The sequence below is a fragment of the Nonomuraea sp. NPDC051191 genome (assembly GCF_044455665.1).
GTDB lineage: Bacteria > Actinomycetota > Actinomycetes > Streptosporangiales > Streptosporangiaceae > Nonomuraea.
In genome coordinates this window covers 505,345-549,455 of sequence record NZ_JBITEZ010000007.1, presented here as the reverse complement: position 1 = coordinate 549,455, position 44,111 = coordinate 505,345, and the positions used below count along the sequence as shown (strand labels likewise).

The 44,111-nt window shown below is 72.3% G+C and carries 35 protein-coding genes; 18 read left to right on the top strand and 17 right to left on the bottom strand.

Annotated features, from left to right (window positions below; genetic code table 11):
- The first annotated feature begins 311 nt into the window (after positions 1-311).
- A complete protein-coding gene (locus ACIA8R_RS23430) occupies positions 312-1,337 on the top strand; it encodes an AI-2E family transporter (protein WP_357707233.1) in 1,026 nt (341 codons plus the stop codon).
- Here the strand turns inward: ACIA8R_RS23430 and ACIA8R_RS23425 are convergent.
- The 4 genes from ACIA8R_RS23425 to ACIA8R_RS23410 all read right to left on the bottom strand — a co-directional run bounded on the left by ACIA8R_RS23425 (position 1,314) and on the right by ACIA8R_RS23410 (position 6,029).
- Positions 1,314-2,219, bottom strand: a complete 906-nt coding sequence (locus tag ACIA8R_RS23425) for a DUF6597 domain-containing transcriptional factor (RefSeq protein ID WP_397040303.1) — start codon at positions 2,217-2,219, stop codon at positions 1,314-1,316. The genes ACIA8R_RS23430 and ACIA8R_RS23425 overlap by 24 nt on opposite strands.
- Positions 2,220-2,255: 36 nt before the next feature.
- Positions 2,256-3,110, bottom strand: a complete 855-nt coding sequence (locus ACIA8R_RS23420; protein ID WP_364099659.1) for a hypothetical protein — start codon at positions 3,108-3,110, stop codon at positions 2,256-2,258.
- 85 nt (positions 3,111-3,195) lie between these two features.
- Positions 3,196-4,971 (bottom strand): hypothetical protein, encoded by a 1,776-nt coding sequence (locus ACIA8R_RS23415; RefSeq protein WP_397040301.1) that lies wholly within the window; start codon positions 4,969-4,971, stop codon positions 3,196-3,198.
- On the bottom strand, positions 4,968-6,029 hold the full coding sequence (locus ACIA8R_RS23410) for an ATP-binding protein (protein ID WP_397040300.1): 1,062 nt from the start codon (positions 6,027-6,029) through the stop codon (positions 4,968-4,970). The genes ACIA8R_RS23415 and ACIA8R_RS23410 overlap by 4 nt, the downstream gene beginning before the upstream one ends.
- A gap of 244 nt (positions 6,030-6,273) precedes the next feature.
- On the opposite strand from ACIA8R_RS23410, the gene erm reads away from it, so the two are divergent.
- The gene (erm, locus tag ACIA8R_RS23405; RefSeq protein ID WP_397040298.1) at positions 6,274-7,104 is read left to right on the top strand and encodes an ErmE/ErmH/ErmO/ErmR family 23S rRNA (adenine(2058)-N(6))-methyltransferase; all 831 of its coding nucleotides are present in this window, start codon (positions 6,274-6,276) and stop codon (positions 7,102-7,104) included.
- On the opposite strand, the gene ACIA8R_RS23400 is transcribed toward erm, so the two are convergent.
- Positions 7,090-8,472, bottom strand: a complete 1,383-nt coding sequence (locus ACIA8R_RS23400; protein WP_397040296.1) for a hypothetical protein — start codon at positions 8,470-8,472, stop codon at positions 7,090-7,092. The two genes, erm and ACIA8R_RS23400, sit on opposite strands and share 15 nt — an antisense overlap.
- 117 nt (positions 8,473-8,589) lie before the next feature.
- Between ACIA8R_RS23400 and ACIA8R_RS23395 the strand changes: the two genes are divergently transcribed.
- Positions 8,590-10,176 carry a molybdopterin-dependent oxidoreductase gene (locus ACIA8R_RS23395; protein WP_357707221.1) on the top strand — a complete coding sequence of 529 codons (1,587 nt, stop codon included), beginning with the start codon at positions 8,590-8,592 and terminating at the stop codon, positions 10,174-10,176.
- Here the strand turns inward: ACIA8R_RS23395 and ACIA8R_RS23390 are convergent.
- From ACIA8R_RS23390 to ACIA8R_RS23365, 6 genes are all read right to left on the bottom strand, one after another.
- Entirely contained in the window at positions 10,163-11,989 is a 1,827-nt protein-coding gene (locus ACIA8R_RS23390) for a chitinase (RefSeq protein ID WP_397040294.1), read from the bottom strand. The two genes, ACIA8R_RS23395 and ACIA8R_RS23390, sit on opposite strands and share 14 nt — an antisense overlap.
- On the bottom strand, positions 11,986-13,644 hold the full coding sequence (locus ACIA8R_RS23385) for a carbohydrate binding domain-containing protein (protein ID WP_397040292.1): 1,659 nt from the start codon (positions 13,642-13,644) through the stop codon (positions 11,986-11,988). Before ACIA8R_RS23385 ends, ACIA8R_RS23390 begins: the two co-directional genes overlap by 4 nt.
- A gap of 77 nt (positions 13,645-13,721) precedes the next feature.
- Positions 13,722-15,410, bottom strand: coding sequence for a fibronectin type III domain-containing protein (locus ACIA8R_RS23380; RefSeq protein WP_357707216.1), 1,689 nt, complete (start codon positions 15,408-15,410; stop codon positions 13,722-13,724).
- Positions 15,407-17,227 carry a cellulose binding domain-containing protein gene (locus tag ACIA8R_RS23375; protein ID WP_357707214.1) on the bottom strand — a complete coding sequence of 607 codons (1,821 nt, stop codon included), beginning with the start codon at positions 17,225-17,227 and terminating at the stop codon, positions 15,407-15,409. The genes ACIA8R_RS23380 and ACIA8R_RS23375 overlap by 4 nt, the downstream gene beginning before the upstream one ends.
- A gap of 510 nt (positions 17,228-17,737) precedes the next feature.
- Positions 17,738-19,567: a M14 family zinc carboxypeptidase gene (locus ACIA8R_RS23370; protein WP_364099685.1), complete on the bottom strand. Its 1,830-nt coding sequence runs from the start codon at positions 19,565-19,567 to the stop codon at positions 17,738-17,740.
- A 73-nt stretch (positions 19,568-19,640) separates the two neighbouring features.
- On the bottom strand, positions 19,641-20,333 hold the full coding sequence (locus tag ACIA8R_RS23365; RefSeq protein WP_357707212.1) for a nitroreductase family protein: 693 nt from the start codon (positions 20,331-20,333) through the stop codon (positions 19,641-19,643).
- Between the two features lie 94 nt (positions 20,334-20,427).
- Here ACIA8R_RS23365 and ACIA8R_RS23360 point away from each other — a divergent pair, with 94 nt between their 5' ends.
- Genes ACIA8R_RS23360 through ACIA8R_RS23350 form a run of 3 tightly spaced genes read left to right on the top strand, consistent with a single transcriptional unit; the run spans position 20,428 to position 22,614 of the window.
- Positions 20,428-20,904 carry an Lrp/AsnC family transcriptional regulator gene (locus tag ACIA8R_RS23360; protein WP_357707211.1) on the top strand — a complete coding sequence of 159 codons (477 nt, stop codon included), beginning with the start codon at positions 20,428-20,430 and terminating at the stop codon, positions 20,902-20,904.
- A gap of 40 nt (positions 20,905-20,944) precedes the next feature.
- A complete protein-coding gene (locus tag ACIA8R_RS23355) occupies positions 20,945-21,856 on the top strand; it encodes an ATP-binding cassette domain-containing protein (protein ID WP_364099693.1) in 912 nt (303 codons plus the stop codon).
- Positions 21,853-22,614 (top strand): ABC transporter permease, encoded by a 762-nt coding sequence (locus tag ACIA8R_RS23350; RefSeq protein WP_357707208.1) that lies wholly within the window; start codon positions 21,853-21,855, stop codon positions 22,612-22,614. The genes ACIA8R_RS23355 and ACIA8R_RS23350 overlap by 4 nt, the downstream gene beginning before the upstream one ends.
- A 43-nt stretch (positions 22,615-22,657) precedes the next feature.
- Here ACIA8R_RS23350 and ACIA8R_RS23345 read toward each other — a convergent pair whose 3' ends face one another.
- A complete protein-coding gene (locus tag ACIA8R_RS23345) occupies positions 22,658-25,885 on the bottom strand; it encodes a BTAD domain-containing putative transcriptional regulator (RefSeq protein WP_397040288.1) in 3,228 nt (1,075 codons plus the stop codon).
- Between the two features lie 222 nt (positions 25,886-26,107).
- On the opposite strand from ACIA8R_RS23345, the gene ACIA8R_RS23340 reads away from it, so the two are divergent.
- Together ACIA8R_RS23340 and ACIA8R_RS23335 are read left to right on the top strand one after the other, a co-directional pair.
- Positions 26,108-26,905 carry a hypothetical protein gene (locus ACIA8R_RS23340; protein ID WP_397040286.1) on the top strand — a complete coding sequence of 266 codons (798 nt, stop codon included), beginning with the start codon at positions 26,108-26,110 and terminating at the stop codon, positions 26,903-26,905.
- Positions 26,906-26,919: 14 nt separating this feature from the next.
- Positions 26,920-27,180 carry a hypothetical protein gene (locus ACIA8R_RS23335; RefSeq protein ID WP_397040284.1) on the top strand — a complete coding sequence of 87 codons (261 nt, stop codon included), beginning with the start codon at positions 26,920-26,922 and terminating at the stop codon, positions 27,178-27,180.
- On the opposite strand, the gene ACIA8R_RS23330 is transcribed toward ACIA8R_RS23335, so the two are convergent.
- Both ACIA8R_RS23330 and ACIA8R_RS23325 read right to left on the bottom strand, forming a co-directional pair.
- Positions 27,161-27,760, bottom strand: coding sequence for a hypothetical protein (locus ACIA8R_RS23330; RefSeq protein ID WP_397040282.1), 600 nt, complete (start codon positions 27,758-27,760; stop codon positions 27,161-27,163). The two genes, ACIA8R_RS23335 and ACIA8R_RS23330, sit on opposite strands and share 20 nt — an antisense overlap.
- A gap of 147 nt (positions 27,761-27,907) precedes the next feature.
- Positions 27,908-29,299, bottom strand: coding sequence for a selenium-binding protein SBP56-related protein (locus ACIA8R_RS23325; protein ID WP_357707201.1), 1,392 nt, complete (start codon positions 29,297-29,299; stop codon positions 27,908-27,910).
- 106 nt (positions 29,300-29,405) lie between these two features.
- Here ACIA8R_RS23325 and leuE point away from each other — a divergent pair, with 106 nt between their 5' ends.
- Together leuE and ACIA8R_RS23315 are read left to right on the top strand one after the other, a co-directional pair.
- Positions 29,406-30,059, top strand: coding sequence for a leucine efflux protein LeuE (leuE, locus tag ACIA8R_RS23320; RefSeq protein WP_357707199.1), 654 nt, complete (start codon positions 29,406-29,408; stop codon positions 30,057-30,059).
- A gap of 202 nt (positions 30,060-30,261) precedes the next feature.
- On the top strand, positions 30,262-30,903 hold the full coding sequence (locus tag ACIA8R_RS23315; protein ID WP_357707198.1) for a VC0807 family protein: 642 nt from the start codon (positions 30,262-30,264) through the stop codon (positions 30,901-30,903).
- Here ACIA8R_RS23315 and ACIA8R_RS23310 read toward each other — a convergent pair.
- Together ACIA8R_RS23310 and ACIA8R_RS23305 are read right to left on the bottom strand one after the other, a co-directional pair.
- Complete coding sequence (locus ACIA8R_RS23310; RefSeq protein WP_364099710.1) at positions 30,811-31,779, bottom strand: hypothetical protein; 969 nt, start codon at positions 31,777-31,779, stop codon at positions 30,811-30,813. The two genes, ACIA8R_RS23315 and ACIA8R_RS23310, sit on opposite strands and share 93 nt — an antisense overlap.
- A 16-nt stretch (positions 31,780-31,795) precedes the next feature.
- The gene (locus tag ACIA8R_RS23305) at positions 31,796-32,971 is read right to left on the bottom strand and encodes a sensor histidine kinase (RefSeq protein ID WP_397040279.1); all 1,176 of its coding nucleotides are present in this window, start codon (positions 32,969-32,971) and stop codon (positions 31,796-31,798) included.
- Between the two features lie 392 nt (positions 32,972-33,363).
- Here ACIA8R_RS23305 and ACIA8R_RS23300 point away from each other — a divergent pair, with 392 nt between their 5' ends.
- From ACIA8R_RS23300 to ACIA8R_RS23265, 8 genes are all read left to right on the top strand, one after another.
- A complete protein-coding gene (locus ACIA8R_RS23300; protein WP_397040278.1) occupies positions 33,364-33,981 on the top strand; it encodes a DedA family protein in 618 nt (205 codons plus the stop codon).
- A gap of 37 nt (positions 33,982-34,018) precedes the next feature.
- Entirely contained in the window at positions 34,019-34,831 is an 813-nt protein-coding gene (locus tag ACIA8R_RS23295; RefSeq protein ID WP_357707194.1) for a DMT family transporter, read from the top strand.
- A gap of 83 nt (positions 34,832-34,914) precedes the next feature.
- The gene (locus ACIA8R_RS23290; protein ID WP_397040276.1) at positions 34,915-36,126 is read left to right on the top strand and encodes a glycosyltransferase; all 1,212 of its coding nucleotides are present in this window, start codon (positions 34,915-34,917) and stop codon (positions 36,124-36,126) included.
- A complete protein-coding gene (locus ACIA8R_RS23285; RefSeq protein WP_357707190.1) occupies positions 36,123-36,797 on the top strand; it encodes a DUF998 domain-containing protein in 675 nt (224 codons plus the stop codon). Before ACIA8R_RS23290 ends, ACIA8R_RS23285 begins: the two co-directional genes overlap by 4 nt.
- Before the next feature lie 82 nt (positions 36,798-36,879).
- Positions 36,880-37,635, top strand: a complete 756-nt coding sequence (locus ACIA8R_RS23280; RefSeq protein WP_397040274.1) for a cytochrome P450 — start codon at positions 36,880-36,882, stop codon at positions 37,633-37,635.
- The gene (locus ACIA8R_RS23275) at positions 37,632-38,378 is read left to right on the top strand and encodes an isocitrate lyase/phosphoenolpyruvate mutase family protein (RefSeq protein WP_397040272.1); all 747 of its coding nucleotides are present in this window, start codon (positions 37,632-37,634) and stop codon (positions 38,376-38,378) included. Before ACIA8R_RS23280 ends, ACIA8R_RS23275 begins: the two co-directional genes overlap by 4 nt.
- 7 nt (positions 38,379-38,385) lie before the next feature.
- Positions 38,386-41,253, top strand: a complete 2,868-nt coding sequence (locus tag ACIA8R_RS23270; RefSeq protein ID WP_397040270.1) for an AfsR/SARP family transcriptional regulator — start codon at positions 38,386-38,388, stop codon at positions 41,251-41,253.
- Between the two features lie 35 nt (positions 41,254-41,288).
- A complete protein-coding gene (locus ACIA8R_RS23265) occupies positions 41,289-42,794 on the top strand; it encodes an MFS transporter (RefSeq protein ID WP_364099734.1) in 1,506 nt (501 codons plus the stop codon).
- Here the strand turns inward: ACIA8R_RS23265 and ACIA8R_RS23260 are convergent.
- Positions 42,763-44,001, bottom strand: coding sequence for an MFS transporter (locus ACIA8R_RS23260; protein ID WP_357707183.1), 1,239 nt, complete (start codon positions 43,999-44,001; stop codon positions 42,763-42,765). The two genes, ACIA8R_RS23265 and ACIA8R_RS23260, sit on opposite strands and share 32 nt — an antisense overlap.
- Between the last annotated feature and the right edge of the window lie 110 nt (positions 44,002-44,111).

Sequence of the window (44,111 nt, the reverse complement as noted above, 5' to 3'; positions counted from 1 at the left end):
TTTCAGCCGTTCAAGTCTCTGTCAAATTGACCGGACTTGCTCGACCTGCGGTAATTAAGTCGCGCCCCGCTTCCGGGACAACCCCTCTAACTTACTCCCAGGCCCGATTCTTGTCGAATCGACCTTCCGTGGACGCGGACGTCCGCCGGAGTGGCAGTGTCTGGAGATGGCCCCCGAGTGAGGCCGACGATCAACGCCGTCCTCGTGGGACTGGTGAACTCTATGTACGGCTCCCGGAACCGTCAAATCGGCGGCCCGCCCCTCGCCGACAAGGCATGGTGGGTAGGTATTCCGGCGTGCGAGATCAAGCCGTGCCGAGAGCACTCATCCTCCTGGTGGGCATCGCCGGCGCGGTGATCGCCCTTTTCGGACTTCGCGAGATCAATTCCATCGTCGGGCCTGTCGTGCTGGCGCTCGTGCTGGTCATCGCCGTCGCCCCGGTCCGCAGTTGGCTGGCGGCCCGGCGGGCGCCCATTTGGGTCCAGGTGGCAGTGCCGTTCCTGATCGTGGTGCTGGTGCTGCTCGGCATGGTGGGCATCCTGACGATCTCCGCCACCCAGCTCGCGTCACTGCTGCCGACGTACGCCAAGCAGTTCGAGGAGCTGCTGGCCGCGTCGGAGCACTGGGCCGGCACGCACGGTCTGGGCAACGACGTGCTGGGCCGGGCGGTGCGGGCGCTCGATCCCGGCAGGATGCTGGGGCTGGCGCAGAGCCTGCTCGGCAGCCTGATCGGCGTGCTGTCGAGCCTGTTCCTCATTGTGGTGCTGCTGCTGGCGATGTGCCTCGACGCACCGGCGACGGCGCGGATCCTCACCACCGGGGAGGGGAACAGGCCGCAACTGGTGACGGCGCTGGCGACGTTCGCGCACAAGACGCGGCGGTATCTCATCGTCTCGACCGTGTTCGGGCTGATCGACGCCGTTCTCGACGTCATCGTGCTGTCGTTGCTGGACGTGCCGTTGCCGCTGTTGTGGGGGGTGCTGGCGTTGATCGCGAACTACATCCCGAACATCGGGTTCGTCATCGGGCTGCTGCCACCCGCGCTGCTGGCGCTCCTGCACGGCGGTGTGAAGACGATGGTGCTGGTCGTCGTGGCGTACATCGTCATCAACGTGGTCACGCAGTCGTTCATCATGCCCAAGTTCCTGGGGGACGCGGTGGGGCTCTCGACCACGATGACGTTCCTGTCGCTGATCGTGTGGACGTTCATGCTGGGGCCGCTCGGCGCGATCCTGGCGATTCCGCTCAGTCTTCTGACGCGGGCGTTGCTGATCGACAGCGATCCGAGCGCGAAGTGGGCGCAGGCGCTGGTGTCAGGGAAGATGCCGAACGGGTGAGACCAGGCGGCCCAGCGGGACGCCGCTCAGCCGCTTCACGTCATGGGACAGGTGGGCCTGGTCGGCGTAGCCGGCGCGGACCGCCACCTCCGCCGGTGGCACGCCCGCGCGGGCCAGGGTGAGCGCGCGCTGGAAGCGGACGATGCGCTGGAGGGTCTTGGGCGAGTAGCCGAAGGAGGCGACGCTGCGGCGGTGGAGCTGGCGTTCGCTGAGGCCGAGGGTCCAGGCGACGTCGCGCACGCTGCGGCCCATGCGCAGCGCCCTCGCGATGGCGGGCGCGGCCGGGTCGGGGTCGGGGGCCTCGCGCAGGCGGGCCACGACGGCGGCGCGCATGGCGGCCAGGCGCGCCGCCATGCCGGCGGGGTCGGTATCGGTACGGGCCCTCCACGAGGCGGTCGGCGCACCCTCCCGGCGGGAGGCGGCCCCGGCGGGCTCGAAGGCCGCGCCGCCAGGCGCGAAGGCGTCGGACGCGAGCCCCGTTCCAACGGACGCGAGCGCCGGGCCCGGTGCGAGAGCCGACTCAAGTGCGAAGGCCGGATCCGACGCGAAGGGCTGGGCGAGGGTCGGGTCGGTCAGGACGGTGAGGGCGGGGAGGTCTGGCAGGGGGACGCGGCGGTCGAGGAGCTCGTGGACCGGGACGCCGAAGACGGCCCCCACCGCGCCCGGCCGGAAGCGGACTCCGACGAAGGTGTCACCCGCCGCCATCGGGGTCGGCACCGGCCCGGTGTCGGGGCCGGCCACGAAGAGGCCGCCGGGACCCCAGACGAGGTCGACGCAGGCGTCGGGCACCACGAGTTGCGTGGTGTCGCCCTCGCTGACCTGCTGCCACACGCACACGACACGGCCGGCGAGGTCGTCGCCCGGGTGTCGTTCCGCGTACATGCGTCCAACGTATGCGACGCCACCGACAGAACCGGTTCAGGCGGGCAGGCGGCCGTACGCGCGCAGGGTCTTCAGGTGCTGGACGGTCAGGTAGCCCGCCCATTCGTGCGCCACGATCGGGGTCCAGACGGCCCAGTTCGGGTACCAGCCGCCTTCCTCGTCCTGGCCGCCGGCCAGGGCGTCGAGGTGGACGTCGAGGATGGCGGCGTCGAAGAGGGGCAGGGCCGACGGCGTGGGGGCGAGGTCGAGCGGATAGTGCACCGCGCCGTCGGCGTGGGTGTCGAAGGTGACCGTGGCCAGGACGGCCTCGCGCAGGCGGGCGAATTCGGCCAGCGCCCGTTCCCGGTCGGGGACGTGTTCGAGGAACACGAGGAGGGCGCGGGCCTCGTACGAGGTGGTCTGCGTGAGCGTGGCGATGCGTGACCAGCAGAAGTCGGTCGCGGGCCCGAGCCAGGGGTGGGTGACGCCGTGCTTGTGCAGGAGCCCGGCGAGCGCGGCGGTGGGGTTGAGGTTGCCGGGCGGGTCGTCGTCGGTCTGCCACCAGGGCGCGCGCGGCGTGTCGCGGACGGACGGCAGCACGAACGGCACCCCTCCCCCGGCGGCCGTGATGCCGACCAGGTAGTCGCAGGCGGCGGCGACCATCGGGGAGTCGAAGGCGTCGAGCTCGTCGAGGATCCAGAAGGCGACCTCGACCGGCTGCGGCTGGCTGCCGGCGCCGCGCAGGTCGGGCTCAAGGGCGTTGCCGAAGCCGCCGTCGGCGTTCTGGTGGCAGCGCAGGGCGTCGAGCACGCGGTCGCGGGAGCCGGAGGCGAACAGGGCCTCGAACCGCAGCCGGTCGAGCAGCCTGCCGTGCAGGCGGAGGAAGTGTGCTGCCCGGTCAAGTGTGTCCATGTCGTCCTCCGTCGTTGGGCGCTTGCCTTGGCGAAGCTACCCGACCGGGCGGGACGGGCTCTTGTAGGAATCGGACACGCCGGGGTCACTTCATGTGGAAGACCGGGCCGCGCGGTCGGAAGGGCAGCGGCGCGCCCTGCGGCACGAGGAAGGCGTGCTCGCGGCGGATGCGCAGCACGTCGCACTGGCCGTCGGTGATCAGCAGGATCGGGCCGTCGGGCGGGAAGTCGTCGGCGCGTTCGAGCAGCTTGACGCCGGGCTGGAGGATCGTGCCGCCCCGGCCGCGTACCCTGACCCGGCCGGCGATCTCCTCGACCGGCAGGTAGCCGGCGTCGTAGGCCATGGCGTCGCAGAACACGACCCTGGCCCGCGGCACGTCGCGGGCGGCGGCGTAGGAGGCGATGGCGCCGAGCGCCTTGCCGAGCAGCCTGACGTCCATGGAGCCGGAGGTGTCGAGCACGACGCCGAACGTCTTCTTCCGCACGACCTCCTCGGGCCGTACCCGGCCGGGGCGCGGGATGCCGGGGCTGGAGGCCTGGCGGCGGGAGGCGCGGGCGTACGAGCGGCGCGTCTCCTCGGGCTGGAAGTGCTCGTCGAACCAGCGGGCGAGCTGGGCGTCCCAGGGCAGGGGCGGCTGGTCGAGCGCGCGGATCTCCTGTTCGAGCCCGGCGGGCAGCAGGCCGCGTCCGCTGGAGTGGTGGTAGGCCAGGCCGGTGGACAGGGCGTTGCGGTAGTAGTCGTCGAGGTCGACGTAGTCGTGGGCCTGGCGGGGCGGGCGGTCGAGCACGTCGCCGGCGCCCTGGCCGCGCAGGGTGGCCAGCTTGCGCATGCGCCGCAGGTCTCCGGCGATCCGGTCGTAGACGGCCTCGGCGGACATCGCGCCGAGCGACTGGTCGAACAGCAGCCCTTCGGGCATCTCGCCGACGCCCATCTCGACCAGCCAGCCGTTGATCACGTAGTCGCAGGCGACGTTCCACAGGTACGGGTCGCGCATGCCGACCCGTTCGCCGTGCCGCAGGGCGGCGTGCAGCATCTCGTGGGCCAGCACGAAACGCCATTCGTGCTCGGTGTGCGCGGCCAGCGGGTTGACGTAGATCTCGCCCGCCTCGGCGCTGACCGCGGCGATCGCGATGTCCCAGGCCCTGGCCAGCTCGGCGTCCGAGACGACCCTCATCCCCGCGGCCAGCGCGCCGAGCAGCGGGTACGACGACATGAACCAGCGCAGCGCGTTGTCCCAGGGACCCTTGACGTGGCCTTCGGCAGGGGTGCGCGGCGCGCCCACGCGGTCGAGCGCGGACGTAGCGGACCAGGCGATGCCGATCGCGAACGCGCGCTGGAAGTCGAAGTGCGCGGCGTCCTCCTCGGTGCCGACGTGGAAGTCGGGCAGGCCGAGCGGCTGGAAGCGGGGCGGGACGCCGATCCTGCGCCATCGTTCGGACAGCGTGACCTCGTCCTCCTCGGGCAGCTCGTCGGGCAGCGGCGCGGGGCAACGTCCGATCTTGACCGTGCGGAGGAAACGATCGACCGCCACGCAGCAGGCGGCGTGGTAGGCGGGCTCGGGCAGGTGGCCGTCGACGTCCTTGGGCGCGCAGACGCGCGGGTCGGCGTGGCCGAAGCCCAGGTGGAGCAGCAGGTGGGCGAAGACCCACGCCCACTCCTCGGCGGGGGCGCGGCGCTTGGAGTGGAAGGTGACGTCGCCGTCGTCGCCGACGACCGCCCACGTCTCGGGTGACAGCCGGCAGTCGGCGTCCTCCAGCAGGGTGTTGCGGAAGCCGGCGAACATCGGGTGGCGCTTGACGGCGGCCCAGCCGTTCATGACCTCGGCCCGCCAGGGGTCGACCTTGGGCTTGCGGCGGCTCACGAGCGGGCCGCCATGAGCCGGGGCACGTCCCTGCCGATCTCGACGAGGAACCACGTGGGCAGCGCGGGCGCGCCGTCCGCGTCGTTGGCGATGACGAGCTGGGCGCATTCGAGGGAGATCTTGGCCAGCTCGACGAGCAGCGTCTTGGCACGGAAGCCCAGGTCGCGGCCGCGGGCGGAGGCGCCGCGCTTGTCGGCGGGCAGTTCCTTGATCAGGCGGGCGCGGAAGGTCTCGGCCAGGAAGTAGAGCAGGTCGCGCTCCTCGGGGCGGCGCGGCCAGGGCGCCTCGCCCTTGAGCACGGCGTCGAGGTCGTAGGCGTGCCGGACGGTCTTGACGTAGGCGCGGAAGGCCGAGGCGTGGGCGGTGGTGAGGGTGCCGAAGGCGAGCATCGCGATCGTGTCGTCGCCGACGTCGTCGCCGTAGGAGGTGAGCACGTCGGAGAGCATGTGCCAGGCGCGCGGCGAGGAGAACGGCTCCTCGGTCTTGGGCGGCGGGCTCCACAGGTGGTCGGGGCGCTGGACGAGGTGGTCGACGATCCACGGGTGGATGCCAGCGTCCGCCGCCCACTTCAGCCAGTCGTCGGCCGAGGCGCGCAGGTGCACGTGGACGAGGCGGTTGATCAGGGCCGAGGCCATCGGGCGGGCCAGCGCGTTGTCGGTGGCCCGGTTGCCGGCGCCGATCACGACCGAGCCGGGGGGCAGCTCGTACGCGCCGATGCGGTGGTCGAGGATCAGCGAGTAGAACGCCTTCTGCACCTCGGGCGCGGAGGCGTTGAGCTCGTCGAGGAACAGGCAGTAGGGCTCGTCGCGGGCGATCGACTCCGGGGGCGCGAACCGGCTGCGCCCGCCGACCAGCTCGGGCACGCCGATCAGGTCCTCGGGGGCGAGCTGGGTGCCGAGCAGGGTCACGCACTCCAGGCCGAGCGAGGCGGCGAACTCGCGTACCAGCGAGCTCTTGCCGATGCCGGGGGCGCCCCACAGGAAGACGGGACGGACGACGGCGACGTGCAGCAGCACCTCCGGGAGCTGCGCCGGGGTGACCGTGACCGTTGCCTGCATGCGTCCCAGGGTGACGAACCGGGCGCGGCGCCGCATCACATTTATTCGTTTGCCCGGGTGGCGCGGACCGGCCTACTGTCGGCGCCATGCATTCCACGTTCTGCACGGCGTTCTGCACCGTGTTCATCCGCATCCGCCACGGCCGGGCTCTGGCCCGCTAGCGGACGACTGACACCGCGCGTCCGCCGGCGCGCCCAGGGCCCTTCGAGACCTGTTCATCTCGAGGACCCGAAAGGGCAGTGCTGTGGCGCAGAACTTCGCGCACGGAAACTATTCACACACCCAGAAGAACGTCAGGAACGGCGGGGGCGGCGGTCGCACGCCCACCGACCGGCTCAGGCGTGAGCTCTCGCAGAACTTCCTGGCCGACCGGCACGCCGTGGACCTGATGGTCAAGGCGGCGGCGCCCGAGGGGCTGGTGCTCGAACCCGGCTCGGGGCCGGGCGCGCTCACGCTGGCGCTGGCCGAGGCCGGGGCGCACGTGATCGGGTACGAGCTCGACCCCCGGCTCGCCGGGCGGCTGGCCTCGCTCACGCGCGACGATCCCCGGATCGAGGTGGTCAGGGGTGACTTCACGGCCGCGCGGGCGCCGCGTGAGCCGTTCGCGGTCGTGGGCAACATCCCGTACTCGATCACGTCGAGGATCGTCGACTGGTGCCTGCGGGCGCGGGAGCTGACCTCGGCGACGTTGCTCACGCAGCGGGAGTACGCGCGCAAGCGCACCGGCGACTACGGCCGGTGGAGCCTGGTCACGGTGTCGTCGTGGCCGTGGTTCGACTGGCGGCTCGGCGACACGATCGGCAGGGAGAGCTTCCGTCCCGTGCCGTCGGTGGACTCGGCGATCCTGCGCGTGCAGCGGCGGCCCGAGCCGCTGGTGAGCGATCGTGCCGGCTACCTGGAGCTGGTGGAGCTGGGCTTCGGCGGGGTCGGCGGCTCGGTGCGCGCCTCCCTGCGTACGCGCCACCGAGGGGTGGACGCGGCGCTCGGCGAGGCGGGTGTGGCCCGCGACGCCGTCGTGGGCCACGTGCACCCGGACCAGTGGGTGGCCGTGTGGCGGCGGCTAAACCGCCGTTGAGGTGATCCTCGGCGGGACGGTGGCGACCCTGTCCTGGGCCGTCGACACACGACGGTTCCAGGGCATGGCCAGCAGCAGCACCGGCAGCAGCACGATGGAGGCCCGCGACCAGTCGCGGTGGAGGAACCACCAGTCGTTGGTGCTGAACTGCGTCATGTACAGGTAGCCGTAGGCGGCCCAGAAGGAGACGCCGACGATGGCCGGCCAGGCCCACCTGGTCGGCCTGGCCACCAGGAACGGCATGAACCACAGCAGGTACTGGGCGCCTAGGCGGGGCGTCATGACCATGAAGACGAGCAGGATGGCCGTGGTCAGGTCGATCGGGTCGGCCCGCCGCCACAGCAGCAGGACGACGATGACGCTGCCGTAGATGAGCTTCGTGCCGAACGAGGCCAGCTCCGGCATCAGGGCCCAGTCGCCGCCGGTGAACCACGGCGTGTAGCCCCATTCGCCGACGATCGGGCGGATGTCCTGGATCGTACGGATGACTGCGGGGATCTGGTCGAGCGTGGTGCCCGCGAAGATCGGCGAGGTGACCAGGAAGAACACCGGGACCAGGCCGGTGACGACGAGCGCGGCGATCCTGGCCCGCAGGTGGGGCAGGAGCAGCAGCATGCCGGGGATCAGCCAGATCGGCCAGCTCTTGGCACACAGCGCGAGGCCCATCAGCAGCCCGGCCAGCAGGGCGCGCCGCAGGTCGGCCCGGTCGCCGGAGCCGGGCATGAGGGCGCGGCGCAGCATGCCGCCGCGGCCGAGCACCCTGCGCACCGAGGTGCCGACGCCGTAGGCGGCCACGCCCTGGCGCACCCTGGCGACGACGTCGGTGGTGAGGCCGGGACGGTCGGGGGCGCCGGGGCCGCGGGCGACCACGAACGCGGCCACGCCGAACACGAGCGCGACCGGCTCGACCTGGCCGTGGACGCTGGCAATGAGCAGGGCCAGCGGGTTGAGCGCGTACTGGAGGGCGCGCAGGGACGCCTTGGGGCCGCCGGCCAGCTTGGCGACCAGCGGGATCAGCACGATGTCGGCGACCACGGTGACCAGGCGGCCGGCGTACTCCCAGGGGATGCCGAGCCACAGCAGGATGCCGTAGACGTAGGGGATGGTCGGCAGGAAGTGCCAGCCGCCCTCGCTGGCCAGGACCGGGTCCTTGCCCTGGAGCACCGCCTCGCCGGCGGGCTTGAAGCTCTCCATGAAGTCGACGGGTTGCCATGAGTCGATCGCGGAGGTGTACATGATCAGCACCCGGACGGCGATGCCGACGAGGACGGCGGCCCAGAGGGGCGGTCTCCAGTCGCGCCACTGCGCGACGAGGGCGAACACGACACCGGCGACGAGGACTATCCCCGTGAGAACTGCGTAATCCATGGCGGCCCCTAGCCTGCCGTAACAATCTGAGTGCCGCCACCAGCGCTTCCAATTCTTATCCCCGACATGCGGACACGTAACGCGATAGAACATGACTGTCTGTGTTGAACTTTTTCCATGGGGGGATCGCAGGTCAACCAGGCACTGGTCAGGCTCTATTTCGAGGTGAGGGACGGGGTCCGTGACCCGGTCGCGGCCTGGGCGAAACTCACAGGGAACTCTCAGGTCTACCGCGCCCGGCGTGGCGAACGGCGCGTCCCGCTGGACGACGCCACGGCGGCCGAGCTGGCGGCGGCGGCGATCGTGCACACCGCGTCCGAGCACGGTGCGGACCGGGTGGCGGCGCTGGCCACGTCGCCGCTGGCCGGGCTGGTGGACGGGCTGGGCGGCGCGCTGCTGACCGAGCATCCGTGCGCGTCGGAGCAGGTGCTCGGGCCGCGGTTCACGGGGCCGGGGGCCGAGGACTGGGCGCGGGCGGCGTACGTGCTGCTGTGGGGCGAGAACAACCGGCTGGCCCGGACGGCGGACACGCCCTGGGTGATCGCCGGGCGGTACAAGGGCCAGAAGGTGGTGGCGATCGGCACCCATCCGACCCGGCTGTCGGACGAGACGCTGGTCGTGCGGCCGGGCACGGACGGCGCGCTGGCCATGGCGATGGGACACGTGCTGCTGAAGGAGTTCTTCCTCGACCGGCCGCCGTTCGCCGCGCACGCGATGGAGCACACGGACCTGCCGTTCCTGGTGCGGCTGCGGGAGCGTGAGGACGCGTACGTGCCGGGCGGGCTGCTCGGCCGGGCCTGCGACCGGCTCAGCCTGTACGGCGGCGAGGCGGTGCAGGTGCTGCTGCCGCGCTTCGACTTCGGGCCGGGCGTGCTGCGGCGCGGCGTGCCGGTCGTCCGGGACGGCGGCGAGCTGGTGACCACGGTGTTCGACCTGCTGCTGGCCGCCTACGGCGTGGCGCGGGACGGGCTGCCGGGGGTGTGGCCGCAGGGGTACGGGGACCGGGAGCCGTACACGCCGGGCTGGCAGGAGATCTACACCGGGGTGGCCGCCTCGCGGACCGTGAAGACGGCGCGGGAGCTGGGCGTGACGGCGGAGAAGACCGGCGGGCGGTGCATGATCGTGCCGGGACGGCTGGAGACGCCGCACGCCGACACCGCCTACCGGGCGATGCTGGCGCTGCTGGTGCTGACCGGGTGCGGCAGCGGGTGGGCGCAGCCGGCGGGCGGGGCGGGGATCCCGCTGGTGCCGTACCTGTGCCTGCACGCCTGCGGCGAGGACCGCGCGGACGTGGGCGCGCTGAGCTGGGCCCTGTGCGAGGGCCTGTTCGCGCGCCGCACGTCGCGTTCGGTGCTGCTGGAGGCGGTGCGCGACGGGTGGCCGATGGCCCCTTCGCCGCGCGTGCTGGCCATCCCCCGGCCGATCTACCCGCTGCCGCCGGAGGTGGACCTGCTCATCGGTCCCGACGAGCAGTGCGACCTCGCGCCGCCGGACGCGGGCCTGGTGGCCGAGGCGGTCACCAGGCTGGCCGGGCGGACGTCCCGGGCGGACCCGGACGGCACGCCGGCGGACGGGCGCATGCGCCTGCTGGTCGACCACGCCTGGATGCACGAGTACGGCGAGGCGCTGCCGACCTACCGTCCGCCGGGGTTGGGGGTGCCGCTCAAGCCCACCCAGCTCGTCCGGCCGTTCACAGGCCGTTGAGATAGGCCCGGTGGTTCCGTGAGAACTCGAAGGCGTTGTACCTGTCCCAGTTGATCGACCAGGTCATCAGGCCGCGCAGGTTCGGGTAGACCCCGCGTGGCCGGTAGGAGCCGCAGTTGCTGCCCTTGGCCAGGCAGTCGAACGCCTTCTGGACCTCGGCGACGGTGGTGAACCCGTTGCCCGCGTTGGGCGAGGCGGGCAGTCCGATGGCCACCTGGTCCTGGCGCAGCGGCGGGAACACGTTGCCGGCGTTGCCCATGATCGGGAAGCCGGCCAGCAGCATGTCCGTCATGGCGACGTGGAAGTCGGCGCCGCCCATCGTGTGGTACTGGTTGTCCAGGCCGGTGATCGGGCCGGAGTTGTAGTCCTGCACGTGCAGCAGGGTGAGGTCGTCGCGCAGGGCGTGGATGACCGGCAGGTAGGAGGCGGCCCTGCTGTCGGCCGAGCCGTTCGGGCCGGGGCCGTAGAACTGGTAGCCGAGCTGCACGAAGAACGTCTCGGGCGCCATGGTGAGCACGAACTTGGCGCCGTAGCGGCTCTTGAGCGAGCGCAGCGCGGAGATCAGGTTGACGACGACGGGCGTGGTGGGGTTGGCCAGGTTCGTGTCGCCCTGGTTGAGGTAGAGGGAGTGGCCCTCGAAGTCGACGTCGAGGCCGTCGAGGCCGTACCTGTCGATGATGGCCGCGACCGACTCGACGAACTTGTCCCTGGCGGCCGTGGTGGTGAGCTGCACCTGGCCGTTCTGGCCGCCGATGGAGATGAGCACCTTCTTGCCCTGGGCCTGCTTGGCCTTGATGGCGGCGACGAAGTCGGCCTCGGGCTCGACGTTCGGGCACTCGGCGACCGGGCACTGGCGGAAGCGGATGTCGCCGGAGGTCACCGAGGTGGGCTCGCCGAAGGCCAGGTTGATGACGTCCCACTCGGCGGGGACGTCGGCCATGCGGATGTAGCCGGAGCCGTTGGCGAAGGAGGCGTGCAGGTAGCCGACCATGACGCGCTTGGGCAGGCCGCCGCCGCCCCCGCCGCCGGTCGTGGTGGTGCCGGTGGCCTCGGGGGTGTAGGCCGAGCAGTTGCCGGCCGCGTCGCAGGCCCGGACCTTGAAGCGGTAGGTGGTGGAGGCGCTGAGGCCGGTGGCGGTGTGGCTGGTGCCGGTCGCGGCGACCGGGGAGCCGCCGTCGCGGGAGACCTCGTACCGGTCCACGCCGACGTTGTCGGTGGAGGCCGACCAGGTGGCGGTGAGCGTGCTGCTCGTCGCGCCGCCGACGGTCAGGTTGCCGGGGACGGTGGGAGCCTGGGTGTCTCCGCCTCCTCCGCCGCCGGGTGCGCCGTCCAGGACGACGTCGTCGGCGACGTAGGCGCTCTGGCCGTACCAGGAGTTGAGGTAGATGGTGACGGACGTGGTGGTGGCGCCGGTGGTGAACGTGGTGCGCAGCTGCGTCCAGGTCGAGCCGGGCGAGCCCCAGGTCTGGGGGTCGGTGCCGCCGGTGCCGGTCGCGCCGAGGAAGACGTAGCCGCCCTGCACCCAGGCCGACAGCGTGTACGACGACGACGGCTGCACCTTGATCTGCTGCTGGCAGCGGGCGAGGTCGGCGCCCGCCGGGGTGGCCCGCAGGGCCTTCGTCCCGCCGTGGACGGGCGAGGTGACGGCGGCGGCGCCGGAGGAGGCGCTGCAGGTCCAGCCGGTCAGCCCGTCCTCGAAACCGGGATTGACGGCGATGTTGGCCGCCAGGGCGGGAGTGGCGGTCAGTCCCGCCGTACCGAGGGCGAGCGCGACCGCCGCCACGGCGGTGCGCCACCTGAAGATGCCGCTCATCCGGTGAACCCCTTGAAGATGTTCGTGAACTCGTAGGGCGACTGGGAGGTCCCGCTGCAGGTCGGGGAGACCTGGCCGTTGGGGCAACCGCCGTTGTCGCGGGCGGCGGACCAGAAGCCGACGAATCCGATGTGGTTGCTGTTGGCCCAGGTCAGGAGCTTGCGGGCGTCGGCCTGGGTGGTGGTCATGCCGGTGTCGTTCTTGCCGATCATGGGGGTGACGCCGAGCGCGCGCCTGAGCTGGGCGTCGCTCTTGGCGGGCCAGACGCCCTTCATCTGGCCGAGCGTGGCCTGGGCGGCGGCGGTCATCGCGTCGCCCCAGTTGCCGGTGTAGCCGAAGTTCATCAGCATCGGGTTGACGATCACGTCGAGGCCCTTGGCGGCGGCGTCCTGGAGGATCTGCAGCGAGAACGGGTCCACGCCGTAGTCCTGGCCCTGCACGCGCAGCGTGTAGCTGATCACCGTGCCGCGTTCGGTCTGGAGCTGCTTGAGCGCGGTGTTGACCTTGCTCGCGTCGATGCTCGCCTCGACGTCGACGTCCAGGTGGTTGGTGCCGACGGTGTCGAGCACCTTCTTGTAGGCGGCCAGCAGCGCCGCCGAGGTGCCGCAGGCGTGCTCCAGGTACGGTCCGACCGCGCCGCCGCTGGCCACGACCACCTGGCCGCCCTGGGCCTGGAGTGCCTTGACGTCGTTGAGGATCCGGGTGTCGGCGAGCGGGATCGTGCCGCCCCAGGCCGGGTTGCAGCCGCTGCTGTCGCCGAGGACGAAGGCCAGCGTGTAGTTCTTCACGCCGGTCGCGGCGGCCGCGCTCACCAGGGACGGGCTGCTCATCGTGATGTCGATGTAGGGCGCGTACCTGATGTCGCCGGCGGGCGGGACGGTGTCCTTGGAGGTGCGGCCGCCGGCCGGGGCCGAGTAGGCCGAGCAGTTGCCGGCGGCGTCGCAGGCCCTGACGCGGAAGGAGTAGGCGGTGTCCGGCGTCAGGCCGGTCGCGGTGTGGCTGGTCGTGGTGACGGTGACGGGAGCGGCCTCGTCCCTGGAGACCTCGTAGCGGGCCACCGAGCCGGAGTCGTCGGTGGAGGGCGACCAGGTCACGGTGAGGCTGGTGCCGGTGGGGCCGCCGACGGCCACGCCGCCGGGGACGGTCGGCGCCTGGGTGTCGGGCGGGCCGCCGGGGCCGTCGAGGACGATGTCGTCGGCGGTGTAGGCGCTCTGGCCGTACCAGCCGTTGACGTACACGGTCACGGAGGTGGTGTTCGCGCCGGTGGTGAAGGAGGTCTTGAGCTGGCCCCACTGGTTGCCGGGGGCGCCCCACGTGCTGGCGTTGACGCCGGTGCCGGTCGCGCCGAGGAAGACGTAGGAGCCCTGGGCCCAGGCGGAGAGCTGGTAGGCGGTGCCGGGCTTGACGGTCACGGTCTGCTGGCATCGGGCGAGGTCGGAGCCCTGCGGGGTGGCCTGAAGGGCCTGGGCGCCGCCGTGTGCGGGGCTGGTGACGGCCTGCGCGCCGGCGGGGCACGTCCAGCCGCTCAGGCCGGACTCGAAGCCGGGGTTGGACAGGATGTTCGCGGCGGCGGCCGGGGTGGCGTGCAGGGCGGTGAGCCCCAGCGCGGCCAGGGTTGTGGCGGCCAGCCCGCGCAATCTGATGCGGGGTCTCATGGCGGGTCCTTTCGGGGGGTGCGGACCGCGCGCCGGTGCGGCCCGCCACCGAAGGGGTGGCGGGCCGCCTCAGCGGGTCAGAAACCAGCGGTGATCTTGGTGAACTCCCAGTTCTCCTGGGCGATGCCGCTGCAGTTCTCCGCGACGCCGCCACCCGGGCAGGGACGGTCGCGGTTGACCGACCAGAACGCGAGCCTGGTCAGGCCGTGGGAGTTGGCGTAGTCGCGGATCTGGGTCCAGGTGCTCTGGTTGGTGAGCTCCTGCTGGTCCGACAGGCCGTTCATGCCGGAGATGCCCATGTGCGCGTACGCCTGCGCGTCGGTCCAGCCCTGGGCGGTCTTCAGGGCGTTCTTGAGACCTTCGGCCGCGTTGACGGTGTTCTGGTACATGTTGGCACCGCCGCCGAAGTCGAACGGCATGATCGTGTAGTTGTCGATCGGCACCGCCAGCTCCTTGGCGCGGTTGATCAGGCGGGTGCCGTAGTAGGTCGGGCCGGTGGTCGCGGTGCCGAAGGTCACGGCGATCTTGACGTTCGGGTTGGCCGCCTTGACGATCTTGAGGGCGTTCAGGATGCGGTCCTGGACGGTCAGGTTCTCGAACTCGTCGGTGTTCTCGATGTCGAAGTCCACGACGGCCGGGCCGACGGCGTTGATGACCTTCTGGACCGCGCCGGCGAACAGCTCAGGCGTGGAGCAGTTCGGGCCGAGCTTGTTGCCCTGCCAGCCGCCGAAGGAGACCTGCACGCTGCCGCCGGCCGCCTTGATGGCCGAGATGGCCTGCGCGTCCTGGCCGCCGGACAGCGGGCGCTGCCCGTCCCAGGCCGGGTTGCAGCCGTTGCTGGCCAGGATGAACGCCATCGTGAACGACTTGATGCCGGTCGCGCTCATCACCGTGGTGGGAGAGGGCGGGTCGCCCCAGCCGGTGTAGAGGTAGGGGGCGCCGGGCATCTTGCCGCCGGTCGGGCAGCCGGTCGTGGTCGCCGAGACGTCACGTCCGGCCGACTCGCCCACCGAGTTGTACGCCTTGACCGTGTACGTGTGGCTCTGGCAGGCGCTCAGCCCGGAGATCGTCGTGCTGGTCCCGGTGACGTCGGCCTTCTGGGTCGCGCCCTCGTAGACGCGGTACCCGGTCACCGTGCCGGAGGAGGCGCCCCACGACAGCGCGATGCTGGTGTCGGTCACGGTCGTCGTGACCGTCCCGGGCTGGCCGGGCGCGCCGTTGCCGCCGGGGGTGGTGACGCTGAGCGCGTTGCTGACGCCGGACAGGTTCCCCGCGGCGTCGCGGGCCCGGACGGTGTAGCTGTAGGTGGTCGAGGCCGTCAGCCCGTTGTCGGTGTACGTCGTGCCGGTCGCGGTGCCGACCTGCGTGCCGCCGCGGTAGACGTTGTAGCCGGTCACGCCGACGTTGTCGGTGGAGGCGTCCCAGGCCAGGCCGGCGCTGGTGGAGGTGACGGTGGTCGAGCGGAGGTTGCCGGGCACCGAGGGCGGTGTGGGGTCGCCGCCGCCGCTGCCCTGCTTCCACAGCGCGGGCACGTTCGGCGGCTCCCAGCCGGGCTGGGAGGTGTGGCCCTGGAGGGCCACGTAGTCGACGCCGTTGTAGGTGACGGACGCGCCCGTGGCGTAGGCCGTCCACGGCGCCCAGGCGGCGGCCAGCTGCTGCTGGGCGGCGGCGCTGTAGGCGGTGGGGACGCCCGTGGCCAGGCCGGCCCCCGTGAGGGCGATGGCCAGGCCGGCCACCGAGGCGATCATCCTGCTACGTAATCTCATGGCATTCCCTGAAGGTGCGGCTTGACGGTCTTGGAGAAGGACCAGTTGTTGCTGGCGTCCCAGTTGATGGACCAGGTCATCGCGCCCCGGATGTCCGGGTAGGCGCGCGGCGGCACGAAGGATCCGCAACTGGTGCGCTTGGCCAGGCAGTCGAGCGCCTGGTTGACGAGGGAGGGCGAGACGACGCCGCCACCCGCGGCGCCGGGCCCGGCCGGCAGGCCCAGCGCCACCTGGTCGGGGCGCAGGCCGTTCTCCAGCTGGATGCAGGCCAGGGCGGTCATGAAGTTGACCGTCCCCTGCGAGTAGGCGGCGGCCTGGTCGCAGCCGAGCATGGAGCCCGAGTTGTAGTACTGCATGTTGACGACCGTGAGGATGTCCTTGATGTTCAGGGCGAGCTTGAAGTACTCCATCCCGGTCGACTGCATGTCGATGGTCTGCGGGGCCATCATGATGATCAGGCCGCTGCCCGCCTTCGAGCGCAGCGAGCGCAGGGCCTGGCCCATGTAGGTGGCGTTGAGGCCGTTCTCCAGGTCGATGTCCACGCCGTCGAAGCCGTAGTTCTGCATCAGCGCGTACACCGTGTCGGCGAACTTCGTCGCGGCCGTGCCGCTGGAGACCTGGACGCGGCCGGCCTCGCCGCCGACCGACAGGATGACCTTCTTGCCGCGCTGGTGCAGCGCCTGCACGTCGGCCTTGAACTGGGCGTCGGTGTAGCCGCCGAGCGCGGTGGACAGGCCCGGGTCGACCGAGAAGACGACCTCACCCGCGGTGGAGGTGGCCTCGCCGAAGGCGACGGCGACGACGTCGTACTCGTTGGGCACGGCCGACAGCTTCAGCTCGGTGGCGGCGTTGACGAAGTTGTGCCAGTAACCGGTGAGGAAGTGCTTCGGCAGCGGGTCCGTCGGGCAGCCCGGCGTGGTGAAGGAGGCGGCGTCGCTGGGCGGGCCGTCGCCGGTCGCGTTCGTCGCGGTGACCGTCACCGAGTACGCGGTGCAGGCGGTCAGGCCGGAGAGGGTGGAGGAGGTGCCGGTGACGGTGGCGACCAGGGAGCCGTTGAGGCGGACCTTGTAGCCGGTGGCCCCGGCGACCGCCGGCCAGGTGGCCGTGGCGCCGGTCTGGGACGTGCCGGTCACGGTGATCGGGCCGGCCTTGCCGGGCACGCCGGTGCCGCAGCCCGTGGTGGTCGCGGTCACGGCGTCACCGGCGGCCGACTCGCCCGCCGAGTTGTACGCCTTGACCGTGTACGTGTGGTTCTCGCACGTCCCGAGCCCGGAGATCGTCGCCGTGGTGCCGGTGACGGTGGCCTTGACGGCGCCGCCTTCGTAGACGCGGTAGCCGGTCACCGTGCCGGAGGAGGCGCCCCAGGAGAGGGCGATGCTGGTGTCCGTGCTGGTCGCGGTGGCCGTCCCGGGCTTGCCGGGGACCTCGACGGTCGAGCCGCCGCAGGAGGAGCCGTTCAGCGTGCAGCCGGTGATGCCGGGGAAGCTCCCCGGGGCGCCGTTGAAGCCGAAGCTCGTGCTCGCCCCGGCCGCCAGCGGCCCCGCCCAGCTCGGCGCGGTGAACGTGTAGTGCTGGCCGCTCCTGGTCATGACCGCGTCCCAGGCGGACGGGATGGAGAACCCGGCGGGCACGTCGAACTGCACGTTCCAGGTCAGGGAGGCGGTGGTGCCGTTGACGACGGTGACCTTGCCCTCGAAGCCGGACCCCCAGTCGGCGACCTTGACGAAGGTCGCGGTGGCGGCGGCGGCTTGGGCGGGCAGGGCCAGGAGACTCAGTGCGAGGGTCGCGAGCGCTAAGAAGATCGCGCGAAATCTCACTGTCGATTTCCGTTCTTCTGGCGTGCCGTACGGCTTGCACCGGGGGGTGAGAGCGCAAGCCGTACGGCACGGACCCGTGGAGATGAGACACGGGCCTTTTCGGGGGGTGTTCGGCGCAGGCCGGTGGAACGGGGGCTCATGGAGCTTGCAGCGGCAGTCAGAGCCGACGCGTGCGGGCCGGGCGGCACCGCCGCTCCCGCGGCCAGGAGAGAATGGGGGGGTGGCCACGCCCGCAGCGCCGGGGGCGTGGGAGAAGGGTCGTTCGAGCGGATGTCTCCGCAGCTCAGAAGCGAATCATGCGGGCGGCGAGCGAGTCATGGGCCATCCGATCCATGATTTCTTTTAGGAAAGTTTCCTAAGAGTTGTCGCGATCGTAGCCTTGACACCCATTGCTTACAAGACCCAATCCCGTGACGGCCCGCGACGTGCCGAAACGCGGGGCGCCGGCGCGAACGACGACGCCCCCTCGCCCGGACGGGGATCCGGAACGAGGGGGCGCTTGGGGTCAGGTCAGGGCTGCTGAGTGATCTTGACGTCGTCCACGCCGGCCTCCACCAGGGAGGCCCCCGAGGCGTCGGCCGCGTCGATGAGGATGCGGACCGTCTGGCCCGCGTACGGGGTGAGGTCGGCCGTCGCCACGGCCCAGGCGCCGTTGCGGTTGGCGGCCGCGCCGGCCTGCTGGAGCACGGTGGTCGTGGTGCCGCCGACCACCCGGACCCGGAAGTAGTCGGCGCTGGAGGCGTTCGAGCCGTGCGCCAGGTACCACGACAACGACAGGCTCAGCGTGCCCGTCGAGGGCAGCGTGATGGGCGGCGACTGGATCGAGCTGACGCCGCCGTCGAGGTCGTAGTCACCGGCGGCGGTTCCCGCCAGGCGGCCGGTCACCAGGTCGTTCGTGCCGCTGACCGTGGTGCCGAGCTGCTTGGCGCCCGAGGAGGTGGTCGCCTCGGGGTCGCCGCGCTCCCACGCGCCCGTGGTGGCGGTGTCGGTCCCGGACGGGTTCACCGTCCAGCCCGTCGCCGTCTCGAACGTGTCGGACCAGACCGTCGTCGGCGGCGTGCCGGTGCCGCAGTACTGGGCCTCCTTGCCGATGATCCGGTAGACGCAGTCGGAGTACTCCAGGAAGCGCAGCACGGCCTCCTTGTTGCGGGTGGTCTGCGGGACGATCTGCTCGTCCGGCGGGTAGAAGCCGGGGCTCGCGCCGACCGGATACATCTCGAACGTGAAGCTGAAGATCTTGTACGTGCCCCACATCCAGTCGTCGATCGTCCCGTCGGTGATGTAGAGGTCGCTGGACTGCTCGGGCGTGTAGTTGTTGGTGGCGGCCATGTTCTGGCCGAGCGTGGCGTGGGCGTCCCGGTCGTCCTGGGTCAGGCCGGGGGCCGTGTCGTTGTAGGTGAAGCCGTAGGGCCACAGGACCAGCTCGCTGTAGGTGTGCCAGTCGAGGTTCGTCCTGATCTGCTGCACGCCGCCGACGACCCGGCTGCGCACCCAGTCGGCCGCCGCCTTGACCTCGGGGGCCGACTCGCCGCTCGCGCCGCGGTAGGTCTCGCTGGAGGTCGAGCCCGAGGAGCCGCCGCAGCAGCCCCACTGGTAGGCCCAGTTGCGGTTGAGGTCGGTGCCGACGGCCGAGGAGCCGGAGTTCGGCTGCCGGTTCTTGCGCCAGGAGCGGTAGGTGCCGCTGGCGATGTCGTACTCACCGCCGTCCGGGTTGAGGTCCGGCATGATCCAGATCTCGCGGGTGTCGACCAGGTTCGTGATCCTGGGATCGGTGCCGTAGTTGTCGGCCAGCAGGTGCATGATGTACAGCGCCATCTCGACCGTGAGGTGCTCGCGGGCGTGCTGGTGGGCGGTGAACAGCACCTCGGGCTCGGCCTCGTCCGTGCCCACGTTGTCGCTGATCTTGACCAGGCGCATCGGCCGTCCCTCGTACGAGGTGCCGAACGTGCTCTGGCTCATGATCCCCGGATGCGACGCGACCAGGGTGTTGATCTCAGTCGTCATCTCCGCGTAGTTGTGGTAGCCGGAGTCCGACGGCGGGAAGTCGAACGCCCCGACGGCCGACGGGGGCGCCGGGCGCGGGGCCTCCGCCACCCGGTAGCCGAGCCGCCTGATGGCCGCGAGCTCCGTCGGCGTGGCGGTGACCAGCACCGAGTCCGCCTCCACCTCCTCGATGGCGGCGCCGGTCGCCGCCACGGCGCTGCGCTGCCGCGCGTCGGCCGGGCCCGAGACCCGGTACTGCTTGTTCGCCGGTGGCTCCGCACCGGCCCCGGCGCCGGTCATGCCGGTCAGGCAGACCATGCTCAGGACCGCCAGCAGGGTGAGTAATCGGCGTTTCACCTCGTCCTCCTCGCCCGCGCGGGACTGGGGGGTTTGACCCGCGCCTGAACCGAGAGTGAAGACGAACAGTGCCCTAGGAAAGGCCCAATTTTCCGTCGAACCGGATCAGCGTCTCTTCCAGCGGTTTCCTGGCAAGATCGGGCACTTCGGCATCGGGGGCGGCGTACCCGACGGGGAACAGGATGTAGGGCCGCTCGTTGGCCGGGCGTTCGCAGATGTCGGTGAGGAAGGCCATCGGGTTGGGGGTGTGGGTGAGCGTGGACAGGCCCATGGCGTGCAGGGCGGTGATGAACAGGCCGCAGGCGATGCCCACGCTCTCGTTGACGTAGTAGTGCTTGACCTTGCGGCCGCCGGGGCGCACGCCGTACTTCTCGGCGAAGCAGACCACCAGCCAGGGCACGACCTCCAGGTAGCCCTTGTCGGAGGTGGTCTCCAGCGGCGCCAGCGCCTCGCGCCACTCCTGCGGCAGCCGGCCGCCCTCGTAGTTGCGGCGCTCCTCCTCCTCGGCGGCCTCGCGGATGCGCCGCTTGGTCTCGGGGTCGCCGATCGCCACGAACTTCCACGGCTGCTGGTGCGCGCCCGACGGCGCGGTGTTGGCCGCCCGTACGGCCAGCTCGACGCACCGGTACGGCACCGGCTCGTCGCTGAAGAAGCGCACGCTGCGCCGCCGGTCGGCCAGCGCGTGGAACTCCTCCCCGCGCTTGATCATCTCGTCGGCGTCGTAGCGTTCGGGCCGGTAGGGGACGAACGGATACTGGTGCTCCATAAGATCCGCAGTCTCCGCACGACCGGCGGGTCTGACAACACCGCTCGCCGTATGCTGCCGATCTGACAGCCGAATGGGCTTTTGGGAGGCGAATATGCCGGCACGTCGCCGCGGGCTCGACGATCTGGACCTGCGTGTCCTCCGCCTGATCGCCGACCGGCCGCGCAGCGGGCTGCTGGAGATCGCCCGGCTGCTCGGGGTGGCGCGCGGGACCGTACAGGCCAGGCTGGACCGGATGGCCGCGGACGGGGTGATCACCGACTACGGCCCGAACCTGTCCCCCGCCGCCCTCGGCTACCCGGTGCAGGCGTTCACCACCCTGGAGGTCGAGCAGGCCGCCCGCGAGCACATCTCCAGGACCCTGGAGTCCATCCCCGAGCTGCTCGAAGCCTGCATCGTGACCGGTCCGGGCGACGTGTGGTGCCGCATCGCGGGCCGCGACAACGAGCACATCCAGCGGGTCATCGACCAGATGCTGACGATCCCCGGCGTGCGCAGGAGCACCACGGTCATCACGCTGTCGACCGTGGTGCCGCACCGGGTCCAGCCGCTGGCGGCGGCTGACAGGTAGCTGCCAGGGCGCTGCCAGCGTGCCCCTCGACAGTAGGGACATGACATACGCGATCGAAGCGGAAGGGCTCGTCAAGCGGTACGGCGACAAGACCGCGCTGGACGGCGTCGGCCTGCGGGTCAGGACCGGCACCGTGCTCGGCGTGCTCGGCCCCAACGGCGCGGGCAAGACCACCGCCGTACGCATCCTGGCCACCCTCGCCGCCCCTGACGCCGGCCACGCCACGGTCGGCGGGTACGACGTCGTCACCCAGGCCCGCCGGGTCCGCGAGCTGATCGCCCTGACCGGCCAGTACGCCTCGGTCGACGAGAAGCTGACCGGCACCCAGAACCTCGTGCTCGTCGGCCGCCTGCTCGGCCTGTCCAGGGCCGCCGCCAGGGTCAGGGCCGCCGAGCTGCTGGCCAGGTTCGGCCTGGAGGAGGCGGCGGGCCGGGCGGCCGGCGGGTACTCGGGCGGCATGCGCCGCCGGCTCGACCTGGCGGTCAGCCTGGTCAGCCGGCCCCGGATCCTGTTCCTGGACGAGCCGACCACCGGCCTCGACCCGCGGGCCCGCGGCGACCTGTGGGACGTCGTCAGGGAGCTGGTCGCGGACGGGGTGACGGTCCTGCTGACCACCCAGTACCTGGAGGAGGCCGACCAACTCGCCGACGACCTGCTGGTGGTCGACCGCGGCCGGGTGGCGGCGAGCGGCACGCCGGCCGAGCTCAAGGCGCTGGCCGGCGGCCACCGGCTGGACGTCCGGCCGCTGCGCGCCGACGACCTGGAGAAGGCCGGCTCGATCCTCGGCGTGGCGGCCGTGGACGGGCTGCTCAGCGTCCCCGTGCACGACCTGGCCGCGCCACCCGACCTGCTCGGAAGGCTGGACGACGCCGGGATCGTGCTGGCCGAGCACGCCCTGCGCCTGCCCTCCCTCGACGACGTCTTCCGCACACTCACCGGAGCAAGCTCATGACCACCGCGCTCTCCCAAGGGCTGACGCTCGCCTGGCGCAGCCTGATCCCGCTGAGGAACAACCCCGGCCAGCTCGCCGGGCTGCTGCTCCAGCCCGTTTTCATGATCGTCATCTTCGTCTACCTGTTCGGCGGGGCGGCCGGGGGTGACCGGGCCGGGGCGGTGTCGTACATGCTGCCCGGCGTGCTCGTCCAGGTCGCGCTGATGGCGACGATCACGACGGGCATGAACCTGGCCACCGACATCGGCAACGGCGTGTTCGACCGGTTCAGGACCATGCCGATCGCCAGATCGGCGCCGCTGGCCGGACGGATCATGGCCGACCTGCTGACCCTGCTGATCACCATCGCCATGTCACTGGCCGTGGGGTACGCCGTCGGCTTCCGCGTGCGGACCGATCCGCTGAGCGCGCTGGCCGGGGTCGGCCTGGTGCTGCTCATGGTGACGGCCCTGAGCTGGGGGTCGGCCTGGATCGGGCTGGTGGCCAAGTCGGTCGCCTCGATGCAGGGCATCGCCACGGCCGTGCTGCTGCCGCTCACATTCGGCAGCAGCGCCTTCATCCCCGCCACCGACCTGCCGGGCTGGCTGACCTGGTGGATGGGCGTCAACCCCGTCTCGCACCTGGCCGGAGCCCTGCGCGGCCTCATGGTGGGCGGTCTGGCGGCCTCCGACGTGTGGATCACGCTCGGCTGGGCCGCCGCGCTGCTCGCCCTGTTCGCGCCCTTCGCCCTGCGCGCCTACAACCGCAAGGTCCGGTGATCGAGACCGCTTCGCGGGGCCGGGGCCGGACGGCACGCTCTCCCTATGTGGTGCCGCCGACCAGCGAGTGGAGGTCGTCCAGCGACAACGCCGCGCCCTCGGCGAAGCGGCGGCCGAAGAGCTCCTCGCCCAGTGCCTTCTCGGCCGCCGCGCGTCCCTGCGCGGTCTCGGGCGAGGTGTCCTGCGGGACGAACGCCGACGCGCCGCCGAACAGCACCGCCGCCCGTTCCTGGTCACCCGCGGCCTGCGCCGCCAGCGCGAACCCGGCCAGCGTCATCGACAGCAGCGGGCGGTCCGGGCGGACGTGCCCGAGCACGTCGAGCGCCTGGCGGTGGCGGGCGAGCGCGGCCTCCAGGTCGCCGGCGCGGGCCAGCACCCTGCCGTAGGACGTCAGGTACATCGCCGTGAGCTGCGGCACCTGGGGTGCCGCCGCCACGGCTCCGCTCATGTCCCGGTAGATCGCCAGGCTCCTGTCCAGGTCGCCGCGCCGCGTCTCGTACGCGGCCTCGCCCAGGCCGAGCAGCACCAGCGTCCACGGGGACGTCTCCTCCCCCACCCGGGCCCTGGCCAGGGCCAGGTCGGCGCCCGCGCCGTCCAGGTCGTCCACCCGCAGGCGGACCTGGGCGAGCCGGATCAGGGTGGAGATCGACTCGTCGTCGCTGACCCACTCGCTGGTCAGCGACCAGGTCTCGGCGATCAGGTCGTCGGTCGGGGCGCCGCGCTCGGCCCGCAGGTCGGCCAGCCCCAGCAGCGCCTCGCTCAGCCCCCACCGGTCGCCGAGCCGCCTGAACCCCTCGACCGCCTGCTCCAGCTCCCGTTCCCGCTCCGACGCCGAGCGCATCCGGCCACCGATCATCAGGGCCGCGGACGACAACCACAGGTCGTCGCTGCCGGCGTACTCGCCGAGCAGCGCGGCCGCCTGCTCGTCCCGTCCGGCCGCGGCGGCCATGACGACCCTGCTGATCAGCAGCAGCGGGTGCACGGGCCCCTCCTGGACGGCCCGCTCCACCAGCGTGTCCATCCGGGTCGACAGCTCGGTCATGGCCGCGCGGTCGTTGCTGATCGTCCCGAACATGTCGATCCCGTAGGCGAACATGCAGGCCGTGTACGCCGCGGCGAGCCCCGGGGGCGGCGTGTCCCCGGCCAGGTCGAGCGCCTGCACGGCCCACGCCGCGCTCTCCCGCCGGTAGCCGCACATCCACCAGTACCAGTTGAGCGCCCCGCACAGCCGCAACGCGGGCCCGGCGTCCCCCCGGTCGATCAGCCAGCGCAGCGCCGCCGCGAAGTCGTCGCGTTCGGCCGCGAGCCGCTCGATCCACTCCACCTGCCTGGCGGTACGCAGCTCGGGCACCGCGCGTTCGGCCAGGTCGAGCAGGTGGAGGGCGTGCCGGTCGCGGTACTCGGCGGTCTCGCCGGCCTCGGCCAGGCGTTCCAGGGCGTAGGCGCGGATGGTCTCCAGCATCGAGTAGCGGCCTTCGGGCGAGACGCGTACCAGGGACTTGTCGGCCAGCGCGCCGAGCACGTCGGCCGTGCCGCCGCACACCTCCTCGACGGCCTCCAGGGTCGCGCTGTCAGCGAACACGCCGAGCCGCCTGGCCAGCACACGTTCCCCCTCGTCGAGCAGGTCCCAGCTCCACTCGACGACCGCCCTCAGCGTCTGCTGGCGCGGCAGCGCGGTACGGCTTCCGCCGTCCAGCAGCCTGAACCTGTCGTCCAGGCGGTCGGCGAGCTGGCGTGGCGTCATCGTCCGCAGCCGGGCGGCGGCCAGCTCGATCGCCAGCGGCATCCCGTCGAGCCTGCGGCAGAGCGCGACCACGGCCGCCGCGTTCTCCTCGTCCACGGCGAACGACGGCCGGGCCGCCGCCGCCCGGTCGACCAGCAACCGCACCGACGGGTACGCCGTCGCCTCGTCCGCCCCGGCCCCCACCGGCGGCGGTTCGAGCGGCGGGAGGGGCACCAGCCGCTCGCCCGGCACGTTGAGCGGCTCCCTGCTGGTGGCCAGCACCCGCAGCGCTGGGCACTCGTCGAGCAGCCGCTCCACCAGCACGGCCGCCGCCGTCACCACGTGCTCGCAGTTGTCCAGCACGACGAGCAGGGGCCGCCCGCCCAGCGCCTCGGCGACCTGCTCGACCACGTCGCGGGCCTCCTCGGGCGGCCGGTAACCGGGACGGTCGTCGCGCAGGCCGAGCGCGTCGAGCACGGCCCCGGGCACACCGGCCGGCTCACTGACGGGCCCCAGCTCCACCATCCACGCCCCGGCCGGCCACCCCCCACGCGACTCCGCGACGGGCTCCCCGGCGGGTTCCCCGACGATCCGCCGTCCATCGCGCCATCCGGCCGTCCGGGGCGTGCCGGCCTCCCCGGCCGGCGTGCCGGGGCCTTCCGTCACTGGTCCGCGGGGTTCCGGGGCGAGGCGGAGGGCCGCTTCGGTCGCCAACCTGGTCTTGCCCGCGCCGCCGGGGCCGACGAGCGTCACCAGCCGGTCCCGCCCGAGCAGGTCGGTGAGCCGTCCGAGCTCGGCCTCCCGGCCGATGAAGCTGGTGCGCGGCTTGCGTACGTTTCCCTTGGGCCTGCTCCTGGGCCAAGCGGCCGGAGGCGGTTCGGCCGACAACACGGCCAGGTGCGCGGCCCGCAGCTCGGCGCCGGGATCGACGCCCAGCTCGTCGGCCAGCCGGTGGCGGGTGCGCTCGAACATCTCCAGCGCCTCGGCCTGCCGTCCCGACGCGGCCAGCCCGCGCATGGCCAGCCCGACCAGCCGCTCGCGCAACGGATGCGCCGCCACCTCGGCGGTGAGCTCGACCGGCCGCCCGTCCGCCAGCAGGCGCTCGGCCCTGGCCTCGACCGCCGCCAGCCGCTCCTGCTCCAACGCGGTCGCCACGTCGGCCAGGTACGGGACCGACGTCAGATCCGCCAGCGCCGCCCCCCGCCACAACGCCAGCGCCCGTTCGGGGTCCTCGCCCGCCAGCCGCCGGAACGCCAGCGCGTCCACCTGTTCGGCGGGCAGCGCGAGGGCGTACCCGCCGGGGCGGCTGTCGATCACCTCGTCCGGCCTGAGCGCCGCCCGCAGCCGTCTGACCAGCGTCTGCAGCGCGTTGGCCGCGTTGGCGGGCGGCTCCTGCGGCCAGAGCACGTCGATCAGGCGCTCGGCGGTGACCAAACGGCCCGCTTCGAGCGCCAGCACGGCCAGCAGCGCCCGCAGCCGGAGACCACCGACCGCGACCGGCCCTCCGTCGCCCTCGACCTCCAACGGCCCCAGGATGGATATCCGCACGCACCACATCCTGCCCTGCCTGCGAACATGCTCAGGTAGAGGTTTTTCTACCGCCCTTTCTTCCACGGATAAGTTCTTTCCACCGTCAAGCGCCTGCTGTCCGTTATTTGTCAGCACACAGTGTCATCAGACGCTAACGTTCCGCGCATGATCTCCCTCCAACACGAAGCGCTGCATCGCGTCTTCCGTGACAATCCAGAGCTCTACACGAGCGTCTTCAAGGTGCTCGACATCCCCTTCCCGTCCCCGACCGAGGTCGCGGTGGTGGACACCGACCTGACCGAGATCAAGCCGATCGAGCGGCGCGCGGACACGATCATGATGTTCACGTCCCTGGAGGGACGGCACGTGGTCATCAGCGAGTCGCAGTCGAAGCCCGACGAGCGCAAGACCGCCGCCTGGGCGCACTACATCAGCCACGTGCACGTCAAGTTCAACTGCCCGGTGACGCTGCTGGTGATCTGCCAGGACGAGGCGACCGCCACCTGGGCCGCCGCCCCCAAGACGATCGGCCTGCCGGACTGGCCGACCCTGTCCGTCCGCGCGGTCGTCGTGGGCCCGCACAACATCCCCGTGATCGACGACCTCGCCGAGGCGGTGAACGACGTGGTGCTCACCATGTTCTCGGCGCTCACCCACGCCCGTTCCGGCGAGGTCACTGCCATACTGGAAGTCCTGGCAGACGCCTTGGACACCACTGACACCACCAGCGCCGGACACATCGCCGAACAAACCGAAGTAGGCCTCGGAAACACCGACGCCCGACGAATCTGGAGAGATCTGATGGCGACCAAGACCTACCGCTACCAGTCCGAGTACGCCCAAATGCTCCGCGCCGACGGCGAAGTCCGAGCACTGCTTCTGTTGCTCGACCACCGTGGTGTGGTGGTTCCCGACGCCGCACGGAAGCGCATCATGTCCTGCACCGACACCACCCTGATCGAAACCTGGATCGGCAGGGCCGTCCACGCGACCAGCCTCTCCGACATCTTCGGCGTGGACGACGAGCAGCAGGAATAGGGCTGACGACGCCCATGACCTACCGCTACCGATCCGAGTACGCCGAGATGCTCCGCGCCGAAGGCGAAGCGGTGGGCCTGGCGCGCGGCACAGCCAAAGCGCTGCTGTCGCTGCTTGAGCGCCGTGGTGTGGTGGTTCCCGATGACGTGCGGGAGCGTGTCGTCTCCTGCACCGACTTGGCCGTGATCGAAACCTGGATCGGCAGGGCCGTCCACGCGACCAGTCTCTCCGACGTGTTCGACGACGGCGGTCCGGTCAGGCCTGGAGGAGTGTGAGCACGCCGGCGCCGATCAGGGCGACGGCCCACATGCGGTCCACGTTGAACCAGGCCCGGCGCAGGATCGTCAGGCCGAGCACCTCGTAGACCACCACGGCCACGACGCCGGCCACCACGAACATGGCCAGCGTGTGGAGGGCCGCCACCGCCAGTCCGCCTGAGACGGCGTGGCCCGCGTGGCCCTCCGCCCGCATCCCGGTGAGGACGGGCAGCAGCATCAGGCCCGCGCCGTGGGCCGACGACATCAGGAACGACCACCCGGCGAGCTGGCCGAGCGACAGTCGCATGCCCACCCAGCGGAAGTGGCGGTTGGACAGCAGCCGCCACAACCCGAACGCCACCAGTACCAGCCCGCCGATCACCGGCAGCGCCGCGCCCGTCACCACGGAGCCGGTGGCGGCCACCACCAGGGCGACCAGGGCCACCGACGCCAGGTGGCCCAAGGCGATCACGGGGAGCGACTGCAGCAGCAGGTCACGGCTGCGCTCCTGGAGACCGCGAGCCACCGCGAAGAGCCAGCCCATGGCCGGGTTCAGACCGTGGAAGGCCCCGAGCAGCAGGACGGTCGCGGTGCTCATGGCAGGCATGGTCACGGTCGGCAGAACCTCACCTCGGGCGGGACGACGGGAAGCCGGAACTCGCAAGGGGCAGAGCGACGGAGAGCAGGAACCCGTCAAGGGCGGGACGATGGGGGCGTCGGGGCGGAACCTTGGCCGCGGGTGGGGTCAGGGGTAGCAGTAGGAGTCGGAGGAGGCGTCGCCGCCCTGGAGGCGTACCTGGTGGGGGCGCAGGCCGCGGAAGGCGTCGCCGTGGGGGAAGAAGCGGGTGTCGAAGGTGAAGGAGTCGGCGTCCACCTTGGCGAGCCAGGCTCCGACGCCCTCGGGGTAGAACTGGTCGTCCCAGGAGCCGTACAGGGAGTTGGTGAGGTAGACGCGGCGGCCGTCGCGGCTCACCTCGACCATCTGGGGGCCGCCGCGCAGCGGCAGGCCGGGTTCGGCGGGGTGCGGGGTGCGCCGGGTGATGCCGCCGATGCGCAACGACCCCAGTTCGACCGGCTTGTACGGGTCCGAGACGTCGTACTGCTTCAGCTCCCCGGTGCCCCAGCACGAGACGTAGAGGCGCTGGTCGTCCACGGACAGGGCGATGTCGGTGACCAGCGGCGGCACGGCGGCGAACGGCTGGAGCACCGGCGGCAGCAGGGCGGGATCGGCCGGCTCGGCGGGGATGGTGATGACCTGCCGCGCCTGCCAGCGACCGTCCTCGTGGAACCACAGCCAGACGGAGGCCGACAGGTCCTCCACGCTGGTGACCACGCCGACGAAGCCGTACAGGCGGGTGGGGTCGTGGGCGGGGCGCAGCTCCAGCGGCATCTGGTACTGGTCGCCCAGATCCACCTCCTGGACGTGCTTGCGCTTACGCAGGTCCCAGAAGTGCAGTTTGTGGCCGTACTTGCGGCCGAGCAGCAGTTCTCCGACCACGCCGTCCTCGATCATGGACGGCGTGCCCCACTCGGAGGTGATCAGCACGTCGTGGTTGATGTGCCACCAGAAGTCGTAGGCCAGGTACTGCGGCCCCCGGTCCAGCTCCCACCGGCCGAGCACCTCGAAGGAGGTGTGGTCGAGCACGGCGATCCCGCCGGGCCCCTCGGCGCCGTCCGCGCCGCCGAGCGCCGAGACGTACAGGCCCTCGGGCCCGCAGTGGACGGTGTGCGGGCGGGAGTAGCCCGCCCGCCTGGCCAGGGACTCGGCGTCGATCACCTTGACCAGCTCGGGGCTGACCCGGTCCTTGGTGTCGTAGATGTGGATGCGCGAGGAGCGCAGCCCGGGGACGACCAGGTAGCGCCGCTCGACGTGCGGGTGCGGCGCGTTCGGGCACAGGGCGCTGCTGCAGGCGTTCCAGCCGAAGTGGTGCAGCTCGTCGCCGGTGCCGGGCAGGTCGGTCCAGCCGACGATCGTGCCGTAGGCCGGGGAGGCGGGGTCGGTGTCGAGCACGGCCAGCGCGTCCGGACGCTGCGCCGACCTGTCGAAGGCGGCGACGTAGGCCAGCTTCTCCACGGGGGCCTCGACGGCGTCGCGCGGGGAGGGGTAGAACGTGGGGTCGGGGGTCCAGAGTGCCATGACACCAGATATTCACGAGTATCCCTACTCGGTCAATAGGCATGTGCGTCGCAATGAGCGACCACCAGGCGACTGAATCGGCATATATCACGCGATACCGTTAAGCGTGTTCTTCGGTATCACGGACGTCTGGACCTACGTCGTCGGCGCCTTCTTCATCGTGCTGCTCCCCGGCCCGAACTCCCTGTACGTCCTCAGCTTCGCCGCCCAGCACGGCGTCCGGCAGGGCTACCGGGCCGCGATGGGCGTGTTCCTCGGCGACACCGTCCTGATGGTGCTCGCCGCCGCCGGGGCCGCGTCCCTGCTGCGCGCGACGCCCGTGCTGTTCACCGTCGTCAAGTACGCGGGCGCCGCCTACCTGGCCTGGCTCGGCTTCCAGATGATCCGCGGCGCGGTACGGGCCTGGCGGGCCGGTCCGGCGACGACGGCCGACGCCGCGGCGGCCCCCGTACGTCAGGCGCGGCCGTTCCGCAAGGCCCTGACGATCAGCCTGCTGAACCCGAAGGCGATCCTGTTCTTCCTGTCGTTCTTCATCCCGTTCGTGGACCCCGGTTACAGCGCCCCCTGGCTGTCCTTCCTCATCCTGGGCGCGGTGATCCAGGTCTTCAGCGTGCTCTACCTCACCACGCTGATCTTCTCCGGAACGTTCCTGGCCGCCCAGTTCCGCCGGCACAAGAAGCTCAGCGCGGGCCTGACCTCGGGCGTCGGCGCGCTGTTCCTCGGATTCGGCGCCAAGCTCGCCACGGCGTCACTCGGCTGAAAGCCGGGTTCAAGGGTGGACTGGTTTCGTATGGAACAGCTGGAACGCGTCAAAAGCGGCAGTCCTACTCACCGGGCTCCGGTACGGTAGGCCACCGGCCTTCGGGGTCGCACTCGTCGGTGACGACGACCGGTCCATCCGGCAAGCCTTGACCCCCGAAGCCCGGGTAGACGCTGATCGTCGGCCTATCTGCGGAGCAGCCTTGAACCACCATCCGGTCGCCCTCCCCCGTCTGACCGCGCTCGCCCGTCAGGCGGCCCCCCGCCTGCTCGAAGGCGTGGTCGCCCCCCTGCTGGTGTTCTACCTCGCCATGGTCGTGCTGGGCTTCAAGTGGGCCCTGGTGGCCACGGTCTCCTGGGTGTACCTCGGCGTGGCCTGGCGGCTGGTCAGAGGGGTCAAGGTGCCCGCCACCATGTTCCTGGCCGCGTTCGCGATCACGGTACGGGCCCTGGTGTCGTTCTGGACGGGCACCTGGATGTGGTTCTTCATCCAGCCGGAGCTGGGCACGATCTGCATCAGCATGGTGTTCCTGGCCTCCGTCCGGCTCAACCGGCCGCTGGTGCAGAAGCTGACCCTCGACTACATCCATCTGCCGTCGGCGGTGCTCAAGCACGAGCGGGTGCGCAGGTTCTTCGCCAGGATCACGCTGCTGTGGGCGTTCGTGCTGCTGGCCAACTCGACGCTGAGCATCTTCCTGGCCGTCTACGAGAAGCTGGAGGGCTCGCTGGGCGCGTTCATGGTGCTGCGCACCTCAGCGGTGGCCGTGATCAGCGGGCTGGCGATCACTTTCTCGATCCTCGCCTTCAAGCGCGTCCTGGCCCGGCTGCACGTGGCCCACGCCTGACCGTTCGGCCAGCAGGAACGCTCCGCACATCCCCATGACCAGCCCGGTCAGCATGCCGAACAGCTCGGCGAAGTCCGCGACGCCCGTGCCGCCGTAGGCCAGCGGGCCGCCCGTGGACCGGACGATCATCGAGAACAGCCCCCAGCCGAACAGCGAGCCCGACCCCAGCCAGGCCAGAACCAGCGGCCGCCAGAACGGACCGTTCCCGCGCCGCCTGACCAGGGCCACGAGCGCGGCCGCCCCGCCGACCGCCAGCACGGCCTTCACCCCGTTCTGGATCGCCTGGGCGGTCCCGTCGAACGCCAGGACGACGCGCAGCACCGCCACGGCGGCCGCCGCCAGGAGCGCACCCCAGGCCACCACCTCCTGCAACGACCGGGTCGCACTCGGGAAGGGCGAGCGGACCGGGGTGACGAAGACGGCCGGCCAGCGGTCGCGGGCATAGAGGGAGAAGGCCGTCATGAGGGCCAGGCCCAGGGTGATGAAGCCGCCGTAGACGACCAGGTAGACCCACGTCCGGATGGGGCCGCCGCTGAAGACGTCCAGGCCGCCGACCAGCAGGATCAGCGGGGTCGTGACGGCCAGCACCGACAGCAGGCCGGTGCCCACCCACAGTGGCAGCAGCACCAGCCAGGCGGGCAGCCGCATGCCCCAGCGCATGGTGAAGGCCAGCGCCAGCAGCAGGCCGACGGCCTCCATGGCGAAGGTCAGCGCGTTCATCCCCATCATCTGCCCGCCCTCCATGAGCGCGGGGTCGGAGACGCCGACGGAGTCGCCGGTCAGCCAGAGCGTCTTGATCGTGAGATAGGGCAGCGTGGCGGCGACCGCCACGATCGCGGCGGTGAGCCGGCCGATGCCCGCTCGCTGTTCTGTCATGCTCCGATCGTGCGGCTCAGGCGGGCTCTTCTCCTCCCGAGCGGCGGGGATCCGCCTCCCCCGCGTGGGGGAGCTCGACGGCCAGGCTGAAGCCGTTGCCGTCGGGTCCGGCGGTCAGCGTGGCGCCGGCCAGCCGTACGCGCTCGCGCAGCCCCGCCAGGCCCAGCCCGCCGGACCGGGCGCTGGGACGCGAGCGCGGCGGGCCGTTGCGCACGACCACCCGGTGCGGCGCGACCGACACGGCGACCGCCGCCCCGGGCGCGTGCTTGGCCGCGTTCGTGAGCCCCTCCTGGACGACGGCGTGCGCCAGCTCGGACGACGCCCCCGGCGCCAGGTCGAGGGTGATCGACATGCCGGAGTCCCGGGCCCGGCCGACCAGCTCGGCGACGTCCTCGTCCACCGGGGACAGCGGGGCCGCCTCGGCCTCCTCGCGCAGCAGGCCGATGATCTGGCGCAGCCGCTCGGTCGCGTCGGCCGCCGCCATGCGCAGCTCGCCGGCCGCCCTGACCTGGGCCGGGCCGAGGCCGGGGGCGACTTCGAGCCCGCCGGCGCGGACCGCGATCAGCGCCAGGTCGTGGCCGAGCGAGTCGTGCATCTCGCGGGCGATCCTGGCCCGCTCGCGCAGCCGCGCCTGCGCCTCGACCGACAGCCGCGCCTGCCGCCGTTGCTGGAGCAGGCCGCGCCGGAGCAGCCCCAGCAGGTACGGCACCGCGTACGTGCCGACGAGCCCGGTGCCCATCGACACCCACAGTGCCAGGTCGCCGCCCTGGACCAGCACGACCGCGCACCCGACGGCCGTGATCAGGCAGAACAGGGCCCCCGCGGGCCACAGCCGGGCCATGCGCCGGCCGGTGAGGTAGGCGTACCAGATGATGAACGGCGAGGTGGCGAGCAGCGGGAGGATCTTCACGTCGCGCCGGGGCAGCAGCCACGTCAGGTCCACCGTCGCGAAGCCGTCGGTGAAGCGCCACGGGCCGAGCGGCAGCAGCAGCACCAGCGCCGCCAGCGGCCAGGGCCGGCCCACGAGCACGGCCAGCGCGGCGAGGCCCACCCTGGGCAGGGTCACCATCGCGAACGCGGCAGGGTCGACGAACGGGTCGGGGCCCATGGCGGTCACGAAGATGCTCAGGACGACCCAGAGCAGCAGGTCCGAGACGACCTGACGGCGATTCTCACGGCGCAGACGGTTCACGCACCGACGGTATCCGCCGCCGGCCGGGGCGCGTCCCGCCCGAAGGTCATCCGGCACCCCTGACGAAAGTCAGGGTGGGGCCTGCCGCACCGGTCACGGTGGGGCTAGCTCCACCTGAAAGGCGGATACCTCCTCTCCTGTTTCCGGGGCGCGCAACCGGTTTGATCGTGGGTGTCACACGGAAGTCGCAGGTCCGCCCCTGACGAAAGTAGGGGGTGACGCGTGCCGATGGTCCGATGCGCCACGACCTGCGGAATTTCTACCTTCATGGGGTAGGCGGCCCTGACCCTCCTAGGGGAAGGGCCCGCGTTCGACCGGGGGCATCCCCGATGTCCCCGGTCCGCTCACACCGACAGGCTTTGTGAGTGCCCTGACGATCGGAGTCCACCCATATGTCGCACGCCATTCTCGACCTGGTCCAGCAGGTGATGTCATCGCCATGGTTGTACGTGGCGCTGTTCGCCCTGGCGCTGCTCGACGGTTTCTTCCCCATCGTGCCCGCCGAGACGTCGGTCATCACCGCGGCGGTGTTCGCCGCCTCCGGCCAGACCAACCTGGCTCTGGTGATCGTGGTCGCGGCGCTCGGCGCGTTCGTGGGCGACCACGTGTCGTACCTGATCGGCAACAAGTCGGCCAGGCGGCTGCGGGACAAGAAGGCGTTCGTCTGGGCGCGCGGCGCGCTGGCCGAGCGGGGCGGAATGGTGCTGATCGTGGCCAGGTACATCCCCGGCGGGCGCACCGCGACGACGCTGACCATGGGCGCCGTGGGTCATCCGCTGCGCTCGTTCACGTTCTTCGACGCCATCGCGGCGAGCTCGTGGGCGGTGTACTCCGGGCTGATCGGCTTCTTCGGCGGCATGGCCTTCGAGAACGACCCGATCAAGGGCCTGCTGCTGGGCCTCGGGATCGCGCTGTCGATCACCGGGCTCGTCGAGCTGGTGCGGTGGACCAGGAAGCGGTGCGCCACCCAGCCTTCCCCGGAACGTCTTCCGGCGGACACGTCCGTTTGACCCTGTCCGGCAACCATCCGTCTGAAGGGAGTGAGCAATGAGTGTGCTGGCCGCGGCGATCGCGCTGGTCGGTTCGCTGTTCTTCGCGCTCGGAGCCGCGCTGCAGCAGTTCGAGGCGGCGGGCTCGGCGAAGCCCGCTCTGCTGACCCTGCTGCGCAGGCCGCGCTGGCTGCTCGGCGGCGTCTCCATCGTGACGGGCGGCGGCCTGCACATCGTCGCACTCGGGCTCGGCCCGCTGACCGTGGTGCAGCCGATGGGGGTGGCCAGCCTGCTGTTCGCGCTGCCCATCGCCGCCGCGCTGCACGGGCGCAGGCCCTCCGGCAAGGAACTGGCCGCGGCGGGCGTGGTCGCGGCGGGGCTGATCGGCCTGGTGCTGCTGGTGCCCGAGTCCGACGGGCCGACGTACCTGGCGCCCACGGGCGTACTCACCCTGCTCGCCGTGTCGGGCGTCGCGACGGTGCTGCTGTGGGCGGGCTCGAAGGCGGCCTCCCCCGCCGGCCGCGCCGCGCTGCTCGCCACGGGCTCCGGCGTCCTGTACGGCGCCACCGCCACGCTCATGCGCGTGCTCGTGGACGGCGGCTGGAACTGGTGGTACCTGCTGGCCCTGCCGGTCCCGCTGCTGCTGGCGCTCATGATGCTGCAACGCGCCTACGCCGTCGGGCACTTCGGCGTCTCCTTCGCCTCGCTGCAGATCGCCGACCCGCTCACGGCGGTGGCGTTCGGGGCGCTGCTGCTCGGCGAGCCGCTGCCGTCCGGCATCGCGCCGATCGCGGCCGCCGCCCTGACCGCGGCCGGCACGGTCGCCCTGGCCCGGACGACCCCGCTGGAGGCGCGCAACGACCTCGCCTGACCTGCCCCTCCCTGACCGAAACCCCCTGTTCGCCCCTCGGCCCTCCCCCAGCCGTCCCCCCTTGTGAAAGCGGAGTCACCGTCATGGCCATGCCCCTGCACAACGTCACCGACCACGCTCACCTCGCCCCCGCCCCCGAACGTCCCCGCCGCGTCCTGATCTCGACCGACACCTATCCCCCCGACGTCAACGGCGCCGCCTACTTCACCCACCGGCTGGCCACCGGCCTGGCCGCGCGCGGCAACGAGGTGCACGTGGTGTGCCAGTCGGAGGCCGGCCCGGCCAGCGCCGACGTGGTGGACGGCGTGATCGTCCACCGGCTGCGCTCGGCCCCGCTGCTGGTGCACCCGACCATGCGGGTCACCGTGCCGACCAGGCTCGACCGGCTGGTCGCCGACATCGACCCGGACGTGCTGCACACCCAGGGCCACTTCGTGGTCGGCCGGGCCGCCATCGCCGCCGCCCGCCGCCGCGGCGTGCCGGTCGTGGCCACGAACCACTTCATGCCCGACAACCTCTTCCAGTTCGGGCACGTCCCCGAGGCGCTGCGGACCAGGGCGGGCCGGCTGGCCTGGCGCGACTTCAGCCGGATCTTCAAGCGGGCCGACCACATCACGACGCCGACCCCGCTGGCCGCCAAGCTCCTGGCCGACCAGGGCTTCTCCCGCGACGTCGAGGCCGTCTCGTGCGGCATCGACCTGGCCAGGTTCCACCCGCACGCCGAGCCCAAGTCGTGGGCGCGCCGGCGGTTCGCGCTGCCCGACCGGCCGACCGTCCTGTTCGTGGGCCGCCTGGACGAGGAGAAGCACCTCGACGAGCTGATCCGCGCCCTGCCTCTCGTGCTCAACGAGACCGACGCGCAGGTGGCGTTCGTGGGCCGCGGCAACCAGCGGATGGAGCTGGAGAAGCTGGCCAAGCGCATCGGGGTGGGCGACCGGGTGTTCTTCGTCGGGTTCGTGCCCGACGAGAGCATGCCGCAGGCGTTCGCCGCCGCCGACGTGTTCGGCATGCCGGGCGTCGCCGAGCTGCAGAGCATCGCCACGCTGGAGGCCATGGCGTCCGGCCTGCCCGTCGTGGCCGCCGACGCGATGGCGCTGCCGCACCTGGTGGACGGCAACGGCTACCTCTACCAGCCGGGCGACGTCGTCTCGCTGGCCAGGCACCTGACCGCGATCCTCACCGACGACGACCTGCGCGCCCGCCTGGGCAACGCCAGCCGGGCGCTGGCGCTCACCCACGACGACCAGACGTCGCTGGCCCGCTTCGAGCAGATCTACGACGAGGTGACCCGATGACCTGGCGCACCGTGCTCGCTCCGGTCGCCGGAGCGGTGACGGCGGTGGCCGCCCTCGGCTACGCGCAGGCCGTCCTGCCCGCGCAGCCGCTGATCAGCGACTACGCGCTCGTCCCCGGCGGCATGCTGCCCGTGCTGGTCGGGACGCTCGCGCTGGCCGTGGCCTGCCTGTCGCTGGCGTACGGGCTGGCCGCCCGGGAGCCTGGACGGACCGCCGCCACCCGCGTGCTGCTGCTGGCGGGGGCGGCCGGGCTGATGCTGAGCGCACTCTTCCCCACCGATCCCGGCATGTCGGACATCAGCACTCTGACCGGCGAGATCCACCGCTGGTCGGCGGCCGTGGTCTTCACCGCGCTGCCGGTCGCCGGCTGGTCGCTGGCCAGGGGGCGGACGGCGGCCGTGCGCTGGAGCGCGGTCAAGGCCCTGAGCGTGACCTCGGGGCTGACGCTGGGCGCGTACCTGGCGGCGCACCCGGCCGCCTTCACCTCCTCGCTGATCGGCGGCGGCGCCTACTACGGGCTGCTCGAACGGGGTGTGGTACTGGCCGAGATCGTGCTCGTCGTGTCGATGGCGCTGGCAAGCGCACCGGGCCGCGCGGCCGTACGGATCGAGGGCACGCGGGCCACGGGGGCGCCCGCGCAGCCCGAGAGCCGGCAGCGGCTGGCGGCGTGACCGGAAACCGGGACAGCGGGGACACCGGGGACGCGTCCATACTTCGTCCCCCGTCGAACGGTCCGCGTCCTAGCGTGGACCCATGCTCATCACCCACCACGCCGAAGCCCGTGCGGTGCTCTCCGACAGCCGGTACGTGCCGCCGCCCGTCCCGCAGGACGGCGAGCCCGGGACGCTCGCCTGGCTGCGGGCCCACGTCTCGCGCTTCAGCACCGGCGAGACGCACGCCGAACGCCGCCGCCTGGTCGTCGAGCGCCTGTCCGCCCTGGACCCGCCCGCGCTGAGGACGGCTGCCAGGGCCGCGACCGAGGACCGCGGCGGCGACTGGCGTGGCGTGCCGACGGCCGTGCTGGGGGCCGCGCTCGGCGTGCCGGACACCTCGGCCGTGCCCGCGGCCGCGAGCGGTTACCTGTCGGGCGAGGGAAGCCCGCAGGCCGACGCCGCCGTCGCCGAACTGCTCGGGCTGACCGACCTGCCGGCCGTCACCCTGCTGCTCCAGGGCCACGCCGCCACCGAGGCGCTCATCGAGAACGCGCTCGCCCACGCCGTGCCGGGCGACGACCCCGAGGCGGTGCTGCACGAGACGCTCAGGCAGGACCCGCCGCTGAAGGCCAGCCGCAGGCTCGACACCCGCACCGGCCAGGAGGTCACGATCGACCTGGTCGCGGCCAACCGCGATCCCGAGGTGTTCGCCGATCCCGGCCGCTTCGACGCCTCCCGGGGCCCCGCCCCCCATCTGACGTTCGGGGACGGCCCGCGTCCGTGCCCCGCTCCCGCCCACGCCCTCGCGCTGGCCGCCGGCGTGCTCGACGCGCTCCTCGAAGGGACCGGCCGATGAACTTCCACGACCTGCACCGGCCGGGCGACCCGCTGCTGCTGCCCAACGCCTGGGACTACGGCTCGGCCGCGATCCTCGCCGCGCACGGCTTCCCCGCGATCGGCACCACCAGCCTCGGCGTGTCCGCCGTGCACGGCAAGCCGGACGCCGCCGGCGCGACCAGGGCCGAGACGATCGAGCTGGCCGAGACGGTCAAGGACCTGGACGTCCTGGTCACGGTGGACATCGAGGGCGGGTTCAGCGACGACCCGGACGAGGTGTCGGCCCTGGTGGCGAGCCTGGCCGCGCTCGGGGTGGCGGGCGTGAACCTGGAGGACGGCCGTCCCGACGGCACCCTGCGCCCGGTCGAGCTGCACCGGCGGATCATCGAGGCCGCCAAGGGCCACGGCGTGTTCGTCAACGCCCGCACCGACACCCACTGGCTCGGCACCGGCGACTGGCGCGAGCGGGTGGACGCCTACGAGCACGCCGACGGCATCTTCGTCCCCGGCCTGTCCGACCTGGCGGAGATCGCCGAGGTCGTCGCGCGTACGCGGCTGCCGCTGAACGTGCTCTACCAGCCGGGCGGGCCCACGCTCGACCGGCTCGCCGAGGCGGGGGTGGCGCGGGTGAGCACCGGGTCGCTGCTCTACCGGGCCGCGCTCCAGGGCGCTCTGGCCGCCGTGCTGGGCGCGCAGGGCAAGGACGCCCCCAAGCTGCCGACGTACGGAGAAATCGCCGCACTCCTCCCCCAGGCCCGATAATCGAGACATGCGCTTCGAGATCCTCGGACCCACCAGCGTGCTGGACGAGGACGGCGCGCCCGTGGCGCTCGGCGGGCCCCGGGTGCGCGCCCTGCTCACCCTGCTGGCCCTGAACGCGGGCCGCGTCGTCGGCGCCGGCCAGCTCGTGGACGGCCTGTACGGCCCCCACCCGCCGGACGGCGTGGCCAACGCGCTGCAGTCCCAGGTCTCCAGGCTGCGCCGGGCGCTCGGCCGGGACCTGGTCGAGTTCCACCCGGCGGGCTACCGGCTGGTCGCCGACCCCCAGGACGTGGACGCGCGCCGCTTCGAGCTGCTGGCCCGGGACGGACGGCGGTCGCTGGCCGATGGGGACGCCCGGCGGGCGGCGGCGCTGCTGGGCGCGGCGCTGGAGCTCTGGCGGGGCGTGCCGCTCGCCGACGCGCCGCACGCCGTGTCGGCCGCGGCCGGGCTGGAGGAGCTGCGGCTGGCGGCCACCGAGGACCGGCTCCAGGCCGACCTGGAGCTCGGGCGGCACCGCGACCTGGTCGCCGAGCTGCGCCGGCTCACCGCCGCCCATCCGCTGCGCGAGCGCCTGCGCGCCCAGCTCATGCGCGCCCTGTACGGCAGTGGCCGCCAGGCCGAGGCGCTGGCCGTCTACGACGAGGCGCGACGGCTGCTCGACCGGGAGCTGGGCATCGAGCCGGGCGTCGAGCTGACCGCCGCCCATCTCGCCGTCCTCCGCGCCGACCCGTCACTCGACCCCGCCGGCGCGCCCGCTGTCACGCCCGTGGCCGCGGTGCCCGGCGGGCCTTCCGCGCCGCCGGCCGGAGGGCTCAAGCGGGGGTTGCGGGCGCAGCTCACCAGCTTCGTGGGGCGGGCGGAGGAGCTGGCGCAGCTCGGCGCGCGGCTGCGGGACAACCGGCTCGTCACGCTGATCGGCCCCGGCGGCGCGGGCAAGACCAGGCTCGCCCAGGAGGCGGCCGCCCAGGAACCGGGCGACGTGTGCTTCGTGCCCCTCGCCCACGTGACCGGCGCGGCCGGCGCGACCGGCGTGCCCGGCGCGGTGCTGGTCGCGCTCGACATCCGCGACGCCCTGCGGCACACGCCCCAGCGCCCGGCGATCGACCCGGTCACCCGGCTGCTCACCGCGCTGGCCGAGCGCGACCTGCTGCTCGTCCTGGACAACTGCGAGCATCTGGTCGCCGCCGTGGCCGAGCTCGCCGACGCGCTGCTGGCCGGTTGCCCCGGGCTGCGGGTGCTGACCACCAGCCGGGAGGCGCTGGGCATCACCGGGGAGTCGATCCTGCCGGTGTCCCCGCTGCGCCTGCCGCCGCCCGAGCCGGACGACCCGCTGGCGTACGCGGCCGTCCGGCTGTTCGCCGACCGCGCCGCCGCCGTGCGTCCCGGGTTCGGCGTGGACGGCGGCAACGCCGCGGACGTGGTGCGCATCTGCCGGGCGCTCGACGGGCTGCCGCTGGCCATCGAGCTGGCCGCCGCGCGCCTCCGTACGCTGTCGGTCGCCGACGTGGCGGCCCGCCTGGACGACCGGTTCCGGCTGCTGACCCGCGGCAGCCGTACGGCGCTGCCCCGGCACCAGACGCTCCGCGCGGTCGTCGCGTGGAGCTGGGACCTGCTGGACGACGCCGAGCAGCGCCTGGCCGGCCGGCTGAGCGTCTTCGTGGGCGGCGCCACGCCCGAGGCGGCCGAGCGGGTGTGCGGGGCACCGGAGGAGGTGCTGTTCTCGCTGGCGGAGAAGTCGCTGGTGGAGCACGTCGGCGGCCGTTACCGCATGCTCGACACGATCAGGGCGTTCTGCGCCGAACGCCTGGCCGAGTCAGGCGAGACCGCCGCGATCAGGGACGCCCACACCGCCTACTACCTCGACCTGGTGCTGACCGCCGACCCGCTGCTGCGCACCGCCGCCCAGCTCGACTGGCTGGCCCGCCTGGACGAGGAGAGCGACGACGTCGAGGCCGCCGTGCGCTGGACGACCGAGTCCGGGCAGCTGGCGACCGGCCTGCGGCTGCTGGCGCACGGCACCTGCTACTGGTGGATGCGCGGCCACCGCGGCGCCGTCGCCGGCCTGGCCGCCGGGCTGCTGGCCGCGATCGGCGACGCCCGCCCCGCCGGCATGGAGGAGGAGTACGTCATGTGCGTGCTCGTCACGGCCTGGACGGGCGTGGCCGACGACGACCTGCGCGAGCGGCTGGCCGAGGTGCGCGGGCTGCTGCCGATCACCCACCTGCCGGAGCGGGTGGAGTTCCTGATGATGATGCGGTCGATGTTCACCGGGCCGCCGGGCGACGTCGAGACGATCTACCACGAGCTGCGGGCCTTCACCGAGGGCCTGCCGCCCTGGCAGCGGGCGTTGTCGTACTGCGGCATGGGGTTCGTGCTGCAGATCCTGGGCCGGGCCGAGGAGTCGCTGGCCGCCTTCCGGCGCGCACTGGCCGCCTTCCGCGCGATCGGCGAGCGCTGGGGGACGATCCTGGTGCTGTCGGGGCTCGGCGCGCTGGCCTCCGAGCGGGGGGACTACGCGGCCTCGTACGCGCTGTCGGACGAGGCGCTGACGCTGGCCCGCGAGCTCGACGCGCGGGCGGAGATGGCCGAGGCCCTGTGCCGGCGCGGCGACGCGCTGCTCGGCATGGGCGAGCCGCTGGGCGGGCGGGCCGACTACGAGGAGGCGGCCGAGCTGGCCCGCCGGGTGGGCTCCATGGACGTGCTGGCCTGGGCGGACCTCGGGCTGGCCGAGGTGGCGCTGTCCGCCGGCGAGCGCGGCCTCGCGCTGTCCCTGCTGGCCCAGGCCCGCGCGGAGTGCCCCGACGACTGGTACAGCACCGAGGACATCCGCAACCGCATCGACGCCGCCCTCGACAGGGCGGTCAGCGGACGGTAGGCGGGCCGTCAGCCGCCCCGGCCACCGTGGACGGCATGACGCGCAAATGGGCCTGTCTGGCCATAGCCTGCCTTGCGACACTGTTGCTCTCGGTCGATCTCACCGTGCTGCACCTGGCGCTCCCCCGCCTGGTAGCCGACCTCGGTGCGAACTCGACGCAACTGCTCTGGATCGGCGACATCTACGGCTTCGCCCTGGCCGGCCTCCTGGTCACCATGGGCAACCTCGGCGACCGCGTGGGCCGCAAGCGGCTGCTGCTGATCGGCGTGGCCGGGTTCGGCGCGGCCTCTCTGGTGACCGCCTACGCCCCGAACCCCGAGCTGCTGATCGCCGCCAGGACGCTGCTGGGCGTGGCGGGCGCGATGATCATGCCGTCCACGCTCTCGATCGTCAGGAACGTCTTCACCGACCCGGGCGAGCGGACCGCGGCCATCGGGCTCTGGAGCGGGATGAGCGCGGCCGGGTTCGCAATGGGGCCGGTCGTCGGGGGCGTGCTGCTGGACCACTTCTGGTGGGGGTCGGTGTTCCTGCTCAACGTGCCGATCATGGTGCTGGTGCTGGTCTGCGGCTTCCTGGTGCTGCCGGAGTCGCGCAACCCCACCGCAGGGCGGATCGACGGGCTCAGCGTGGCGCTGTCGTTCGCCGGTGTCGTGACGGCCGTCTACGCGGTCAAGGAGGCCGCCCACCAGGGCCTGGCGCACGCCGACGTCCTGGGGGCGGCCGTGGTGGGCGTGGCGTGCCTGGTGCTGTTCGTCCGGCGGCAGAAGCGGCTGGACACGCCGCTGATCGACGTACGGCTGTTCCGGCGGCGGGCGTTCAGCGCGTCCGTGGGCACGAACCTGCTGGCGATCTTCGCGTTGTCGGCCATGAGCCTGCTGTTCGCCTGGTACCTGCAGCTCGTCCTGGGCTGGTCCCCGCTGGTGGCCGGGCTGGCGCAGATCCCCGGCGGCCTGAGCGGCGCGGTGGGCGGGGTGCTCGCGGCCCGGCTGATCAACCGGCTCGGCAGGAACGGCGTGGTCGCGCTCGGCCTGGCGCTGAACGCCGGCGCGTTCGTCCGGTACGGCATGCTCGGCACCGAGGTGGACTATCTCACCCTGCTGCCCGTGATGATGATCGGCGGGCTGGGGGTCGGGCTCACGTTCACCGTGAATAACGACAACATCCTGGCCACCGCGCCCAGGGAGCGGGCGGGGGCGGCGGCCGCGGTGTCGGAGACGGCGTTCGAGCTGGGCGGCGCGCTGGGCATCGCGGTCCTGGGCACCGTGCTCAACAGCGTCTACCGCGCGAACCTGCTGCTGCCCGCCGGGGTGCCCGGCGAGGCGGCGCGGGAGTCGATCGCCGGAGCCACCGCCACGGCGGCGGCCCTGCCCCCGCAGGCGGCCGAGCAGCTGATGCGCGCGGCGCGGGAGGCGTTCGTGGCGGGGATGCAGGTGACGACGCTGCTCACGGCGGTCCTGCTGGCCGTGGTCGCGGTGTTCGCGCTGACCGGGCTGCGCGGCGTGCCGAAGGTCATCCAGGAAGAGTCGCCGGTCCCTCACTGAGCGCGGGGACGTCCGCCGCGGGCCCGGCGGGCAGCGGGCGCAGGCTGCCGACCCTGGCCAGCACGAGCAGCGCGGCCACCCCGGTGGCCACCGGCGCGACCACGAACGCCCAGGACGCGCCGAAGTGGTCCACGAGCTGCCCGGCGACCGACGACCCGGCCGCGATGCCGAGCGCGATGCCGCCGTTCAGCCAGGTGAACGCCTCGGTGCGGACCTCCGCCGCGACCAGGCCCTCGACCAGGGTGTAGCCGGTGATCACCACGGGGGCGATCACCAGGCCGGCCAGGGCGGCGGCTACGTACAGGTGGGGGACCGCGCCGGCGAGCGTGAACGCGCTGGTCGCGACCGCGAGCAGGGCCAGCCCGCCGACCAGCCGGACGCGGGCGGGCAGCCGCCAGCGGACCGCGCCGTACAACAGGCCGCCGAGCATGCTGGCGCCGGAGAAGACGCCGTAGACGGGACCGGCGGACGCGGGCGCGTGCAGGGCGGTGGTGAGCGAGGTGACGCCGACCTGGAGGCTGCCGAAGACCGACCCCATGGCGAGGAAGGCGGCGGCGAGCAGCGCCACGCCGCGCCTGCGCAGCACGCCCTTGGAGGCGGCGATCCGGACCGGCACCGGCTCGGGCGCGGCCGTCCGGACGGCGGCGAAGACCACCGTGCCGACCAGGATCAGCACGAGCCCGCCGAGCAGCGCGACCACCGGCGAGTACGCCGTCGACAGCCCCACCAGCAGCACCGGGGCCAGCGTGAACGTCAGCTCGTCGGTGATCGACTCGACCGCGAACGCCGTGTTCAGCCTGCCGGTGCCGCCGAGCCGGTGCGCCCAGCGGGCCCGGACCATCGAGCCGACCTGCGGTCCGGACGCGCCGACGACGGCTGCCATGGCGACCAGCAGCGCGAGGTGGGCGTGCGCGGCGGCGAAGGCCAGCAGGCCGCCCATGGCCAGGGCGTGCACCGCGACCTGCGGCAGCAGCACCCGCGCCTGGCCGTACCGGTCGGCCAGACGGCCGGTCTGGGGGCCGATGAGAGCCTGGAAGACGGCGGCGGCGGCGGAGGTGATCCCGGCCGCGCCGTAGGAGCCGGTGGACCATTGGACCAGCAGCAGGATGCCCATCTGGGTCATCGCGAACGGCACGCGGGCCAGCAGCGCGGGCACCAGGAACCGCCAGGCTCCGGGGGTGGCCAGCACGTCGAGATAGGACTTCAAGGGTCTCCGTCCAGATCATGACGGAGACCTCCCGGGGGGAGCACACCGTCGGAGGTGGGCTTCGACCGGGGTAGATACCGGCGCGCGCCGGCCGCCGAGCGGTCAATCAG

What these genes read in the sequence shown, in the direction of transcription:
- ACIA8R_RS23360 (WP_357707211.1), top strand. Translation starts at nt 20,428, where the DNA reads ATGCCGGCACGTCGCCGCGGGCTCGACGATCTGGACCTGCGTGTCCTC.
- ACIA8R_RS23420 (WP_364099659.1), bottom strand. Translation starts at nt 3,110, where the DNA reads ATGGACACACTTGACCGGGCAGCACACTTCCTCCGCCTGCACGGCAGG.
- ACIA8R_RS23330 (WP_397040282.1), bottom strand. Translation starts at nt 27,760, where the DNA reads ATGAGCACCGCGACCGTCCTGCTGCTCGGGGCCTTCCACGGTCTGAAC.
- ACIA8R_RS23290 (WP_397040276.1), top strand. Translation starts at nt 34,915, where the DNA reads ATGGCCATGCCCCTGCACAACGTCACCGACCACGCTCACCTCGCCCCC.
- ACIA8R_RS23295 (WP_357707194.1), top strand. Translation starts at nt 34,019, where the DNA reads ATGAGTGTGCTGGCCGCGGCGATCGCGCTGGTCGGTTCGCTGTTCTTC.
- ACIA8R_RS23355 (WP_364099693.1), top strand. Translation starts at nt 20,945, where the DNA reads ATGACATACGCGATCGAAGCGGAAGGGCTCGTCAAGCGGTACGGCGAC.
- ACIA8R_RS23325 (WP_357707201.1), bottom strand. Translation starts at nt 29,299, where the DNA reads ATGGCACTCTGGACCCCCGACCCCACGTTCTACCCCTCCCCGCGCGAC.
- ACIA8R_RS23385 (WP_397040292.1), bottom strand. Translation starts at nt 13,644, where the DNA reads ATGAGACCCCGCATCAGATTGCGCGGGCTGGCCGCCACAACCCTGGCC.
- ACIA8R_RS23310 (WP_364099710.1), bottom strand. Translation starts at nt 31,779, where the DNA reads ATGACAGAACAGCGAGCGGGCATCGGCCGGCTCACCGCCGCGATCGTG.
- ACIA8R_RS23280 (WP_397040274.1), top strand. Translation starts at nt 36,880, where the DNA reads ATGCTCATCACCCACCACGCCGAAGCCCGTGCGGTGCTCTCCGACAGC.
- ACIA8R_RS23275 (WP_397040272.1), top strand. Translation starts at nt 37,632, where the DNA reads ATGAACTTCCACGACCTGCACCGGCCGGGCGACCCGCTGCTGCTGCCC.
- ACIA8R_RS23270 (WP_397040270.1), top strand. Translation starts at nt 38,386, where the DNA reads ATGCGCTTCGAGATCCTCGGACCCACCAGCGTGCTGGACGAGGACGGC.
- ACIA8R_RS23390 (WP_397040294.1), bottom strand. Translation starts at nt 11,989, where the DNA reads ATGAGCGGCATCTTCAGGTGGCGCACCGCCGTGGCGGCGGTCGCGCTC.
- ACIA8R_RS23350 (WP_357707208.1), top strand. Translation starts at nt 21,853, where the DNA reads ATGACCACCGCGCTCTCCCAAGGGCTGACGCTCGCCTGGCGCAGCCTG.
- ACIA8R_RS23285 (WP_357707190.1), top strand. Translation starts at nt 36,123, where the DNA reads ATGACCTGGCGCACCGTGCTCGCTCCGGTCGCCGGAGCGGTGACGGCG.
- ACIA8R_RS23300 (WP_397040278.1), top strand. Translation starts at nt 33,364, where the DNA reads ATGTCGCACGCCATTCTCGACCTGGTCCAGCAGGTGATGTCATCGCCA.
- ACIA8R_RS23365 (WP_357707212.1), bottom strand. Translation starts at nt 20,333, where the DNA reads ATGGAGCACCAGTATCCGTTCGTCCCCTACCGGCCCGAACGCTACGAC.
- ACIA8R_RS23425 (WP_397040303.1), bottom strand. Translation starts at nt 2,219, where the DNA reads ATGTACGCGGAACGACACCCGGGCGACGACCTCGCCGGCCGTGTCGTG.
- ACIA8R_RS23265 (WP_364099734.1), top strand. Translation starts at nt 41,289, where the DNA reads ATGACGCGCAAATGGGCCTGTCTGGCCATAGCCTGCCTTGCGACACTG.
- ACIA8R_RS23395 (WP_357707221.1), top strand. Translation starts at nt 8,590, where the DNA reads ATGGGGGGATCGCAGGTCAACCAGGCACTGGTCAGGCTCTATTTCGAG.
- ACIA8R_RS23410 (WP_397040300.1), bottom strand. Translation starts at nt 6,029, where the DNA reads ATGCAGGCAACGGTCACGGTCACCCCGGCGCAGCTCCCGGAGGTGCTG.
- ACIA8R_RS23380 (WP_357707216.1), bottom strand. Translation starts at nt 15,410, where the DNA reads ATGAGATTACGTAGCAGGATGATCGCCTCGGTGGCCGGCCTGGCCATC.
- ACIA8R_RS23400 (WP_397040296.1), bottom strand. Translation starts at nt 8,472, where the DNA reads ATGGATTACGCAGTTCTCACGGGGATAGTCCTCGTCGCCGGTGTCGTG.
- ACIA8R_RS23335 (WP_397040284.1), top strand. Translation starts at nt 26,920, where the DNA reads ATGACCTACCGCTACCGATCCGAGTACGCCGAGATGCTCCGCGCCGAA.